General features: G+C 72.6%; 49 protein-coding genes (2 of these 49 running past the window's edge). 29 read left to right on the forward strand and 20 right to left on the reverse strand.

The window, feature by feature from the left end; genetic code table 11:
* Together AB0B57_RS05475 and AB0B57_RS05480 are read right to left on the reverse strand one after the other, a co-directional pair.
* On the reverse strand, nucleotides 1-310 hold the beginning of the coding sequence (locus AB0B57_RS05475; RefSeq protein WP_357065358.1) for an alpha/beta fold hydrolase. It extends 569 nt beyond the left edge of the window; the window shows 310 of its 879 coding nt (coding positions 1-310); its start codon is at nucleotides 308-310; its stop codon lies off the left edge, out of view.
* Complete coding sequence (locus AB0B57_RS05480; protein WP_357065359.1) at nucleotides 307-891, reverse strand: WHG domain-containing protein; 585 nt, start codon at nucleotides 889-891, stop codon at nucleotides 307-309. Before AB0B57_RS05480 ends, AB0B57_RS05475 begins: the two co-directional genes overlap by 4 nt.
* Nucleotides 892-1004: 113 nt before the next feature.
* On the opposite strand from AB0B57_RS05480, the gene AB0B57_RS05485 reads away from it, so the two are divergent.
* From AB0B57_RS05485 to AB0B57_RS05520, 8 genes are all read left to right on the forward strand, one after another.
* Entirely contained in the window at nucleotides 1005-1619 is a 615-nt protein-coding gene (locus AB0B57_RS05485) for an alcohol dehydrogenase catalytic domain-containing protein (protein ID WP_357065361.1), read from the forward strand.
* 24 nt (nucleotides 1620-1643) lie between these two features.
* The gene (locus AB0B57_RS05490) at nucleotides 1644-2180 is read left to right on the forward strand and encodes a hypothetical protein (RefSeq protein WP_357065363.1); all 537 of its coding nucleotides are present in this window, start codon (nucleotides 1644-1646) and stop codon (nucleotides 2178-2180) included.
* Between the two features lie 512 nt (nucleotides 2181-2692).
* Nucleotides 2693-4240 (forward strand): multiple monosaccharide ABC transporter ATP-binding protein, encoded by a 1548-nt coding sequence (gene mmsA, locus AB0B57_RS05495; RefSeq protein WP_357065365.1) that lies wholly within the window; start codon nucleotides 2693-2695, stop codon nucleotides 4238-4240.
* On the forward strand, nucleotides 4237-5526 hold the full coding sequence (mmsB, locus tag AB0B57_RS05500) for a multiple monosaccharide ABC transporter permease (RefSeq protein ID WP_357065367.1): 1290 nt from the start codon (nucleotides 4237-4239) through the stop codon (nucleotides 5524-5526). Before mmsA ends, mmsB begins: the two co-directional genes overlap by 4 nt.
* Before the next feature lie 54 nt (nucleotides 5527-5580).
* The gene (locus AB0B57_RS05505) at nucleotides 5581-6684 is read left to right on the forward strand and encodes a sugar-binding protein (protein WP_357065369.1); all 1104 of its coding nucleotides are present in this window, start codon (nucleotides 5581-5583) and stop codon (nucleotides 6682-6684) included.
* Between the two features lie 169 nt (nucleotides 6685-6853).
* The gene (locus AB0B57_RS05510) at nucleotides 6854-8053 is read left to right on the forward strand and encodes an ROK family transcriptional regulator (RefSeq protein WP_357065596.1); all 1200 of its coding nucleotides are present in this window, start codon (nucleotides 6854-6856) and stop codon (nucleotides 8051-8053) included.
* 142 nt (nucleotides 8054-8195) lie between these two features.
* The gene (locus tag AB0B57_RS05515; RefSeq protein ID WP_357065370.1) at nucleotides 8196-9167 is read left to right on the forward strand and encodes an ATP-binding cassette domain-containing protein; all 972 of its coding nucleotides are present in this window, start codon (nucleotides 8196-8198) and stop codon (nucleotides 9165-9167) included.
* Entirely contained in the window at nucleotides 9164-9994 is an 831-nt protein-coding gene (locus AB0B57_RS05520) for an ABC transporter permease (protein ID WP_357065372.1), read from the forward strand. The genes AB0B57_RS05515 and AB0B57_RS05520 overlap by 4 nt, the downstream gene beginning before the upstream one ends.
* Before the next feature lie 51 nt (nucleotides 9995-10045).
* Here AB0B57_RS05520 and AB0B57_RS05525 read toward each other — a convergent pair whose 3' ends face one another.
* From AB0B57_RS05525 to AB0B57_RS05550, 6 genes are all read right to left on the reverse strand, one after another.
* Nucleotides 10046-11656, reverse strand: a complete 1611-nt coding sequence (locus tag AB0B57_RS05525) for a hypothetical protein (RefSeq protein ID WP_357065374.1) — start codon at nucleotides 11654-11656, stop codon at nucleotides 10046-10048.
* Nucleotides 11657-11842: 186 nt separating this feature from the next.
* A complete protein-coding gene (locus AB0B57_RS05530) occupies nucleotides 11843-12832 on the reverse strand; it encodes a transporter (RefSeq protein WP_357065376.1) in 990 nt (329 codons plus the stop codon).
* The gene (locus AB0B57_RS05535) at nucleotides 12829-13719 is read right to left on the reverse strand and encodes an ABC transporter ATP-binding protein (RefSeq protein WP_357065377.1); all 891 of its coding nucleotides are present in this window, start codon (nucleotides 13717-13719) and stop codon (nucleotides 12829-12831) included. The genes AB0B57_RS05530 and AB0B57_RS05535 overlap by 4 nt, the downstream gene beginning before the upstream one ends.
* A gap of 89 nt (nucleotides 13720-13808) precedes the next feature.
* A complete protein-coding gene (locus AB0B57_RS05540; protein WP_357065379.1) occupies nucleotides 13809-14216 on the reverse strand; it encodes a GntR family transcriptional regulator in 408 nt (135 codons plus the stop codon).
* Nucleotides 14217-14562: 346 nt separating this feature from the next.
* Nucleotides 14563-14835 (reverse strand): hypothetical protein, encoded by a 273-nt coding sequence (locus AB0B57_RS05545; protein WP_357065380.1) that lies wholly within the window; start codon nucleotides 14833-14835, stop codon nucleotides 14563-14565.
* A gap of 82 nt (nucleotides 14836-14917) precedes the next feature.
* A complete protein-coding gene (locus tag AB0B57_RS05550; protein WP_357065383.1) occupies nucleotides 14918-17215 on the reverse strand; it encodes a M64 family metallopeptidase in 2298 nt (765 codons plus the stop codon).
* Between the two features lie 296 nt (nucleotides 17216-17511).
* Here AB0B57_RS05550 and AB0B57_RS05555 point away from each other — a divergent pair, with 296 nt between their 5' ends.
* The 4 genes from AB0B57_RS05555 to AB0B57_RS05570 all read left to right on the forward strand — a co-directional run bounded on the left by AB0B57_RS05555 (nucleotide 17512) and on the right by AB0B57_RS05570 (nucleotide 21557).
* On the forward strand, nucleotides 17512-18624 hold the full coding sequence (locus tag AB0B57_RS05555) for a hypothetical protein (RefSeq protein ID WP_357065385.1): 1113 nt from the start codon (nucleotides 17512-17514) through the stop codon (nucleotides 18622-18624).
* Between the two features lie 31 nt (nucleotides 18625-18655).
* A complete protein-coding gene (locus tag AB0B57_RS05560) occupies nucleotides 18656-19705 on the forward strand; it encodes a nitronate monooxygenase (RefSeq protein WP_357065387.1) in 1050 nt (349 codons plus the stop codon).
* 54 nt (nucleotides 19706-19759) lie between these two features.
* On the forward strand, nucleotides 19760-20860 hold the full coding sequence (locus AB0B57_RS05565) for an SRPBCC family protein (protein WP_357065388.1): 1101 nt from the start codon (nucleotides 19760-19762) through the stop codon (nucleotides 20858-20860).
* A gap of 67 nt (nucleotides 20861-20927) precedes the next feature.
* Complete coding sequence (locus tag AB0B57_RS05570) at nucleotides 20928-21557, forward strand: hypothetical protein (RefSeq protein ID WP_357065390.1); 630 nt, start codon at nucleotides 20928-20930, stop codon at nucleotides 21555-21557.
* A gap of 42 nt (nucleotides 21558-21599) precedes the next feature.
* Here the strand turns inward: AB0B57_RS05570 and AB0B57_RS05575 are convergent, their stop codons facing one another.
* Nucleotides 21600-23636 carry a glycosyl hydrolase family 28-related protein gene (locus AB0B57_RS05575; RefSeq protein WP_357065391.1) on the reverse strand — a complete coding sequence of 679 codons (2037 nt, stop codon included), beginning with the start codon at nucleotides 23634-23636 and terminating at the stop codon, nucleotides 21600-21602.
* A 220-nt stretch (nucleotides 23637-23856) separates the two neighbouring features.
* On the opposite strand from AB0B57_RS05575, the gene AB0B57_RS05580 reads away from it, so the two are divergent.
* Both AB0B57_RS05580 and AB0B57_RS05585 read left to right on the forward strand, forming a co-directional pair.
* Nucleotides 23857-24960, forward strand: a complete 1104-nt coding sequence (locus AB0B57_RS05580) for a PIN domain-containing protein (RefSeq protein WP_357065393.1) — start codon at nucleotides 23857-23859, stop codon at nucleotides 24958-24960.
* Nucleotides 24961-25135: 175 nt separating this feature from the next.
* Nucleotides 25136-27796, forward strand: coding sequence for an AAA family ATPase (locus tag AB0B57_RS05585; protein ID WP_357065394.1), 2661 nt, complete (start codon nucleotides 25136-25138; stop codon nucleotides 27794-27796).
* Nucleotides 27797-28063: 267 nt separating this feature from the next.
* Here AB0B57_RS05585 and AB0B57_RS05590 read toward each other — a convergent pair whose 3' ends face one another.
* A complete protein-coding gene (locus tag AB0B57_RS05590; RefSeq protein WP_357065396.1) occupies nucleotides 28064-28882 on the reverse strand; it encodes a hypothetical protein in 819 nt (272 codons plus the stop codon).
* On the opposite strand from AB0B57_RS05590, the gene AB0B57_RS05595 reads away from it, so the two are divergent.
* From AB0B57_RS05595 to AB0B57_RS05605, 3 genes are all read left to right on the forward strand, one after another.
* Nucleotides 28860-29891, forward strand: coding sequence for a hypothetical protein (locus AB0B57_RS05595; protein ID WP_357065397.1), 1032 nt, complete (start codon nucleotides 28860-28862; stop codon nucleotides 29889-29891). The genes AB0B57_RS05590 and AB0B57_RS05595 overlap by 23 nt on opposite strands.
* Before the next feature lie 159 nt (nucleotides 29892-30050).
* Nucleotides 30051-30272 (forward strand): hypothetical protein, encoded by a 222-nt coding sequence (locus AB0B57_RS05600; protein ID WP_030335934.1) that lies wholly within the window; start codon nucleotides 30051-30053, stop codon nucleotides 30270-30272.
* Nucleotides 30273-30526: 254 nt separating this feature from the next.
* Complete coding sequence (locus AB0B57_RS05605; RefSeq protein WP_357065399.1) at nucleotides 30527-30685, forward strand: hypothetical protein; 159 nt, start codon at nucleotides 30527-30529, stop codon at nucleotides 30683-30685.
* Nucleotides 30686-30939: 254 nt separating this feature from the next.
* Here AB0B57_RS05605 and AB0B57_RS05610 read toward each other — a convergent pair whose 3' ends face one another.
* Nucleotides 30940-31488 carry a DUF1062 domain-containing protein gene (locus AB0B57_RS05610; RefSeq protein ID WP_357065401.1) on the reverse strand — a complete coding sequence of 183 codons (549 nt, stop codon included), beginning with the start codon at nucleotides 31486-31488 and terminating at the stop codon, nucleotides 30940-30942.
* A gap of 297 nt (nucleotides 31489-31785) precedes the next feature.
* Here AB0B57_RS05610 and AB0B57_RS05615 point away from each other — a divergent pair, with 297 nt between their 5' ends.
* The gene (locus AB0B57_RS05615) at nucleotides 31786-33060 is read left to right on the forward strand and encodes an MFS transporter (RefSeq protein WP_357065403.1); all 1275 of its coding nucleotides are present in this window, start codon (nucleotides 31786-31788) and stop codon (nucleotides 33058-33060) included.
* Between the two features lie 260 nt (nucleotides 33061-33320).
* On the opposite strand, the gene AB0B57_RS05620 is transcribed toward AB0B57_RS05615, so the two are convergent.
* The 3 genes from AB0B57_RS05620 to AB0B57_RS05630 form a co-directional block, all read right to left on the reverse strand.
* On the reverse strand, nucleotides 33321-34382 hold the full coding sequence (locus tag AB0B57_RS05620) for a Gfo/Idh/MocA family oxidoreductase (protein WP_357065404.1): 1062 nt from the start codon (nucleotides 34380-34382) through the stop codon (nucleotides 33321-33323).
* An 87-nt stretch (nucleotides 34383-34469) separates the two neighbouring features.
* Entirely contained in the window at nucleotides 34470-35135 is a 666-nt protein-coding gene (locus AB0B57_RS05625; RefSeq protein ID WP_357065406.1) for a response regulator transcription factor, read from the reverse strand.
* Complete coding sequence (locus AB0B57_RS05630; RefSeq protein WP_357065408.1) at nucleotides 35123-36412, reverse strand: histidine kinase; 1290 nt, start codon at nucleotides 36410-36412, stop codon at nucleotides 35123-35125. The genes AB0B57_RS05625 and AB0B57_RS05630 overlap by 13 nt, the downstream gene beginning before the upstream one ends.
* A 153-nt stretch (nucleotides 36413-36565) precedes the next feature.
* On the opposite strand from AB0B57_RS05630, the gene AB0B57_RS05635 reads away from it, so the two are divergent.
* From AB0B57_RS05635 to AB0B57_RS05645, 3 genes are read left to right on the forward strand one after another with little or no spacing between them, the layout of a single operon-like run.
* Nucleotides 36566-37267, forward strand: coding sequence for an SDR family oxidoreductase (locus AB0B57_RS05635; protein WP_357065410.1), 702 nt, complete (start codon nucleotides 36566-36568; stop codon nucleotides 37265-37267).
* A complete protein-coding gene (locus tag AB0B57_RS05640; RefSeq protein WP_357065412.1) occupies nucleotides 37261-38895 on the forward strand; it encodes an MFS transporter in 1635 nt (544 codons plus the stop codon). Before AB0B57_RS05635 ends, AB0B57_RS05640 begins: the two co-directional genes overlap by 7 nt.
* A 58-nt stretch (nucleotides 38896-38953) precedes the next feature.
* Nucleotides 38954-39730 carry a TetR/AcrR family transcriptional regulator gene (locus AB0B57_RS05645; protein WP_357065414.1) on the forward strand — a complete coding sequence of 259 codons (777 nt, stop codon included), beginning with the start codon at nucleotides 38954-38956 and terminating at the stop codon, nucleotides 39728-39730.
* On the opposite strand, the gene AB0B57_RS05650 is transcribed toward AB0B57_RS05645, so the two are convergent.
* Nucleotides 39714-39896, reverse strand: a complete 183-nt coding sequence (locus tag AB0B57_RS05650; RefSeq protein WP_357065415.1) for a hypothetical protein — start codon at nucleotides 39894-39896, stop codon at nucleotides 39714-39716. The two genes, AB0B57_RS05645 and AB0B57_RS05650, sit on opposite strands and share 17 nt — an antisense overlap.
* A 161-nt stretch (nucleotides 39897-40057) precedes the next feature.
* On the opposite strand from AB0B57_RS05650, the gene AB0B57_RS05655 reads away from it, so the two are divergent.
* Nucleotides 40058-41260, forward strand: a complete 1203-nt coding sequence (locus tag AB0B57_RS05655) for a low temperature requirement protein A (RefSeq protein ID WP_357065417.1) — start codon at nucleotides 40058-40060, stop codon at nucleotides 41258-41260.
* A 7-nt stretch (nucleotides 41261-41267) separates the two neighbouring features.
* Nucleotides 41268-43439 (forward strand): hypothetical protein, encoded by a 2172-nt coding sequence (locus AB0B57_RS05660; RefSeq protein ID WP_357065419.1) that lies wholly within the window; start codon nucleotides 41268-41270, stop codon nucleotides 43437-43439.
* Nucleotides 43440-43489: 50 nt separating this feature from the next.
* Here AB0B57_RS05660 and AB0B57_RS05665 read toward each other — a convergent pair whose 3' ends face one another.
* A complete protein-coding gene (locus tag AB0B57_RS05665; protein WP_357065420.1) occupies nucleotides 43490-44368 on the reverse strand; it encodes an alpha/beta hydrolase in 879 nt (292 codons plus the stop codon).
* Between the two features lie 138 nt (nucleotides 44369-44506).
* Between AB0B57_RS05665 and AB0B57_RS05670 the strand changes: the two genes are divergently transcribed.
* The 4 genes from AB0B57_RS05670 (at nucleotide 44507) to AB0B57_RS05685 (ending at nucleotide 50600) form a co-directional block, all read left to right on the forward strand.
* A complete protein-coding gene (locus tag AB0B57_RS05670) occupies nucleotides 44507-47821 on the forward strand; it encodes a BTAD domain-containing putative transcriptional regulator (protein ID WP_357065422.1) in 3315 nt (1104 codons plus the stop codon).
* Nucleotides 47822-47888: 67 nt separating this feature from the next.
* A complete protein-coding gene (locus AB0B57_RS05675) occupies nucleotides 47889-48530 on the forward strand; it encodes a hypothetical protein (protein WP_357065424.1) in 642 nt (213 codons plus the stop codon).
* Nucleotides 48531-48756: 226 nt separating this feature from the next.
* Complete coding sequence (locus tag AB0B57_RS05680; RefSeq protein WP_357065426.1) at nucleotides 48757-49953, forward strand: histidine kinase; 1197 nt, start codon at nucleotides 48757-48759, stop codon at nucleotides 49951-49953.
* Entirely contained in the window at nucleotides 49941-50600 is a 660-nt protein-coding gene (locus AB0B57_RS05685; protein WP_357065428.1) for a response regulator transcription factor, read from the forward strand. The genes AB0B57_RS05680 and AB0B57_RS05685 overlap by 13 nt, the downstream gene beginning before the upstream one ends.
* Before the next feature lie 23 nt (nucleotides 50601-50623).
* Here the strand turns inward: AB0B57_RS05685 and AB0B57_RS05690 are convergent, their stop codons facing one another.
* A complete protein-coding gene (locus AB0B57_RS05690; protein WP_357065429.1) occupies nucleotides 50624-53233 on the reverse strand; it encodes an FtsX-like permease family protein in 2610 nt (869 codons plus the stop codon).
* A complete protein-coding gene (locus tag AB0B57_RS05695; RefSeq protein ID WP_357065431.1) occupies nucleotides 53227-53943 on the reverse strand; it encodes an ABC transporter ATP-binding protein in 717 nt (238 codons plus the stop codon). Before AB0B57_RS05695 ends, AB0B57_RS05690 begins: the two co-directional genes overlap by 7 nt.
* A gap of 241 nt (nucleotides 53944-54184) precedes the next feature.
* Between AB0B57_RS05695 and AB0B57_RS05700 the strand changes: the two genes are divergently transcribed.
* Nucleotides 54185-54469 (forward strand): DUF3303 family protein, encoded by a 285-nt coding sequence (locus AB0B57_RS05700; RefSeq protein ID WP_357065433.1) that lies wholly within the window; start codon nucleotides 54185-54187, stop codon nucleotides 54467-54469.
* 227 nt (nucleotides 54470-54696) lie between these two features.
* A complete protein-coding gene (locus tag AB0B57_RS05705) occupies nucleotides 54697-56271 on the forward strand; it encodes a Na+/H+ antiporter (protein WP_357065434.1) in 1575 nt (524 codons plus the stop codon).
* 8 nt (nucleotides 56272-56279) lie between these two features.
* Here the strand turns inward: AB0B57_RS05705 and AB0B57_RS05710 are convergent, their stop codons facing one another.
* Both AB0B57_RS05710 and AB0B57_RS05715 read right to left on the reverse strand, forming a co-directional pair.
* Nucleotides 56280-57023, reverse strand: coding sequence for an amino acid ABC transporter ATP-binding protein (locus AB0B57_RS05710; protein ID WP_357065436.1), 744 nt, complete (start codon nucleotides 57021-57023; stop codon nucleotides 56280-56282).
* Nucleotides 57020-57671, reverse strand: partial view of an amino acid ABC transporter permease gene (locus tag AB0B57_RS05715; RefSeq protein WP_357065438.1) — the 3' portion only. Its footprint extends 131 nt past the window's final position; 652 of the gene's 783 nt are visible here — the last part of the coding sequence; the start codon falls outside the window, past its right edge — the gene reads right to left on this strand; the stop codon is at nucleotides 57020-57022. Before AB0B57_RS05715 ends, AB0B57_RS05710 begins: the two co-directional genes overlap by 4 nt.

Genomic DNA, 57671 nt, shown 5'->3' on the forward strand with positions numbered 1-57671 from the left:
CTCCGTAGGAGGCTCCGACGACGTGGACCCTCCGGCCGGTCCGCTGGCGGGCCGCCTCGATGACGGCGAGCAGGTCGGCGGTCTCGACCGCGAACGACTTGGTGCCGGGCGGGACGTCACTGGGCCCGTATCCGCGGCGGGCCGGCATCCACACCTCGTGGTCGGGGGCGAGCTGGTCGGCGACGGCGGCCCAGGAGTGCAACCCGCCACCCGAGCCGTGCACGAGGACGACGGGGTCGCCGGCACCCAGGCGCCGGAGCGCCAGGCGCGTCCCGTCGGAGGACTCGACGTGCTGATCGTGGCTGTTCACTGTCGCTCCCGCGGGTTGGTCGGCCAGTTGCTCAGAGTGGTGTGGACCGCGTCGAGGATCGAGTGCCACGACGCGTCGACACCACGGGGATGCCCGAAACCGTCGACGTTTTCGAGGCTCGCGAAGCCGTGCAGGGTGCTGCGGACGAATCGCATCGCGTCGGTCAGCGCCGGCTCGTCGAGCCCGTAGCCACGCAGCATCGCGTAGCTCAGCTCGATCAGGCGCAGGTGCCCGGCCGACCTCGTGCCCACCTCGGGCGGTAACGGGAGCTGCGTCGCCGCGTACTGCCCCGGGTGCGCCAGGGCGAACGCGCGCCAGGCGTCGGCGAACGCGACGAGAGCCTGGTGGCCCGCCCGCCCGGCCACGGCGAGCGCGAGCTGGTCGGCGAACGCGGCCGCCGCCCGGACCGCGACGTGCTCGATCAACGCGTCGCGACTGCGGACGTGCACGTACAACGCGGCGTCCGAGACGCCGAAGTGTCGGGCGACGGCCGCGACGGTCAGCCGGGACAGGCCGACCGCGTCCGCCAGCTCGGCGGCGGCGGCGGAGACGCGCGCGCTGGTCAGACCCTGCCGTGGCATACCGAACCTTTGCCTCGCTAGGAACGAACTTAGGAGACCTAAGATAGCACCGCCGCATGAACGGCCCCGCCTGGGGAAGACCGGCTCCTTCACCGCCGAACAGGAGACCCGGGATGCGAGCCGTCGTCTACGCCGACGTCCGGACCGTCGCGGTGCGGGAGGTGCCCGACGCGACGCTGGAGGCGGAGACCGACGCGCTGGTGCGGATCACCTCCACCGCGCTGTGCGGCACCGACCTGCACATGTACGACGGACGGACCGGCGCCGACCCCGGGCTGGTGCTCGGCCACGAACCGCTGGGCGTGGTGCAGGAGGTGGGTCGGGCGGTGCAGACCGTCCGGCCGGGCACCCGGGTGGTGATCCCCACGCACCTCTTCTGCGGGACGTGTGTGATGTGTGCCCGAGGGCTCTCGGCGGCCTGTCTGCGGGCGCGGGCCCAGGGGCCGGGCGCGGCGTACGGCTACGCCGGGATGGGGACCTACCGCGGCGCCCAGGCCGACCTGCTGCGCGTGCCGTGGGCCGACGCCAACTGCGTACCGGTGCCCGGCGAGCCGGGGGACGGGCACGAGGACGACTTCGTGCTGCTGGCCGACGCGTTCGTCACGGGGTGGCACGCCGCCACCCTCGCCGGGGTCGAGCCCGGTGACACGGTGGCCGTCTTCGGTGCCGGCACCATCGGCCTGCTCGGTGCCTACTCGGCGCTGCTCCGCGGTGCCCGGGTCGTCTAATGCGTCGACGGTGTCGAGGCTCGGTTGGAGAAGGCCGGTGAGATCGGTGCCGTGCCGATCGACTTCCGTCGCGGGGATCCGGTCGAGCAGATCCGCGCCGACCGGGCCCGGGTCGGGCTGCCGCTCGGCGAGGAGAAGCTGGGCGGAGTCGACAAGGTGATCGACGCGGTCGGGTTCCAGGCCCGCGACCGGGAGCGGCCCGACCGGGAACGCCCGGACCAGGTCATCGCCGACGCCGCCCGGCTGGTCAATCCGGCCGGCGCGATCGCGGTCGCGGGCGTCTACCCGGAGCAGGACCTGCGTCCCGGACCTGGCGCGGACGCTCGCGAGGATCTCGTGGCACCGTGGGGGACGTTGTTCAGCAAGGGCGTCGCCGTCCGGTTCGGCCGCACCCACGACCGCCGCTACACCGTGCTGCTGCGTGACCTGGTCGTCGCCGGTCGCGCCCGGCCCAGCGTCGTCGTGACGCACCACGGCACCCTGGCCGACGCGCCGGAGTTGTACCGCAGCTTCGACCGCCGGGAGCACGGGGTGATCAAGGCGGTGCTGCACCCGAGCTGACGGGCCCGATCCGCCCTTAAGGGACGTTAAGCCGCGGATCTCTCTCCTGGTGGCGGGCGTGACGAGGTGATCATCGTCGATCCGGCCCGCAGATGGAGGCGTGGCTCACACCGTCGACCGAGGGCCGCTCCGGTGTCCCGCAGGCGGTGCCCGCGTCGCGGTCCCATCAAGATCACTCGATGACGCCGATCGTGCGGTCGGGCGCCACTCGGCGGGCCCGTCGCGGATCGTGCCTGGTGGCGGGGCCTGCCGACGGCTCCGGTGCCGATCATCGCGGCGCCGGCCATTTGACAACGTTGCCACAAGCAGGCGAAGGTGCCGGGAGGGGCTGCGGGTGCGGCTGTGACAGGCGAAGACTGGGTAACGTCGATATTGCCGGATTGTTACATTTTCAACAGTCCCTCGCCTTGCGGATGGCCCTCCGGCCGCAATACGTTGCCGTCAACAACAAAACCAAGTGAAGGTTCAACCTTCCGGAGGCAACCGATGACGTTGGCGAGGTGGTACGAGCGATGAGCAGCGTGCCGATCCTCCTTGAGATGCGCTCCATCACCAAGGAGTTCCCCGGAGTCAAGGCCCTCTCCGACGTCAACCTGGTGGTTCGCGCCGGCGAGATCCATGCCATCTGCGGCGAGAACGGTGCGGGCAAGTCCACGCTGATGAAGGTCCTCAGCGGGGTCTATCCGCACGGCAGCTATGACGGCCAGATCGTCTACCAGGGGTCGGAGAGCAAGTTCTCCGACATCCGGGCCAGCGAGAACGCCGGAATTGTGATCATCCACCAGGAGCTGGCGCTCATCCCGGGCATGTCGATCGCCGAGAACATCTTCCTCGGCAACGAGCCGCGCAAGCGGGGCGCGATCGACTGGAAGGCCGCGAACCGGATGGCACTGGACCTGATGGCCCGGGTCGGCCTCCAGGAGGACCCGGACACCCTGATCAAGGACATCGGGGTCGGCAAGCAGCAGCTCGTGGAGATCGCCAAGGCGTTCGCCAAGGACGTGAAGCTGCTCATCCTGGACGAGCCGACGGCCGCCCTGAACGAGGCGGACTCGCGGCACCTGCTGGACCTGCTGCGCGGGTTCCGCTCCCGGGGCATCACCTCGATCATGATCTCGCACAAGCTGAACGAGATCGAGGCGATCGCCGACCAGATCACCATCCTGCGCGACGGCCGGACCGTGGAGACCCTCGACGTCAAGGCGGACGGGGTCGACGAGGACCGGATCGTGCGGGGGATGGTCGGCCGTGAGCTGAGCAGTCGGTTCCCGGACCACACCCCGAAGATCGGCGACGTCTTCTTCGAGGTCCGCAACTGGAACGTCCGGCACCCGATCTCCGCCGACCGGCAGGTCTGCAAGAACGAGAGCTTCGTGGTGCGCCGCGGCGAGATCGTCGGCTTCGCTGGTCTCATGGGCGCGGGCCGCACGGAACTCGCGATGAGCATCTTCGGCCGCTCCTACGGGGTGTTCGAGTCGGGCACGATCATCAAGGACGGCAAGGAGATCGTCCTGAAGTCGGTCGCGGACGCGATCGACAACGGGCTCGCGTACGTCAGCGAGGACCGCAAGGCGATCGGCCTCAACCTGCTCGACGACATCAAGACGTCGACGGTGGCCGCCAAGCTGTCCAAGATCTCGCACCACGGCGTCCTGGACGAGGTCGAGGAGTACCAGGCGGCCGAGGCGTACCGCAAGGAGTTGCGGACCAAGGCCCCGACGGTCGACGAGAGCGTCTCCAAGCTCTCCGGCGGCAACCAGCAGAAGGTCGTCCTGGCCAAGTGGATGTTCACCGACCCGGACCTGCTGATCCTCGACGAGCCGACGCGCGGCATCGACGTGGGCGCCAAGTACGAGATCTACGGCATCATCCAGCGGCTCGCCGACCAGGGGAAGGGCGTCATCGTCATCTCCTCGGAGCTGCCTGAGCTGATCGGGCTCTGCGACCGCATCTACACCGTGTTCGAAGGCGCCATTACGGGCGAGATCGCTCGGGCGGACGCCACCCCGGAAAACCTCATGAAGCAGATGACCTCGACGAAGAAGTTGGCCTCCCGATGAGCCGTATCAAGGACCTTCAGAAGAATCTGTTTGGAGGTACGACCTCCAACGCGCGCCAGTTCGGGATGATCTTCACCCTGGTGGCGATCGTCCTGATCTTCCAGATCTGGACCAACGGGCTGACGCTGCGCTCGGACAACCTGATCGCGCTGTTCCAGCAGAACTCGTACATCCTGATCCTGGCCATCGGCATGCTCATGGTGATCGTCGCCGGGCACATCGACCTGTCGGTCGGCTCGGTCGCGGCCTTCACCGGCATCCTGGTCGCCAAGTCGATGACCGAGTGGGACCTGCCGTGGCCCGCCGCCATCGTGTTCGGTCTCGCCATCGGCGCGGTGATCGGCGCCTGGCAGGGGTTCTGGGTGGCCTACATCGGGGTGCCGGCGTTCATCGTCACCCTGGCCGGCATGCTGCTCTTCCGCGGCGGCAACCAGTTCATCGGCAACGCGCAGAGCATTCCGGTGCCGGAGGGCTTCCGGGACATCGGCTCCGGGTTCCTGCCCGAGTTCGGCCCGAACACCGGCTACAACAACGCGACGTTGTTGCTCGGCCTGGCCGCCGCGGTGGCCGTGGTGTGGCGCGAGCTGCAGGCCCGGAAGACCCGTCGGGCCATGGACGCCGACCCGGCGCCCATGTGGATCTCGGTCCTGCGAATGGCCGTCATGGTCGGCGTGATCGCCTTCGCGGCGCTGCGCTTCGCCAGCGGTCGGGTGGGCACCAGCTTCCCGATCTCCGGCATCATCCTGCTGGTGCTGGTGATCGCCTACTCCTTCTACACCCGCAACACGGCCGGCGGCCGGCACATCTACGCGGTGGGCGGCAACTCCCGGGCGGCCGAACTGTCCGGCGTGAAGCTCAAGCGGGTCAACTTCTTCGTCATGATGAACATGTCCGTCCTGGCCGCGCTGGCCGGCATGATCTTCGTGGCCCGTTCGGCGGCCTCCGGCCCGCAGGACGGCAACGGCTGGGAGTTGGACGCCATCGCCGCGGTCTTCATTGGTGGCGCTGCCGTCGCCGGCGGTATCGGCACCATCAGCGGGTCGATCGTCGGTGGTCTCGTCATGGCCGTGCTCAACAACGGCCTCCAGCTCGAAGGTGTGGGCACCGACAAGGTCCAGATCATCAAGGGCCTGGTCCTGCTGCTGGCCGTCGCGGTCGACGTCTACAACAAGAGCCAGGGGCGCTTCTCCATCATCGGGAGCCTGATGCGGCCGTTCCGCCGCGACGACTCCGCCTCACCGCCGGACGCGGAGCGCGAGCCCGCCAAGGCAGCGGTGTCCGGCTGACGGCCACCGACCCCTCACCACCCTGTTACACATCCAGAAAGGCAAGTCCTCACCATGCGTAAATTCTTCGGCACGTCGGTGGTCGCCATCAGCGCCGCCGCCATGCTGGCCCTCGCTGGCTGCGGCTCCGGCCGCGACGGCGACTCCGGCAGCTCCGGTGGCGAGGCCAAGGGCTTCGCGGCGAACTCCCTGATCGGTGTCGCCCTGCCGGCCAAGACCTCCGAGAACTGGGTTCTCGCCGGTGACCTGTTCACCAACGGTCTCAAGGAGGCCGGCTTCCAGGGTGACGTGCAGTACGCCGGCGCGTCGACCACGGTCGCCGACCAGCAGGCCCAGATCACCGCCATGGTGACCAAGGGCGCCAAGGTCATCGTCATCGGCGCGACCGACGCCGCGCAGCTGTCGACCCAGGTCGCCGCGGCGCACCAGGCCGGCGTGAAGGTCATCGCGTACGACCGCCTGATCAAGAACACCCCGGACCTCGACTACTACGTCGCGTTCGACAACTTCAAGGTCGGCCAGCTCCAGGGCCAGGCCCTGCTGGACGGCATGAAGGCCAAGAAGCCGAACGGCCCGTACAACATCGAGCTCTTCTCCGGCTCGCCGGACGACAACAACGCCGGTGTCTTCTTCGACGGCGCGATGAGCGTGCTCAAGCCGGAGATCGACAAGGGCAACGTCGTCGTCGCCTCGGGTCAGAAGGACGTCAAGCAGACCGCCATCCAGGGCTGGAAGGCCGAGGGTGCGCAGGCCCGCATGGACCAGCTGCTGACCTCGACCTACGGCACCAAGCCGCTCGACGGCGTCCTCTCCCCGAACGACACGCTGGCCCGCGCCATCCTGACCTCGGTCAAGGGCGCTGGCAAGCCGACCCCGATCGTCACCGGCCAGGACTCCGAGGTCGAGTCGGTCAAGTCGATCGTCAAGGGCGAGCAGTACATGACGATCAACAAGGACACCCGCAACCTGGTGAAGGAGACCATCAACATGGTCAAGGCTCTCCAGGCCGGTAACGCCCCGCAGGTGAACGACACCAAGTCCTACAACAACGGCAGCAAGGTCGTCGACACGTACCTGCTCCCGCCGGTCGCCGTCACCAAGGCGAACGCGGCTGAGGCGTACGCCAACGACCCGAAGCTCGCGCCGCTCACCAAGTAATCACCGCACGGTAGGCAGCAACGCCGATGGGTCCCGGGTCTCCTCTACCGGGACCCATCGTCGTCCTCGCGCCCCCGCGCCAACCGGCTTCGACCCGGAAGGAGGTCTGACCGTGGCGACACCCGTCCGGGCCAGGCCAGCCGGCGTCGGCCGCACCACCGAATCCCCGCTGCCGTCGGTCCCCGGCGCCAGCCAGGAGGAGATCCGGCGGCAGAACCTCGGCGCCGTGCTGCGCTACGTCCACCTGCACGGGCCGACGTCCCGCGCCGAGTTGACCAGCCGGCTCGGCCTCAACCGAAGCACCATCGGCGCCCTCGCGGCCGACCTGGTCGCCAGCGGCCTGGTCACCGAGGAGGCACCGACCACCGCCCGCCGCGCCGGCCGCCCGTCACTGGTGGTCAGTCCCCGCTCCGACCGGGTGTACGCCCACGCGTTGAGCATCGACGCGGACCGGCTACGTGCCGCCCGGGTCGGCCTCGGTGGGCAGATCCTCGACCGGCGGGAGATCTCGCGACCCAGCGGCATGTCGGCCATCGACGCCGTCGGGCCCCTCGCCGGCCTGGTCCGGGACATGGAACGGTCCGTGGCCACCGACGCGCTGCTGGTCGGCGGCGCCGCCGCGGTCACCGACACCACCCGCGACCCGGACGGCCGGATCCGGGTCGCCAGCCTCGACGAGACCCTCGCCGTCGCACTGGAGGCGGAGTTCACGGGAGCACCCGGCTTCGTGGCCGGTGACCTGGCCGACATCGCCGGGCTGGCCGAGCACGTCCGGGGCGTGGCGGTGGGCATCGACGACGTCATCTACCTGCACGGCGACCTCGGCATCAGCGCCGGCATCATCGTCGGTGGCCGACTGGTGATCGGCCACCGTGGTCACAGCGGCAAGGTCGGCCACATGGTCGTCAACCCGAACGGTCTGCCCTGCGGCTGCGGCTCACGTGGCTGCTGGGAGACCGAGATCTCCGAAGCCGCGCTGCTGCGGCACGCGGGCCGTGACCCGAGCGACCGCGGTGCGGTGGCCGAGGTCGTGCGCGCGGCGGCGGACGGCGACCGAACTGCCCGCGCCGCGGTCGAGCAGGTCGCCGAGTGGCTCGGCTTCGGGGTGGCCAACCTGGTCAACGTGGTCAACCCGGACGCGGTGGTGTTCGGCGGGTCGCTGCGCGACATCTTCACCGCCGGGGCGGACGTCGTCCGCGGGCGGTTGGACACCATGCCCCTGCCCGCCTCCCGCGAGCACCTGCGGCTGCGCGCGGCGGCACTCGGCCGCGACGCCGTCCTGATCGGCGCCGCCGAGTTGGCCTTCGACAAACTCCTTGCCGACCCGCTGAACGTCGGCGTGGCCGGCCAGGTCGGGACCACCGAGTAGCGAGACCCTCCGCCGAGCGCCCGCCCCGGGTCTTCGGCCAACCCTCGTCGACACATCGATCCCGTATCTCCTACCGTATGTTGTACGGTAGCCTCCGTCGATCGCCCGCGGAAGGGTTGATCGCCTGCGGAAGGGGAGCACTGTGCCGACAAGAGGTGACGCGATAGTGGCCCAGGGGCTGCGTAAGCGGTATCGGGACCGCTACGCGCTGGACGGCTTCGACCTGCGGGTGCGGCCGGGGACGGTGTGCGGCCTGCTCGGCCCGAACGGGGCCGGCAAGACCACCTCGGTACGCATCCTGTCCACCCTGCTGCGCCTGGACGAGGGTCGTGCCGAGGTCGCCGGGTTCGACGTGACGCGCCAGCCCGACCAGGTGCGCTACCGCATCGGGCTGGTGGGTCAGCATCCCGCGCTCGACGAGGCGCTGAGCGGCCGGCAGAATCTGGTGCTCTTCGGCCGGCTGTTCCACCTGGGTCGCCGCCGCGCCCGGCAGCGAGCGGTCGAGCTGCTGGACCGCTTCGGTCTCGCCGACGCGGCCGAGCAGCCGGTCCGCACGTACTCGGGGGGTATGCGCCGCCGGCTCGACCTGGCGGCCGGCATGATCCTGGCACCCGACGTCCTCTTTCTCGACGAGCCCACCACCGGACTGGACCCGCGTGGGCGCAACGAGGTGTGGCAGACGGTCCGGGAGTTGGTGCGCACCGGCACCACCGTGCTGCTGACCACCCAGCACCTGGACGAGGCCGACCAACTCGGCGACCGGATCTCGGTGGTCGAGGCCGGCCGGGTGATCGCCGAGGGCACCCCCGACGACCTCAAGACCCGGCTCGGTGGCGACCGGATCGAGGTGGTCGTCGCCGCCCCGACCGACCTCGCCGTCGCCGTCGCCCAGGTACGCCGGGTCGCCGGCGACGAACCGACTGTCGACGCGGACCGGCGGATGGTGAGCGTCCGGGTCGGCCACCGGGCCGGCGCGCTCGTCGACGTGCTGCGGGCGCTGGACGCCGTGCACGTCCCGGTGGCGGACGTCGCGCTGCGTCGCCCCACCCTGGACGACGTCTTCCTGCACCTCACCGGGCAGCGGACCCGCACCACTGAGGAGGTGGCCGCATGAGCGTGGCCAGCACGCCCGTCCCGGCGGTGGACCTGACGCCCGGCCGGCCCGCCCTCGTGGCCGACAGCGCCACGCTGATCTGGCGTGGCCTGGCCCGGTGGCGACGCGATCCCGGCCCGCTGGTCGCCGCACTCGGCTTCAACATCCTGATCGTGCTGATGTTCGCCTACCTGTTCGGTGGCGCGTTGCAGGTGCCCGGCGGCGGCAGCTACCGAGAATTCCTGCTGCCCGGCATGTACGTGATGACAATGGTCTTCGGCATCAGCCTCACCACGATCGCCGTCGCCGAGGACCTGGAGCGTGGGGTGACCGACCGGCTCCGGTCGATGCCCGTCGCACCGCTGGCCCCGCTGGCGGCCCGGGCCGTGGCCGACATGCTGTTCGCCCTGGTCACCCTCGCGGTGCTGCTGCTGACCGGTCTCGCCGTCGGGTGGCGGGCGCACGGCGGGGCCGGTGCCACACTGGCGGCGGTGGGGCTGATCCTGCTGCTGCGCTTCGCCCTGATCTGGGTCGGCATCTTCCTCGGGCTGGTCACCCGCGGGCAGACGGCCGTGGTGGCCGTGCAGACCCTGGAGTTTCCGCTCGGCTTCCTGTCCAACGCGTTCGTCGCACCGTCCACCATGCCCGCGTGGCTCGGCGCGGTGGCCGCCTGGAACCCGCTGTCGGCGACCGTCGGCGCCACCCGCGAGTTGTTCGGCAACCCCGGCTGGGGTGGTGACTCCTGGGCGGCGCAGCACTACCCCTGGCTGGCGGTGCTCTGGCCGGTCGTCCTGGTCGCGGTCTTCCTGCCGCTCTCGGTCGCCCGCTACCGGCGACTGGCCGGCTGACCCGCCCGACCGATGCGCCCCCGGTGGTCGACCCACCGGGGGCGCGGTCGGTCAGCCCGCCGGCCGCAACACCCGGCCGGGGCCGGCGGCGTTGTCGGCGACGGCCTGGCTGCGCTGTGTCCCGGTGACGCAGACGTCGTCGCCGAGGAACGCCTCGCGCCACACGTACCCGGCGACGCAGGTGTGCGGGCCGTACGGGCCACTGACCCAGCGGCTCGTGGCGACCGCGTTGTCCGCCAGCACCTGGGAGCGGGTCGTACCGCTGACGCAGACGTAGTCGGACTGGTCGGCGTCACGCCAGACGTACCCGCTGACGCAGGTGTTCGGGCCGGACACCAGGCGGGCCGGATTACGCCGGGACGGGGCGGCGGCGTTGTCCGCGGCGGCCTGGCTGCGCTGCGCCCCGGTGACGCAGACGTCGTCCCCGGCGTACGCCTCGCGCCACACGTACCCGGCGACGCAGGTGTGCGGGCCGTACGGGCCGTTCACCCAGCGGCTCGCGGCGGCGGCGTTGTCCGCCCACACCTGGCTGCGGGTGGCACCTGTGACACAGACGAGGTCGCCGGCACGGGCCTCGCGCCAGACGTACCCCTGCAGGCAGCGGTTGACCACGTCGGTGGTCACCGTCACCGAGGCGGCGTTGCCGGAGAGCCAGTTCACGGCGATCTGCACACCGTTGGCGTTGAGCGACTGGGCCGGGCCGCCGCCGGGCCCGGTGCGCAGCAGGGTGGGGGTGCCGTTGCGGACCTCGTGCAGCAGCACGGTGTCGGCGGGGATGCCGGCGCTCCAGCCGGTCTTGCGGCGGAACTCGACGGTGTAGTAGCGGAACAGGTCGGCCGGGTCGAACGGGATCCGGATCAACTGCGTGCCGCTCGCGGCGGGCACCTCCAGCGGGGCCAGCGTGACGGTGCGCGAACCGACCCCGTCGGCGGCCATGGTGAGGATCCGGTTCTTCGGCAGCCAGCCCAACTCGTCGCGGTGCGGCCCGTTGAGCCCGACCGCGCTCGTGCCGTAGTTCGCGGTGGTGAACGCGTAGATGTTCATCGCGCTCATCTCGTCCCACGGGTCGTCGTACTCGCCCGGTTGGGACCAGGGCGCGTTCTGGTACGTCGTGTCGTTGGAGAACGAGTGGCCCAGGTTGTAGCCGTGCAGCATCTCGTGCGCGGCGAAGCCGACGTTCCAGGCACCCGGGTCGAGCAGCACCCGGCCGCCGGCCGCGCCGGAATCCACCCAGTCGTTGAGCATGACCGCGATCCGGTTGCCGGCGGGCACCGCGTAGCCGGCGGTCGCCGCGGTGTCCACGCAGCGCTGGATCCGGGTCCACCTGTCGATCGACTGGAACTGCGCCAACGTGTACGGCATCGGGTACCAGCCCCGCACCACCGAGCCGGCCAGCGACACCCGCCCGCCGGACTGGTCGGCGAGGTAGTCCGCCACGCCGCCGGTGCCGACCCCGGCCGCGGTGAGGAAGTTGGCGAAGTGCGACGGCGGTTGTGGCTCCGCCGGCTTGTCGCTGAACTTGCACAGCAGCACCGACCAGGCGGTGGCGTTGCGGATCGGGCTGGCCGACGCCGCCGAGGGCGACAACACCACCGCGCCCAGCACGGCGCAGCCGAGCGCCACGGCCGACGCGGCGACCCGACGGAGGATTCTGGACTTCACGCGCGCTCCCATCCCTGTGGCCCGGCCAACCCGGGCCCGGAGTCCACATCGGAGCACCGAGGGTGAGTGGATCGGCACGTTGAGTCGCGTAGGCGACGGGCCGGAATCCGACTGCGCGGAGCGTCGACGGCCTGCCGGACGGGTGATCGCCGAGCCCCGTGGCCCCGGCGATCACCCGTCGAGCGGCTACGCGATCCGACGCACCCGGCGGATGGCGAGGTAGAGCAGGAGCACGGCCAGGGCGACGAAGATGCCGGTCTCGATCCCCTGGAACAGCCAGAACCGGTCCGCCGGCTGGTACAGCTGCCAGTTGTACGCGCCCGGCTCAAGCCCCAGCTCGGCACCGCAGACCCGATCGTCCGGCCCCTTGCCGCCCGGCGGACACTGGATCCGGCCGCCCTCCGCGATCATCGTCCCGTCGGGGTTCCGGACGCCCTGGGTGAGGATCCAGTCCCCCCGGCTGATCTCCGGTGGGCCTTCCCCCTCGATCGGGAACGTCTGGGTCCGGGCCGGCTGGTAGTGCCGTCGGGCCAGCAGCTCCACCGCCGCCCGGACGCCGATGTAGCCGGCGAGGGTGATGCCCATGGCGGGCAGCATCCGCTTCCAGACGGTGCCGGCGAAGATGCCGAGCGCCACGGCGAACAGGGTGTACCCGATCGGGACGATCCCCTGCAGGTCGAAGACGATCATGCCGAACCGGCCCTCGTGCGCGGCCTTGGTGAGCGGGTCGACCCACCAGGACATGCCCAACCCGTAGACCGTCGCGAGGGCCAGGACGGCCGCGCCCACCAGACCGAACTTCACCAGGGCCCAGCGGGTCCGGCCGACGCCCTGGGTCCAGACGAACCGGTGCGTGCCGTGCTCCACCTCGCGGGCGACCAGCGGCGCGCCCCAGAAGAGGCCGACAAGGGCCGGCAGGGTGATCAGCAGTACGGCCACCAGACTGAGGCTGCCGTACTGGTTGCCGAAACGCCGATAGCCCGCGTCGCACGTCTCCCGGGTCGCCTGCGCCACGTCGGCGCGGGCGAGCTGGCTGGCGCAGTCGGTCAGCCCGAGGTCGCTGAAGGTGTTCCGCATGGCCAGGCCGATGGGCACCAGCAGGGCGGCGAGCGCCACGAGCCCCAGCAGGGTGTAGAGCGCCTGCTTGCGGTGTTGCCGCCAGGTCAGCCAGATCATGCTGCCACTCCCCACTCGCTGTGCCGGGTCTGCGTGGTGCCGTCGGCCAGGTAGGCCAGCACGACGTCCTCCAGGCTGACCTCGCGGACCGTCCAGGCCGGGTCGGTGACCGGGCCGTCGGTGCGGACCAGCAGCGTGGACTGCCGGTCGGTGTGGCTGGCCCGGACCACGGCGGCGACGCCCCCGATGACGCCGCCGTCGTGCCGGGGGCCGATCAGTTGCCGGTGTTCGGCGACCAGGTCGTCGACCGTGCCGGTGAGCTGCACCTGGGCGGAGTTGAGCACGATCAGGTAGTCGCAGACGCGTTCCAGGTCGGCCAGCAGGTGCGAGGAGAGCAGGACTGTGGTGCCGGACTCGGCGACGCTGCCCATCAGCGACTGGAGGAACTCCCGTCGGGCCAGGGGGTCGAGGCTGGCGACCGGTTCGTCGAGCAGCAGCACCCGGGGCTGCTTGGCCAGCGCGAGGGCGAGCGCGACCTGGGCCCGTTGGCCGCCGGAGAGCTTGCCGACCGGACGGTCCGGGGGGATGCCGAGCTGCGCCAGTCGCTGGCGGGCCAGCATGGCGTCCCACCGCCTGTTCAGCTTGCCACCGGCGATGACCAGCTCGGCGGCGGTGAAGTCCCGGTACAGCGGGGTGTCCTGGGCGACGAACCCGATGTCGGCCAGGCCCTCCGTGTCGCCGTACGGGGATCTGCCGAACACCCGCACCTCGCCCGCGTCGGGCTTGAGCAACCCGACGGCCAGGTGCAGGAGCGTGCTCTTGCCCGCACCGTTCGGCCCGACCAGTGCGGCGATCCGGCCGGCCGGCAGGTGCAGCGAGCAGTCCCGCAACGCCCAGGTGCTGCCGTACCGCTTGCCCAGCCGGTCGGCCTCCAAGACCATGTCCATCCTCTGTTCCTCTCGATCCGCCTGCGTCCGCCGCCTCGCGGCGGCGCGGCGCTTGTTTCGGTGTCTGGTGGTTCGCTCGCCGCGCTCGCTCAGGCGGGCTCCTTCTGCGGGGCGTCGTCGGCGAGGGTGGCGCGCAGCGTGGTCTCCACCAGGGCGATGACGTCCTCGGCCGAGAGGCCCGCGTCCTGCGCGCGCTGCAACCAGGCGACCAGGTCCTCGCGGAGCTCGGCCTGGTTGGGCAGGGACGCGCCGGCCAGGGTGCGCTGCACAAAGGTGCCCACCCCGGGTCGGCCACCGACCAGACCCTCGATCTCCAGCTCCCGGTACGCCTTCAGCACCGTGTTCGGGTTGATCGCCAGTGACTGCGCGACGTCCCGGACCTTCGGCAACTGGTCGCCCGGCGTCAGCAGACCGACGCGCAGCGCCTGCTTCACCTGCTGCACGAGCTGCATGTAGGTGTTCACCTTCGACCGGCTGTCCAACACGAACTCGATCACTCGCGATGATCCTTCCTGTTGTCCTACGACAGTAGGACTAATAGACAGCTTTATCGGTGCCCTCGTCGCTGTCAAGCACGACGCGGCGCGTCGCGGCGGCCAGCTTCCGTGGTGGCGGCCCGGGTGCTGCGGACAGCCTGGAGGGGGTGCACGCCGGGCTCGCCAGAGCATCGGCACCGCGGCGGCTCTGCGGGTCGTCGCCGGTTGAGCTTCGTTGGCCACCCGTCCAGGTGCGGACGTCCGCACAAGCGTGATGCCGGTGAGTCATCTTGATGACTCACCGGCATCACACGTGTTGGCGACCCTGCCGCCGGCGCCGGTGCGGCCGGGCCGACGGCATACGCGGTCAGGTGCGGCGGCCCTCGTCGCGGGTGGAGATCTCCTGGCGCTGTTCCAGGGCGTCGGCCGGGTTGGCGTCGGCCGGCAGCGACGTCACCTCCTCGAGCGTGCCCGCCGGGAGGGCGCCCTGCTCGGCCAGGTCCGCCTCGGACGCTTCCGGGTCGACGTCACCCGACACCCGGTCCGGCGGCCCGTAGTCGACGGCGTCCTGCCGTTGCTCGTGGGCGTCCGCCTCCGGGGGAGGAAACGTGTCGCCCTGATCATCTGAGTACGTGCTCATCGGAGCCTCCTGCCCGGCGGTTGTCGACATGCCGCCGGGCCGCTGCCTACCCCGCACCGCGAAACTCAGACCTGCCACCCGGTCACGATCCGCTGGCGCGGCAGTGCCCCCCGGTCGTGCCCCGGACCGTCGTCGGGGCGCCAAGTTCCACGGGTGCCGGGCCGCCCGTGCAGCTCAGCGCGCCCACCTGGCCGCCGGCGAGGATGGGCGCCGACGCGGTGCCGGTCAGCGCCAGCGGCCCGGCGACCCGCGCTCCCACCACCGTGACGTGGTCGGTGGTGCCGGTCAGCGCCACCGCGCCGCGTACCTCGGTGTTCAGCAGCTCCACCACGGCGGCGCGGGAGGAGGCCAGGCTGCCGGCGATGGTGGATCCCTCGGCGACCAGGGCGGCGCCGGCCGCGACGGTGACCGGGCCGGCCACTGTCGCCGTGCGCAGGCAGGTGACGCCGTCGGTGACCGTCAGCGGGCCGGTGTGCCGGCCGGTGACCACGCGGCTGCAGGCCGGTGGTGGCGGGATCAGGGTGGCCACGAACGCGCGCGCGGCCCCGATGTTGCCGACCGCGTCGATGCCCCGGTAGTCGATGGTGTGCCGGCCGTACCCGGGGGACCGCTCGGTGAACGGGGACACCGACAGGCCGCCCGAGCCGAGGTTGCCGTAGACCAGGCCGTCCACGTCGGTGCCGGTGGCGGTGAACCGGAACGGCGACCGGGCGTCGGTGGGCCAGCCGTAGTAGTTGTGCCACCCGTCGCCGTCGAGCCGGAACTCGGCGGTGACCTGCCCGGCGCTGTCGTCCGTGCCGGTGAGCCCCATGGTGAAGGGGCCGTTGTACACGTACTCGGTGGGTCGGCCCGGCCGGGTCACGGTGAGCAGCGGCTCGGAGAGGGCGGACGTGACGTCGGGTCCGGTCGCGTCGACAGCCCAGGTGCGGGTCACCACCGCCCGGGTCACCGGGTCGCTGACCCGGGCGGTCAGCCGGTGGGTGCCGCGCGACAGCCGCAGAGCGCCCAACTGGACGTCCCGGTCGCTGCCCGTGTCGGCCACCGGTCGGCCGTCGAGCGACCAGCGCACGCGTGGGACCCGGTCGGTCGGCTGGCTGGTCCGCACGTACACCACGTCGCGGGCGCCGACCGGTCGGTCGGTCGCGGTGGAGTCGGTGATCGCCGGTGGCTGCGCCACCGGCGGGGTGCGCACACCGGTGTCCACCGTCCAGGTGCGGGTCTGGGTCAGCGAGGGTGCGCGGCGCACCGCCGGGTCGCGGACGAACTCCGTCGGGTCGGTCACCGTGGCCGTCACGGTGTGCCGGCCGGGCTTGAGGCGCAGCGTCCGCAGGTCCAGGTGGCGGGCGTTACCGGTACGCGGCACCGCCCGGCCGTCCACCGACCACGTCACGGTCAACGCGTGGCTCACCGGGTGCAGGGTGTCCACCCAGAGCAGCCGGTCCGGGCCGACCGGCTGGTCGGTGGCCGTGCCACCCTCGACGATGCCGACCCGGCCCGCGATCCGCTCGGTCAGCTGCTCCCGGCCGACCTGGTCGAAGTAGAAGCCCAGCGACTTCATCATCGAGTGCCGGCTGGGCCGCCACACCCCGCGTTGGAGGTACAGGCCGCCCTCGTAGCGGCCGATCGTGCCGCCCGCCTCGCTCGGCTCGCCCAGCCAGCGCCACCACTTGGCGCGGGTGTCGCGCATCTGCCGCTCGGTCAGCACCGTGTGGTGCGCCGAGTCCGGTTCCGGCCCCTCGTACGTGTCGCCGGGCACCCCACGGCCGTAGTAGTCGTACTCGTCCTGCAGGCCACCGAGCGAGTGCCCCAGCTCGTGCGGGCTGATCAGCGCGGAGAGCGCGTTGCCGCCGGAGGCGGTGGCGTTGCTGCCGCCCGCCCCACCGTAGGTGCCGCTGTTGGCCAGGGCGATCAGCTGCCGGTTGCCCGGGGTGGTGCCGACGGCCAGATCGGCGTACGCGTTCGCGGCGGCGCCGTCGACGGTGAGCAGGCGTTGCACGCTGGCCGGGTTGCAGCCACCCCAGAAACCCATGTCGAGGACGGTGTCGCGCTGCGGCGCGGACAGGCCGGGGTCGCAGTCCACCCCGGACTCGGGTGAGACGATCTCGACGGCGTAGACGTTGAAGTAACTGCGGTAGGACTTGAACGGCTCGATCGTCCACAGGGTGTTGAGGTGTCGGTCCACGTGTGACCGGAAGGCCGGCAGGTCGGCCTCGGTGTAGCCGTCGCCCAGCAGCACCAGGTTGAACCGTTTCGCCGGATCACCTGTCACCTGGATCGGCACCACCGTGGCGGCGTCCACCGGTGCGGCCGCGGCCGGTGTGGCGACCGCCAGCCCCGCCGCGACGAGCGCCGCGACGCACAACCCCGCTCTGATCCGCACCCCGCGCCCCTTCCGTCGTGCCGGGCGGCCGGACGGCGTCGGACGTCGGACCCGGCGGGGCGCCGTCGCCCGGGTCGGCCGTGACCGCGGTCACCTCGGACCGTACCGGGGTGCGGGCCGACACGTAAGCCCGCGCCGTCCCCGGCGCATCGTGGGGGCTGGGTGACCGTTCGGCTCGCGGGGTGACAGCACGTCGACGACGCGCGCGGCCACCTCCCCGCGCCGGCCACGCCGGTGGCCGGGATCGGCCAGGATGGGCAGGTGGCCGGTCTCGGCCGCGACGAGGAGGGTGGGCGATGCGGGTAAGCGGGCGGTTGACCTGGGGGCGGCGTACCCGTGCGGGTGTGGCGTCGGCGGCGCTGCTCGCCGCGGCGGTGGCGCCGGCCGTCGCGCTGACGCCGGCAGCGGCGGCGGGTGCGGCGGCGGCCGGGACGCCCGTCTGCCAGGTGCGCGACGACCGGCTCCGGGAGCTCTCCGGCATGGTCGCCACCGACGACGGGTACGTCATGATCAACGACGGTGCCGACGACGAGGCCCGCCGCCGGATCTTCTTCCTCGACAAGCGTTGCAAGGTGGTCCGGGCGGTGGCCTACCCATCCCGCCCCCGCGACACCGAGGACCTGGCCATCGGCCGCGACGGCACGGTCTGGGTCGCCGACATCGGCGACAACGACCACTCCCGGGAAACGATCGCCCTCTGGCGGCTCGCTCCCGGGGCGGACGAGCCGGTGCTGCACCGGATGACGTACCCGGACCGCCCGCACGACGCGGAGGCGTTGCTGCTCGACGCGTCCGATCGGCCGGTGGTCGTCACGAAGGGCGGCAGCGGCACCGTCTTCCTGTACGCCCCGACCGCCGCGCTGCGGTCCGGGGCGACGACGCCGTTGGCCTCGGTCGGCCAGGTGACCCTGCCGACGACGAACACCAGCAACCCGTTCTCGTTCCTCGGGCGCGGCGTGATCACCGGCGCGGCGAGCGCGCCGGACGGGCGCCGGGTGGTGCTGCGCAGTTACGCCGACGCGTTCGAGTACGACGTGCCCGACGGCGACGTGGTCCGCGCGCTGACCGCCGGCACCGCGCGGATCACCCCGTTGCCGGACGAACCCCAGGGCGAGTCGATCACCTACAGTCGCGACGGCCGCTCGTTGCTCACCGTCTCCGAGTCCGCCGACCAGCCACCCGGCACCCGTCCGACGATCCTGCGCTACCCGGCCACCGACGGACCGGCCACCGCCGCGCGCCCGACAGATTCCGCCGCTTCGGCGTTGCCCACCCTCGCCCGACCGATCGCCGAGGACACCACCGGCCCGGGCAACCGCACCTGGCTGGTGGCGGCCGGCGTCGGAACACTCGTGGCGCTGCTCGGGCTGGCCGGTGTGCTGCGGAGGAGGCACACGGCGCGCCGGTGACCCAACTCCGGCGGTGCGGCAGGATGGTGGGATGTCCGTGCTGTCCACGTTGCGTCACCCGATCGTCGCGGCCCCGATGGCGGGCGGCCCGTCCACGCCAGCGCTGGTGGCAGCCGTCTCCGCCGCCGGTGGGTTGGGCTTCCTGGCCGCCGGGATGATCGACACCGAGCGGTTGACCGCCGACATCGCGCAGGTTCGCGCGCGCACCGACCGGCCGTTCGGCGTCAACGTCTTCCTGCCCGACCCCGGCGGCGTCGACGAGGCCGCCGTCCGGGCGTACGCCGAACGGCTCGCCCCGCAGGCCGCCGCGCGCGGGGTGCGCCTGGGTGAGCCGGTCGGCGGGGACGACGCGTACCCGGAGAAGGTGGCCGCGCTGCTCGCGGACCCGGTCGGAGTCGTGTCCTTCGTGTTCGGGCTGCCCGAGCGGGCGGTGGTGGTCGCGCTGCGCGAGCGGGGCACCGAGGTGTGGGCCACCGTCACCCGCCCGGAGGCCGCGGCGGCCGCCGCCGACCTGGGCGTGGACGCGGTGGTGGTGCAGGGCACCGAGGCCGGCGGGCATCGCGGGGGTCTGCCGGACGACGACGACTACGCGCTGCTGCCCCTGCTGCGGCTGGCCGCCGCCCGCTGCGACCGGCCGCTGGTCGCGGCCGGCGGCATCGTCGACGGCCCCGCACTGGCCGCCGTGTTGGCCGCCGGCGCCGCCGCCGGGCAGCTCGGCACGGCCTTCCTGCGCTGTCCGGAGGCGGGCAGCTCGCCGATGCACCGCGCGGCGGTGGCCGGAACCACGCCGACGGCGCTGACCCGGTCGTACACCGGCAAGCGAGCCCGGGGAATGGCCAACGACTTCCTTCGCCAGCACGACGCGTCGGCGCCGACCGGTTACCCGCAGGTGCTGCACCTGACGCGTCCGCTGTTGGCCGCCGCCCGGCGCGACGGGGACGCGTCGGTCGCCAACCTGTGGGCGGGGCAGGCGCACCCCCTCGCGCGGGACCTGCCGGCGGCCGAGGTGGTCGCCGGGGTGAGTGCCGGTGCCCGAGCCGCGCTGGCGGCGGCGGTCGAGCGGTCGACGCGCTGGGGCTGACCGGCAGCCTCGGGCGGTCGGGACCGCCGGCCGGGAAACCCGTAGAGTCTCGCCGTGATCGAGATCGGTGCGCAGGTCGACCTGTCCCACCCGCCGGACCGGGTCTGGCGCGCACTGGCCGATCGGTCGCTGCTCGGACGGTGGTTCGCCGAGGCCGACACGGTCGAGGGTGTCGCGGACCGCCTGCTGCTGCACACGGCCGAGTTGCCCGGCTTCGAGGCCAACGTCGAGGTCGAGGTGACCGAGCGGCAGGAGCCGACACTGCTCGTGCTGGCCTGTGACGAGGCCGGCCGGCTCAGCGAGTTGACCTGCGCGGTCACGGCCACCAAGCAGGGCTGCCGGTTGGAGGTGCGGGAGGTCACGACGCACGGCGCGTGGTCCGCCGAGCAACACGACCCCCGCGAGCAGCAGTTGCGCCAGGCGCTCACCGTACGTCTGCCGGCGATCCTCGACTGGCTCGCGTTCCAGCAGGTCGACCTGCGCCGCGGCGACGGCGCGCTGACCGCCGAGCTGCCGCTGGTCGGCCCGCGCGGCGCGTCCGGCCGCACCCGCCGCCGACGTCGCACACTCGTCGTCGCGGTCGCCGGGGCCGTGCTGGTGGCGGGGACGGCGGCCTGGCTGACGTTGCCGCCGGAGTCGAAACCCGCCGCCGCACCGGCGCCGACAACCTCACCGTCGCCGTCCGTGACGGCCGGCAAGACCGCCGTCGCGCCGACGGCCACCCCCTCGGTGCGCCCCGCGCGGACCACCGCGTCGGCCACCACCCGCCCGAGCCAGACCCCGTCGGCGACGCCCTCGCCCACGCCCGAGTCCGCCGCGCCACCCCCGCCACCCCCACCACCGGCGGCCGTGGTGGCCCGGTACGAGACCGACTCCAGCCGACTGTTCGGCTACACGGGTGAGATCGTGGTCGACAACCCGGGCGGCGCACCGGTGGCGGACTGGGCCGTGGTGGTCACCCTCGGCGAGGGCACCACGCTCGACGACGTCGACGGCGCGAACTGGCGACAGGACGGGCGGACGATCACCTTCACCGGAGCCGCCGTGGCGGCCGGGGGATCCCAGACGATCAGCTTCGACGTCCGCGACAGCCGGCCGAAGGCCCGGGGCCCGGAGAGCTGCGTGATCGGCGGGCAACCCTGCGCGGGCCTCTGACCAGGCCGTGTGTCGAAGTCCTCGGCCGGCCAGGGGCTTTGACACACGCACGCCCTAGGCTGCCGTCATGGCACTGCTGCACAAGGCGACCCTGCGCCCCACGAAGCTCGAACTGCTGGCGATCTGGCTCCCCGACCGACCCTGGTACACCGGGCCCGCCGCTGCCGAGGTGGTGAGCCGAGGGGCCTACCGCTTCGACGATCCGGCCGGCGAGGTCGGCATCGAGACGATACTGGTCGGGGCCCCCGACGGGCCGGTCCACCACGTTCCGCTCACCTACCGAGCCGCACCCCTCGACGGTGCGGACACCTGGTTGGTCGGCACCACCGAGCACTCGGTGCTGGGCCGGCGCTGGGTGTACGACGGCTGCGTCGACGAGGTGTACGCTGCCGCGCTCGCCCACGCCATCCGCACCGGCTCCGGCCAGGCGGAGCAGTACTTCGAGGTGGACGGTCGGCGTGAGGTGCGCGAGCCGAGTGTGACGGTCACCGTCAGCGGCGCCGGGAACACCGACGCGGCACCGGTCGGCGCCGTGCGCCGGGTGGTCGACGAGGACACCACGCTCGTCGTCACCGACTCCGTCGAGTTGGTCGTCGTCCGTCGCCCCGGCGCTGTCGACGCCGCCGGTGCTGCCCTGCTCGGCAGCTGGGACGGGCAGCCGACGAGCGTGCCGCTGGCGTACGTCCGGACCCGCTGACGGTGCGGTGGGCGGCCCGACTCGTCGAGCCGCCCACCGCGTTCACCACTGCGCCGGAGGCGGGGGCGGCGACACGGGCGGCCGGTCGTCGCAGGTGATGGTGTTGGGCAGCAGCCACGGCGCGAGCCACCCGCCGTCGTTGCCGCCGAGGTCGGTCAGCGTGAACTCCGAACCGGCCGGGGTGAAGTGGAACGAACCGCAGTTGTTGACCGCCACCGCACCCACGTTGCGGGCGTCCACGTTGGCGAACGACGCCGACCCGGCCGAGCGGGCACTGACCACCGACGTGCCGGTGCCGTCGACCCGGACGTCCCGGAACCGCACGTTGGAGATCGAGTAGAGGTCCTTCACCGGCCAGTCGCTGACCAGCATGATCGCGTTGTAGGTGCTGTCGAGGTACGCGTCGCCGGTCACCTCGACGGCCGCCTCGATGCTGCGGTCCAGGGCGAAGACCCAGATCGCGCCGAGCCCGATGTTCCAGTTCAGCTCGTACGTGCCGGCGCGGGCGGTGGTGTTGTTGGTGAACCGCAGGTGCCCGGTGAACGGCTCGGCGCCGAAGCGGGCACCGGCGTGTAGACCGCTGCCCTCGCGGACCGGGTCGGCGACCAGGTTGTGCGAGACGGTGGTGTCGGTGCCGCCGTAGATGGCGATGCCGTTGGCCAGCGTCGGTGACTGCACGGTGTTGTGGTCGAACGTGTTGCGCGCGTTGGCCGTCTTCTCCGACCACATCGCCAGACCGTCGTCGCCGGTGTTGCGGACGAAGTTCTGCGCCACCAGGGAGTCGGTGACGCCGGTGTGGAAGTTGAGCGCGTCGGCGATCTGGTCGACGACGATGTTGTTGGTGACGCGGACGTTGCGCATCGGCCCGTCGAACCACAGGCCGGCCTTGGTGTGGTGCAGGTAGAGGCCGTCGATCGTGGAGTCGCTCATCGCACCGCCGATGGCGTTGACCTGGTCGGTGTCGATGCGCTCCCGGACGTCCCCCTCGATCGCGAAGCCGGACAGGTGCACGTTGTGGCTGCCGCCGTCGGCGGCGTCGCGGCCGTAGAACCCGACGCCGGTGTGCACCGAACCGTCCGGCGCGGGGGTCGGCAGGGCGACCTCCCGGCCCTTGATGGTCGTGTACCAGTTGCCGGCGCCCTCGATCGTCACGTCGTCGACGATGATGTGCCGGTTGACCTGGTAGGTGCCCGGCGGGACGTACACCGTGAGGTGGGCGCGTCGGGCGAAGGCGATGGCCCGGTCGAGTGCGTCGGCGGAGTCCCGCCGGCCGCTGGGGTCGGCGCCGAACGCGAGCACGTTCGCCGCGAGCAGTCGGACGTGCGGCGGCGCGACCAGCTCGGAGTCGAGCAGGTCGATGACGGTCCAGGCGGCGGCGCTGCCGGTCGGTGCGGTCAGGCGGATCGTGTCACCGGCCCGGTAGGTGCGTCCGAGCAGCAGCCGCTGCTCGTCGTAGAAGTGGGTGGGCCGAAACGGCGTGCTGATGACCGGGGTCGGCGTGGTGGCCGCCGGCACGCACTGGCACTCGGTGATCCACCAGTCCGGGTGCAGCAGCCCGGCCGACGGGTCGTTGGTGAACGGGTACTGGTTGTAGAGCCACGAGTACTGCGAGGTGAGGGTCATGGTGCGCAGGTGCTTGCCGTTGACGGCGACCCGCAGCGGCGCGGTGATCCCACCACCCTGTGGCGCGTCCGGGATGCTGTACCGCACGGTGATGCCGTTGGCCGCGCTGGGCAGGACGAACTCCACGTACTCGCCGGGGGTGAGCCGGACCGCCCGGCGACCGGAGGCCTCCGCGGGCAGTGTGTAGGCGGACCGGTCGGGGCCGATGACCTCGCCGTTGGTGCGGGCGTTCTCCGCCTCCTGCTCGACGAAGTCGACGTCGGCGCCGCGCCCGGCGACAAGCGCCGGGTCGAGGGCGGCGCGGGTGACCACCGGCCGCGCGGCGGCGGACGCGGATGGACCGGCGACGGCCACGGCGGGTCCGGCGACCAGCACGGCGAGGCCGGCCGCGAGCGCGACGGCGGCGCCGGTGGGCCGGCCGGGTCGTCCCCGTGCGGACAGGATGCTGCGAATCATCGGTGACCCTCCTGGGTGGGTGGTGGTGGAGGTCCGCCCGGCGCTTCCCCGACGCCCGACATTGATCGCCATGATGCAGCACCGGACATCGCTCTGCAAGACGACAATCGAAGCACGAAAATAGACGACTATTAAGCCGCAAGAAATGGACGATTGGCGAGTTGAGGTGTCGCGCCTCGCCTGCGCCCGGACCGGCCACGGCCGGCGTACGCTGGGCCGCGTGGATCAAGAAGACCGGATCGCCCTGTTCCTCGACTACGAGAACCTCGCGTTGGGGGCACGCGACCACCGTGGCGGCGCGGACTTCGACTTCCGGCCGATCGCCGACGCGCTCGCCGAACGGGGGCGGGTGGTGGTCCGTCGGGCGTACGCCGACTGGTCCTACTTCGACGAGGACCGCCGGATGCTCACCCGGTCCCACGTCGAGCTGATCGAGATCCCGCAGCGGATGGGTGCCTCCCGCAAGAACGCCGCGGACATCAAGATGGCCGTCGACGCGATCGAGCTGGCGTTCGAGCGTGACTACATCTCCACCTTCGTGATCTGTAGCGGCGACAGTGACTTCACCCCGCTGGTGCACAAGCTTCGCGAGTTGAACAAGCGGGTCATCGGCGTCGGGGTCGAGGGGTCGACGTCGGCGCTGCTCCCACCCGCGTGCGACGAGTTCCTCTACTACGACCGGCTGGAGGGTGTGGACATCCCGCCGACCCGCAGCCGGCGTGGTCGTCCGACCCGGCAGTCCAGCTCCGACCAGCGCCCACCCGAGACGGAGCTGGAGCGGGAGCCGGAGCCAGAGCCGGAGGTGGGCCGTCGACCCGCCGGCGAGGAGCCCGGCCGGGACGTGGACGCACTCGCCGTCCAGGTCGCCCAGACGGTGGCCGGGTTGCAGGGCAGCGCCAACGGCGAGGTCACCGCCTCCCGGCTCAAGCGCACCCTGCTGCGCAAGGACCCGACGTTCAGCGAGTCCGACTACGGGTTCCGTACCTTCGGGGAACTGCTGCGGCACCTCGCCGAGCACAACGTGATCGAGCTGGCCGAGGGGCCCGCGAAGGGTGACCCCGAGGTCTCGCTGCCCGAGCACGGCGACCGGGAGGTGGCGTTCGGTCTGCTCCGTGGGGTGGTGGCGGAGCTCGGCAGCAGCGGCAACCCGGTGGCGCTGTCCGGGTTGAAGAACCAACTGCGGCGGGCTCGGCCCGACTTCAGTGAGAAGAAGCTCGGTTACCGCAGCTTCCTGCAGTTCTGCAAGGCCGCGGCCACCGGCGGGGCTGTCGACCTGCGGTGGAGCCCCGAAGCTGACGACTACCTGCTGACCACCCAGGGCTGAGCGCCGGGCCCGGGTGCGCCCGGCGGCGGGTCCTGGTGCGCCCGGCGGCGGCCCCGGTGCGTCTGACGGCGCGGCCCGGTGCGCTCGACGGCCCATCGACCGCTGTCGAGCGGGAGTGCCGGACCTGCCCATAGGGTGGGCGGTAGGGCTGCCCGAGGGCGAGGTGAGGGTCGTCATGCCGGGACGTGGCGAATGGACGCTCGTCGGCCGCGACGACGAGCTGAAAATCATCGAGGACGTCGTGTCGGCGCGACTGCCGGGGCTGGTGCTGGTCGGTGACGCCGGGGTGGGTAAGACGCGGCTGCTGCGGGAGGCGCTCGCCCGCGCGGCCCAGGACGGCGTGGAGTGTCACTGGGTCTCCGCGACCGGAGCGGCCCGCTCGATCCCGTTCGGCGCGGTCTCGCACCTGATCCCCGCGCCGACCCGACCGCGTGCCGATCCGGTGGGGCTGGTCGGCACGGTCGAGCGCGACTTCGCGCGGCGCGGCGGCGGCCGTCCGATCATGATCGGCATCGACGACGCCCACCTGCTGGACGAACCCTCGGCCGGGCTGCTGCACCAGCTCGCCGTGCACGGCCTGGCCGTGGCGGTGGCGACCGTCCGGGCGGGCCTTCCGCTCTCCGACGCACTCACCTCGCTGTGGGCCGGTTCCGGCCGGCGACTGGACGTCCGCCCGCTGCCGGCCACCGCGGTGGAGCACCTACTCGACGAGGCCGCGCCCGGCCCGCTCGACGCGATCAGCCGCCGCCGGCTGACGCGGCTCGCCGACGGCAACCCGCTGCTGCTGCGGGAGTTGCTGGCCGACGCCATGGACACCGGCGGGCTCCGCGAGTCGCGGGGGGTCTGGCGGTGGCGCGGCACCGCGTCGGGCAGCCCTCGGCTGGCCGAGCTGGTCAGCGCCCGGCTGCGTGCCCTGGAACCAGCCGCCCGCCAGGTGTCGGAGGTGGTCGCCTGCGGCGAACCGCTCTCGCTGGCGCTGCTGGAACGGTTCACCGACCCGGTCGCCATCGAGGCCGCCGAACGCAGCGGCATGGTGGTCGCGGAACGCTCCGGTGCCCGCACGGCGCTGCGGATGGCCCATCCGCTCTACGGGGAGGCGCTGCGCGCCAGCATGCCGGCCAGCCGGTCCCGCACCGTGTTCGGGCAACTCGCCGACGTGCTGGCCAGCATGCCGCTGCGGCGGCGGGACGACGCGCTCGTCGCCGGGGTGTGGCAACTTCGGTCGGGCAGCGTCCGGCATCCGGACATCGCGCTTGCCGCCGCCCGGCAGGCCATCGACAGGTTCGACATCGACCTGGCCGAGCGGTTGGCCCGCACGGCGTACGACGCCGCGCCGGGCTGGGAGGCGCAGTGGCTGCTGGCCCGGGTGTTGCAGTACCAGGCGCGCAGCCAGGAGGCGCTCGACATGCTTCCGCCGGCCCCGCCGCCGGGCAGCAAGCGCCTCGCCATGTGGGCGATCACCCGCGCCGGCCTGCTCTACTGGGGCCTGGACCGGATCGACGAGGCCCACGAGACACTGCGGCTGGTGCCGGCCGGCTCGCCCGGCCACGACCTGGCCGAGGCCACCAGGTCGTGGGTGCTGTTCTACGACGGCCGGTGCGAGGCCGCACTGGCCGTCGGCCAGGCCGTGCTGGCCCGGCCCGACACCGGGGTACGGGCAGCCAGTTGGGCGATCATGGGGGCGGCCTCGGCGGCCGGGATGCTCGGCCGGCTCGCGCTCGCCGACGAGCTGGCGGAGCGGGGCCGGGCCGTGCTCGCCGCCGAACCCGAGCGGATGCCGTGGAACGAGGCGCAGGTCGGGCTGGGGCTCTGCTACGCCCGGTACGCCGCCGGCGAGCTGGTCGGAGCCGCCGACCTGGCCGATCACGGCTATGCCGCGGCGGTGGCCAGCGACGCGCGGGGAATGGTCGCCGTGTGGGCCGGGTTCCGGGGGATCGTCGCCAAGACCCAGGGACGGCTCGACGCCGCCGAGGCCGACCTACGGGAGGCCATCGCACTTGTCGAGGAGAACGACCAGTACCACCTGGTGCGCACGTACTGGGCGGCGTTGGCGGGGGTCCGCGCCCTCGCCGGTGACCCGTCCGGCGCCCGCCGCTGGCTGGCCGCCGCGGACGCCCGGGAGCGCGCCGCGAACCGGATCTTCCACCCGTGGGTGGAGTTGGAGCGCGCGTGGGTGCAGGTGGCCGAGGGGGATCTCACCGCCGCGATCCGTACCGCCCGGCACGCCGCCGACCTGGCTCGGGGCAGCGAACAACCCACCATCGAGGCGGTGGCGCTCTACGAGTGCGCGCGGCTGGGCGCGCCCGACTCGGTCCGCGACCGGTTGGGCGCTCTCGCCGACCGGCTCGGCGGGCTGGCCTCGACGCTCGCCAGCGCGACCGACGGTCTGGTCCGCGATGACGGGCCGGTGCTGGAGACCGCCGCGGGTGACCTCGTCACCCGCGGCCACACCCTGCTCGCCGCCGAGGCGCTCGGTGCCGCAGCCCGGGCGTACGCGCGCCGCGGCCGGCCCCGGGTGGCGGTGGCGCAGCGGGCCGCGACGCTGGCGCGGGACTGCCTGGCGGTTCGGACACCCCTGCTCACCGCGACCGCGGCGGGCGCCGAGGAGGCGACGCTGACCCGCCGGGAGCGGGACGTCGCGATGCTCGCGGTGACCCTGCCCAGTCGCAGCATCGCCGACCGCCTCGGGTTGTCGGTCAACACCGTCAACAACAACCTGGCCCGCGTCTTCACGAAGCTCGGCGTTCGCAACCGCCGGGAGTTGGCCGTGGTGCTCGGCCACGACCGGCCGGGGCCGTCGGACAGGTCACCGGGTGCGACTCATCCTCCACAGTAGGTAAGGGCGACTGATCTACCGGGGTTACCGCACACCTGCCTACCGTGCGGTAACAACTACCGGCGCACCTCAGTCCCTGGAGGACGGCATGAGCCACGCACACCCGGGTGGACCGCCAGGACCGCGACCCACCAGGTCGTTCCACGTCCACAATGCTCTCTTCGCCGCCGGCGTGGCGGCGGCGGTGGCCATGGTCACCGCACTCGTCGCCCCGGCAGCCGGCGGCGCACCGGCCACACCCGTCGCCGCCAGCGCGGAGCGGGCGTCCTACGAGGCGCCAGCGTGCACCCGCGAGCTGGAGGGTACGACCTGGCTGCTCGACCCGTGCGTCAAGCCGGGCGAGAAACTTCCGGTGGAGGTGGAGGCGCGGCTCGCGCGGATCCGTACCCAGAAAGCCGCCGCCGCTGCCGACTGCCCGGACCCGACCGGATCGCCGTCGGCCTCGACCGCACCGACCCGGGCGACCCGGCCGCCCGTGACGACCGAGCCGGTCGCGAAGCGGGCCCTCGCCGCCACCGCGACCGCACCCACCACGACGGGTTCACCCAGCGCGACGGCGTCACCCAGCGCGACGGCGTCACCCAGCGCGACGGCGTCGCCCACCGGCACACCCTGCCCCTCCGGCAGCGCCTCGCCGTCGGGCAGCACCTCGCCGTCGGGCAGTGCGTCCCCCTCGGGCAGTGCGTCGCCGTCGGGCAGTTCCTCGCCGTCGGGCAGCTCTTCGCCGTCGGGCAGCTCTTCGCCGTCGGGCAGCTCTTCGCCGTCGGGCAGTGCGTCGCCGTCGGGCAGTGCGTCGCCGTCGGGCAGTGCGTCGCCGTCGGGCAGCTCTTCGCCGTCGGGCAGTGCGTCGCCGTCCGGCAGTTCCTCGCCGTCCGGCAGCGCGTCGCCGTCCGGCTCCGCGTCGCCCAGCGGCTCGCCGGAGCCGACCGACCCGCCCAACCCGACCGACCCGCCCACCGGCGGACCGCCGTCGCCGCCGCCCCCGCCGCCGACCGGCTGCCCCAACGTGGCCGGCAACCCCACGCTCGTGGACGCGAACAAGGACCGGATCCGCTGCCGGGAGGTGCAGACGGTCACGAACGACACGGTGCTGACCCTGACCGGAGACTCGATCAGTTCGGCGCACCACCAGTTCGGCTTCGGGGTGGGCCCCGGCTGCCCGATGACCTCGTTCGACGGTCGCGGCATGCCCGGCAACAACGGCGTCTACAGCTACGGCCGGCGCTACTTCGACCTCAACGGCAGCGTCGTGGACTACGACAACTACGCGCGCACCGGCTACGGCACCGGCGACATCATCGCCGGCCGCGCGGGCCCCGACGCGTGCGGCAACGCCTGGGGTCGGGTGGCCAGCCCGCTCGGCCTCGCCACCGCCCGGATCGCGAAGGCGAAGGCGGACGGCCACAACGCGTACCACGCCACCACCGGCGGTGTGAACAACACCAACTGGAACACCGTGCTGATCCGGCTGGCCATGTGTCGCGCGCTGGAGTTCGCGGGGGAGAGCCTGAACCCCACAGGTCTGTTCCGCTTCGAGTGGGCGGCCGTCGGCGGCAAGCAGGGCATCGTCACCAACGGCGGTGGCTGCAACTTCTGGCTCGACCTGCCGGCCGGCGAGGACTACTACATCAACATCGGGGTGCCGCGTTACGACGGCCCGGCTCAGTACGCCGGCATCACCGCCGACGCCACCACCATCGTCAACTCGCTGCTGGCCGCCGGCGCGGACAAGGTCGTCTGGATGCTCTACTACGACATCACGCCGGCCAACGTCGACATCGGCCAGTATTCCTGGGCGAAGCTCAGGTCGCTGCTGCCCACCGGGTTGCAGTCCTACCTGCCGGCGGCCCCGGTGTCGACGCTGCAACCGCTGATCGACCCGCTCTGGGTGGGCACCGTGCGAACCGTGATCAACGATCTCAACTGGGCGGTCCAGCTCGGTGTGCCGTTCGACCCGGCCGTCCGGGTGGCGTTCCCGCCACCGTTCACGCCCGGTGACATCCAGATCACGGCCGAGGGCGGCTCGCCGCATCCCAGCCCCGCGGGCCAGGACGCGTTGGCGAACACCCTGGCCGGTGTGCTCAACGGCATGTGACCCGCCCCCCTGATCCGTCGCTCAGGACGGGGAGGATCCGCCGTTGCGGGTCCTCCCCGTCGACGCATGGGCCGAAATGCGCCGGAATTACGGCTATCGCCCTGGTATATGCCTACCTGCGACGTACCCTCGACGCAAAAATTGCTATACGGTCGGCGAATGAAGGTCGAGGAGCATTGGTGGAACGGAGACACGACCCCGCGCGGACGCCGGGACGTGTATATCCGTACTGACGGGCAGGGTTGGGAGGTCCGCGCCCAGATCGGTGGGGCGTCGGGTCGTGAGCGGGTGCAGCAGTGCCCAAGCCGGGCCTCGGCGGCCATCCTCGCCGACGCGTGGCGCGGCACCCACCCATCCTGGCGCGAGCTGAAGCAGCGCTGATCCGGCACCGGGCCGGGCCGGCAACGCTCCTGGGCTCCAGCCCGGTGCGCTCCCCGGCCGGCCCGGCGCTCGGCTCAGCTCACCAACGACGTTCAGGTCATGGCCTGTGCGGTTCCTTGATCAGTAAGTCGTCTGCGGCGTCGGATGTGACCACTCCTCATCAAGTGATCGAGGAACAGCGCGTGCGGCCCGTGTCCTCGCCGTCAGGCCGGGTACACGGAGGTCGGCCAGCCGTGCCCGATGGAGGTCGCCCCATGTCGCAGAGCCCGGACGAGGAGAACCCCCGGCTCGACGAGGAGGTCCGGGAAGCCGAGCGCCGGCTGGCCGACCTCACCACCTCATCGGACGACGCGCTGACCGACGACGACGCCCGCGTGCCCGATGACAGCCCGTCCGAGCAGGACGCCGACTAGCCGGCCCGTCACCGCCCACCGACCTTGCCCCCTTGATCCACTCGGGTTTGGTGATAACGCGGTATCCCGGACGCCGGGATGCCGCGATATTCATGAAGGCGAGTGGATCATGGCCGTCGGCACCGGGAAGTGCGCGGCTTCTGACCGGTGGCCCCTCAGCACCTGGACTCGCGCTGGTCGTGCCGGGGTGGAGTCGTGGGGTGGGCCTGCCCGGCGGATCTGGCCGAGCAGGCCCACGGTCGGCGAAGGAGAGCTCAGTGTTTGAGCGTGAAGGTGAAGTCCCCGGAAAGTCTGCCGCGCAACCGGACCGCCGAGACGAGCTTCCCCTCCATGATCAGTCTGTCGACCTCGGCTCGCGACAGACCGAAACCGTCAGCGATCAGTCGTACCGGCCGGACCGGGATCCGCGCCGCGAAGCGGACCGAGACGTCGACCGTCTCGCCGTCCGGGTGCTCCGATCCGCCGGTGTCGAGACGCCAGGCGTCGTCCCAGTCGAGGGCGACGCGGTTACGGCGTTGCACGACCGGGGCCTGGAGCAGGTCGGCGGTCAGTGTCGGGTCGTTGTGGTGCAGCCGGTCCAGCAGCTCGGGTCGGATCGAGCGTACGGTCACCCGCTCCAGGACCGCGAGCTTGGCCGTGTCCCCGCAACGGGTGCAGAGCACGAGGAGCCAGACGTCGATGAGCTTGTGGTTGGCGTTGACGCGGAATTTACCGCTTGGCCGGAAGCGCTCGGACGCGCACGCATGGCAGCGGCGGCGAACGAGCGGCAGGCAGGTGGGCACGACGGCCCAGTGAGTGCGCACAGAGGTACACCGGTTCCGTGAGAGGTCCGCAGCAAAAAGGGGCGCGGCGCACAGGCGCGACGCGCGACACATCAGCGCTCGGGAAGACTCACAGGGTGTACAACGGCACGTCCTTGCCTAGACGACCTGGTTCCGCAGCACGGTAGGCGCGCGAACCGCTGCCCCTCCACCGGTTTTCGGCGCATCGAGAGCGCCGGGACCACCCGCTCATCCCCTCGATGGAAATCGCGTTGATCGAAAGTTGTCGGCTCACTACGGTGCGTACGTCCGAGCGCAGGCGCGAGGAGCGGAGCTGACGTGACAGGTCCCACCGGCGCCGACGAGCCCACCGGCGGCGGGATGCGTCTGCTGCGACACAACCCGGCCTTCCGGGCGCTGTGGTCGGCTCGCGTCATCTCGTACGCGGGCGACTCGCTGAGCCTGGTCGCGTTGATGTTGCACGTGGAGGACAGCACCGGTCGGGCGTTCGCGATCGCACTGCTGCTGCTCGTCGGTGACTTCGCGCCGGCGCTGCTCGGCCCGCTCACCGGGGCGCTCAGCGACCGTTTCGACCTGCGCCGGGTCATGATCGGCGCGGAGTTGGTCCAGGGTGGTGTGCTGCTGCTGATCGCCGTACTGCTGCCGTCGTTGCCGGTGCTGCTGGCCCTGGTGGCGGTCCGGGCGATCGCCGGGCAGGTGTTCCAGCCCGCCTCCCGGGCGGCGGTGCCGGCCCTGGTACGCGACCGGGACCTGGAGTCCGCGAACTCCACTGTCGGGTTCGGCACCAACGGCGGCGAGGTGATCGGTCCCCTGCTCGCGGCGGCGCTGTTCCCGCTGGTGGGCGTACGCGGGGTGCTGCTTGTGGACGCCGTGTCGTTCCTGCTCTCGGCGGTCCTGCTGGCGTCGCTGCCGAGGATGTTGGTGCCCGTCGACGGCGATGCCGGCCGGGGTTCGCTGCTGCGCGACGCGCGGGTGGGCCTGGGCTACCTCTGGTCGACCCCGGTGGTCCGGGTGGTCGCGCTGGGGTTCTGTGCCGTCGTGGCGTTCAACGGCGTCGACGACGTGGCCCTGGTCCTGCTGGCCACCGAGACGTTCGACGCTGGCGGCTCGACCGTCGGGTTGCTGCTGGGCGCGGTCGGGCTCGGGTTGTTCGTCGGCTACCTGTTGCTGGGTCGGTACGGGGTGCGGGCGTCCACCGTCGGGCTGTTGATCGCGGGGTTCGCCATCAGCAGTGTCGGCAACCTGCTGACCGGGCTGGCCTGGGCGGTCGGCGCCGCCATCGTCATGCAGGCGGTCCGCGGACTGGGGATCGCGGCCATGGACGTCGCCTCCAGCACGTTGCTGCAACGGGTCGTCCCCGAGGCGATGCTCGGCCGGGTCTTCGGCAACCTGTACGGCGCGATCGGAATCGCCGCCGCGCTCTCCTACCTGGGCGGTGCCGTGTTGCTCGACGTCACCTCGGCCCCGACCACGCTGCTGGTCGCCGGCGCGGGCGGCACGCTGGCCACCGTCGCCACCGCCTGGGCACTACGGCGGAGCCTGCGCCGGACGACCCGCCCCGCCGGCACCGTCGAGCCGGAGCAACGGGCGTAGCCCGCCCGCGGCGCGGCCGGAACAACGAGCCTGCCCGCCCGCGGCGCGGCCGGAACAACGAGCCTGTCCGCCCGCGGCGCGGCCGGATCGACGGGCGTTGCCCGGCCACGGCAGAACCGGAACCAACGAGCCTGCCCGGCCACGGCAGAACCGGAACAACGAGCCTGCCCGGCCACGGCAGAACCGGAACAACGAGCCTGCCCGGCCACGGCGGAGCCGGAGCGACGGGCAGAGCCCGGTCGCGGCACAGCCGGCGTCGGTCAGGCGGTCGGGACCGGCAGCACCGCTCCTTCGGCCGCCGACCGGTGCGCCAGCTCGATCAGCTCGACCGTGGCGACCGAGTCCCGAGGGTCCACCGGCATCGGCGTGCCGTCGCGCAGGGCCGTCGCGACCTGCGCGTAGAAGCTCTGGTACGCGCCGGGCTCGGTCGGCACCGGCCGCAGGTCACCGTCGACGCCGAGCATGCCGTAGCGCTCCGGCGGGACCTCGCCCCAACCCGGCTGGCCCGGTCGGCCGCCCTCGTGCAGCGCCGCCTCCTGCACGTCGAGGCCGTACGTCGTGTAGCCGGCCCGGTCGCCCAGCACCCGCAGTCGGGGCCCGAGCTGGGCGGTCACCGCGCCCATCCACAGGTGCGAGTGCACCCCGTTGGCGTGGGTCAACGCCACGAAGGCGTCGTCGTCGACCGCCGCACCCGCACGGCGGCGGTCCACCTCCGCGTAGACGCGGTCGACCCGGCCGAACAGCTGCACCGCCTGGTCGACGAGGTGGGCGCCGAGGTCGAAGAGGGCGCCGCCGGCCTCCTCCGGACCGGCAAGCTCCCGCCAGCCCGGCTTGATGGACGGACGGAACCGCTCGAACCGGGACTCGAAGCGCAGCACGCGCCCCAACTCGCCCTGCTCCACCAGCCGGCGGGCGGTGAGGAAGTCGCCATCCCAGCGCCGGTTCTGGAAGACCGTCAGCGGCACCCCACGCTCGGTCGCCTCGCCGATCAGCGCGCGGCCCTCGGCGCCGGTCGGGGAGAGGGGCTTGTCGACGACGACCGGCAGCCCGGCGGCGAGGGCCGCGCGGGCCATCGGCACGTGCTGCCGGTTCGGCGTCGCCACCACGACCAGGTCCAGAGCGTCCGGGGTACGCCACAGCTCGTCGGCGTCGTCGACCAGGCGGGCGTCCGGGAAGTGCTGTCGGGCCTGCTCGCGTCGCTGCGGATCGCGGGTCACGATCGCGTCGAGCCGCAGCCCCGGGGTCGCGGCGATCAGCGGGGCGTGGAACACCCGACCCGCCAGCCCATACCCCAGCAGACCAACCCGCAGCGCCTCCGCCATGCCGTACCCCCGTCTCGCCGGTCCGCGCCCTTCGCCGGCGGCGGCACCGCCTGCCGAATCTACGCCCCGATCTCGGCCCGGTGCTGGTCAGCCCACCGGGTCGCTGCGCAGGTAGGTGAGCACCGCGAGCACCCGGCGGTTGGTGTCGTCGCTGGGCGGCAGGTCGAGCTTCAGCAGGATGTTGCCGACGTGCTTGCCGACCGCCGCCTCGGTGACGTGCAGTCGACCGGCGATCGAGGCGTTCGACCGGCCCTCGGCCAGCAGCGCCAGCACCTCGCGTTCGCGGCCGGAGAGCGCGGCCAGCGGATCGCGCGGGCGGTGCAGCAGTTGCCGCACCACGTCCGGGTCGATGGCGGTGCCGCCCGCCGTGACCCGGCGCAGCGTGTCGACGAACTCGGTGACCTCGGCCACCCGGTCCTTGAGCAGGTAGCCGACCCGTTGACCGTCGCCGCTGTCCAGCAGCGCCGCCGCGTACCCGGTCTGCACGTACTGGCTGAGCACCACCACCGGCAGGTGGGGCCGCTCGGCGCGTAACGCGACGGCCGCGCGGAGCCCGTCGTCGCGGCGGCCCGGCGGCATCCGGATGTCGGTCAGCACCAGGTCCGGTGTGTGCTCGCGGGCGGCGGCCAGTAGCTCGGGTGCGGAGCCGACGGCGGCGCACACCGTGAACTCGAAGCGGGTCAGCAGCGCGACCAGGCCCTCCCGCAGCAGCACCTCGTCCTCGGCGAGCACCACGCGGGTCATCGACGGCACGGCAGCTCCACCCGGACCAGGGTAGGCCCGCCGGGCGGGCTGGACAGCAGCAGCCGGCCGTCCACGGCGGCGACCCGGTCGGCGAGACCGGTCAGGCCGGTCCCCCGGGTGGGGTCGGCACCGCCACGCCCGTTGTCGGACACCTCGACGACGAGGTCCCCGTCGACCCGGGTGAGGCGTACCTCGGCGTGGGTCGCCCGGGCGTGTCGGGCGACGTTGCTCAGTGCCTCGGACACCACGAAGTAGGCGGTCGTCTCCACGATTTCCGGCAGCTCGCCACGCAGGTCGGCGTGCACGGTGACCGGGATGGTGGCGACGTCGGCCAGCTCGCTGGCGGCACCGGCCAGACCGAGGTCGGTGAGGCTCTGCGGGCGGATGCCGTGCACCAACTGCCGCAACATCACCATCAGGCCCCGCGCCTGGTCGTGTGCCACGGCGAGGGGTCGGGCGGCGGGGGAGTCCTCGGGTACGTCCAACTGGGCCAGGCCCAGCTGAAGGGTGAGACTGGTCAGCCGTGGCTGTGCGCCGTCGTGCAGGTCCCGTTCGATCCGGCGCCGTTCCGCCTCGTACGCGCCGACCAGCCGGGTACGCGAACGGGCGACCTCGCGCAGTGCCACCGCGTCGACCGGCCAGGCCAGTGCCCAGCGGGTCACCTCCGCCTGTGCGGCGGCGACCAGACCGGCCGCGTAACAGAAGACCGGCAGGAGCAGCACCGCCACGATGGCGTACGGGATGGCTTCGCCGGTGGACTCGATCGGCTGCCAGATGACGACCGGCTCGGCGTCGCCGGCCAGCCAGGGGCTGGTGATCATCCCGAGGTCGAGCAGCACCAGCAGTAGGAACACCCAGTACACGACCGGCACGAACCCGCCCAGGCAGAACAGGTAGACCACCTCCCGCCAGGCGCCGGCGCTGCGGTAGCGGGCGACCAGACCCGGCCACGACGGCGCGGGCAGCGGACGGTTGTCCACGAGCCGGAGCCGCCACCGCTCGATGACGGCCACCGGGTAGCTCACGATCGGCGCCAGCGCCAGCAGGCCGAGGCTGCTGACCGCCAGGAACAGCAGGAGCGCGACGCCGGGCGGCCGACCGTCCAGCAGCAGCCCGTTGGCGGCGGCCAGCAGCGGTGCGCCGACGATGAGCAGCCCGATGGCGAGCAGGCCCGCGATCGGCACGGTGCTGATCGCGTAGGCGAGTGCCCGCCAGGGCCAGACGGAGATCAGCCAGTCGCGGCGACGCAGCGCCTCGGCCAGCCGAGTTGGGGATTCCGGGGTCATGCCGCAGACGCTAATCGGGGACGACCGGGCGCCCCAGCCGTCCAGATCCACTTTTCGGGGTAGGTCCAGCACTACCGGCCGATCGGGTGTGCGGGGTCTGGAAACGGGAAGAACGCGGCGCGCGTGACCTGTCCGGACGGCGGCTGGAGAGACATGGGTGCCAGAACGTTCGTGGTGGTCGGCGGTACCAGCGGGCTCGGCCTCGCGGTGGCCCGGCAGTTGGTCGACGAGCACCAGGTCGTGGTGTTCGGCAACGAGCCGGCCGAGGTCGCGGCCACGGCCACGGCCGACGAGCTGGGGTGCGACGGCGCGGTCTGCGACGTCTCCTCCGACGAGCAGGTCCGGGCGGGCTTCGCCGAGGTGGTGCGGCGCCACGGCACGATCGACGGGGTGGCGGCCTGCGCCTCGATGTGGGCGGGCGGTGAGCTGGCGGACCTGTCGGTGGAGCACATCCGCCGGGCCGTGGAGGTCAACGTTCTGGGCCTCACGTACCTGCTGCGGGAGGTGGTGGGGCACCTGCACCGGCAGGGCCACGGGAACGTGGTGTACATCGGCGCGCTGGCGCTGGCGGCCCCCCGGCCCGGCATCCCCGTCTACCGGGCCACCAAGAGCTACGGCAGCAGCCTTGTCGACTCGTTGGCCGAGGCGCAGCACAGCAACCGGATCAAGGTGATGCAGCTGCATCCCGGGCCGATGCCGACGCGGTTGCAGGAACGGGTGGGTGCCGAGTTCCTGGACGAGGTGTACGCCATGCCGGAACAGGTCGCTACCGAGGTCGTCCGGCTCCTGCTGCTCGAACCCGACGACCTCTACGTCTCCGGTGAGCGCGTGCTGCGCGCGGACGGGCGGTGGTGACGGCCGCAGCCGGACCCGACGACCGTCCGGCCTCGGCGTGGGCGCCCCTGCGGACCGCGGTCTACCGCAACCTGTGGCTGGCCCTGCTCGTCGCCAACATCGGCACCTGGATGCAGACGGTCGGTGCGCAGTGGCTGCTGATCCACCACTCCCACGCCTCCACCCTGGTCGCGCTGGTCCAGACCGCGAGCCTGCTGCCGGTGCTGCTGCTGGCGTTGCCCGCCGGAGTGTTGGCCGACAACTTCGACCGCCGGCACCTGCTGATCGCCGTGCAGTTGTTCCTGGTCGCGGTGGCGGTGGCGTTGACGCTGCTCACCCAGACCAACCGGATGCCGCCGGCGCTGCTGCTCACCCTCACCTTCGCGTTCGGGGTCGGGCAAGCGCTCACCCTGCCGGCCTGGGCGGCGGTGATCCCGGAGCTGGTGCCGCCCGACCAGCTACGGTCGGCGTCCGCGCTCGGCTCGATAAGCGTGAACGTGGCCCGGGCGGTCGGGCCGGCGGTGGCCGGCGTACTGATCGCCCGCACCGGCGTCGCCCCGGTCTTCGGCTTCAACGCCGTCGCGTTCGCCGTCTTCACCTACGCGCTGTGGCGCTGGCGGCCCGGCAACGCCCGCGCGGTCGAGGTGCCCGAGCGGTTCACCGCCGCGTTGCGTGCCGGCAGCCGGTACGTACGCCACTCGCCGACCGTCCGCCGGCTGTTGCGCCGGGCGCTGGTCTTCGTGGTCCCGGCCAGCGCGCTGTGGGCGTTGCTGCCGCTGGTGGCCGCCCGGCGGCTGGGGCTGGGCTCCGGCGGCTACGGGCTGCTGCTGGCGGCCCTCGGCGTGGGCGCCATCGCCGGCGGTGTGCTGCTGGCCGTGATCCGCACCCGGCTGTCGGCCAACCAGCTCCTGCTGATCGCCGGGGCGCTGTTCACCGTGGCGTTGACGGTGGTCGGCACCGTGCGGGTCGTACCCCTGGTGCTTCTCGCCCTGTTGCCCGCCGGGATGGCCTGGGTGACGGTGCTGGCCAACGTCAACGCCGAGATGCAGCTCTTCCTGCCCAGCTGGGTGCGGGCCCGGGGCCTGGCCGTCTACCAGGTGTGTTTCGCCGGCGGGCAGGCGGCCGGTGCGCTGGTCTGGGGGTTGGTGGCCGAGATGGCCGGGCTGCTCCTCGCCTATCTCGCGGCGGCGGCGCTGATGCTTGTCGGCACCGCGACGAGTCGGATCTGGCCGTTGCCGGACCTGCGGTCGGTGAACCGGGAACCGGCGGCCTACTGGCCGCAACTGCACCTGGCGCACGAGCCGGACCCGGGGGTGGGGCCGGTGTTGGTCACGGTGCAGTACACCGTCCGGCCGGAGCGGACCCGGTCGTTCCTGGCGGCGATGGACCTGGTGCGCGGGGCACGGCAGCGGACCGGCGCGATGCGCTGGGGGCTGTTCCGGCCGGCCGAGACGACGGACCGGTTCGTCGAGGTGTACCTGGTGCCGTCGTGGGACGAGCACCTGCGCCAGCACGGCGGCCGGTTGACGGGCGAGGACCGTGCGGCCGAGCAGCGGGCCCGGGAGCTGACCGACGCGGAACCGGAGGTGAGCCACCTGGTGCCCGCCGCCGCCGGCCCGACGCTCTCCGACGACCGCGAGGAGGTCTGACCGCGCGGGCCGGCGGGCGACGTACGCCGTACGCCCGCGTTGTTAGGATGGCCGCACCATGGCGAGTGAGCGCAAGGCGACCGCGGACCCGGCCCGCAGCCTGGCCATCCTGTGGCGCACCCGGGAGCCGACCAGCCGCAGCGCCGGGCCGGGGCTCAGCGTCGACCGGATCGTGCGGGCCGCGATCGACGTCGCCGACGCCGAGGGCCTCGACGCGCTGACCATGCGCCGGGTCGGCGAGGCGTTGGGTGTCGGCACGATGTCGGTCTACACCTACGTGCCCGGCAAGGCCGAACTCGTCGCCGTCATGATCGACACCGCGTACGGCGAGATGCCGCGCCCCGCCGTCGAGGGCGACTGGCGGGCTCGGCTGGAGCGGATCGCCCGCGACAACCTCGCGCTCTACCAGCGGCACCCGTGGATGCTCCGGGCCGAGACGACCCGACCCGTGCTCGGTCCGCACCTGCTGGCCAAGTACGACTACGAGCTGGGCGCCGTCGCCGACCTCGGGCTCACCGACGTCGAGATGGACGCGGTGCTCACGCTCGTCCTCGGGCACGTGAAGAGTTCCGCCCGCGCCGCGTCCGAGGTGGTCGACCTGGAACGGGAGACCGGCATGACCGAGGGCCAGTGGTGGCAGTCGCACGCGCCCTGGCTGGAGACGTTCCTGACGCCCGGGGCCTACCCGACCGCCTCCCGGGTCGGCACGGCGGCCGGCCAGCAGCACGGTGCCCCCTACGCCCCGGAGTACGCCTTCGAGTTCGGCCTGCAACGCGTGCTCGACGGGATCTCGGTGGTGGTGGCCGAACGGTCGACCGCTAGCCGGCCTGGTTGAGCCGCAGGCCGGGCACCCGCCGACGGCCGTGCGACCATTCCCGCTCGGCGCGTCTGACGCCGCGCCGCGACCGGGAACAGTCGTGCGCGGGCAGACCGACGTCGCCCGGCCCGATCAGCTCGCGCCGGGCACGCAGGTACTCGCCGAGCGGACCGGCCGTGCTCACCAGCCCATCGTAGGAGCGGCCCACCGGCCGCGCGGCCACCAACGGGAAGAACGGGAACCCGCGCCCGCCGGTCGAAGCCGCCGGGCCTGGCGGAACCGGCCCGAGCCCGGTCGCCCGGGTGGTACGACTGTGGCGGCAGGTGGTGTCGAGAAAGGGGGGCGATGGCGAGCTGGCTCCCCGAGCGGCTGCTCCAGAAGCGGGAGAACCCCCGTCGGACGTCGTTCCTGGAGCTCTTCTTCGACCTGGCCTTCATCTTCGCGCTGACCCGGCTGTCCCGGGCACTGCTGGACGACCACAGCCTCACCGGCGGTTTCCAGGTGCTGGTGCTGCTGGCGGCGCTGTGGTGGGTGTGGTTCGTGACCGCCTGGTCGGCGGACTGGTTCGACCCGCGCGCGCCGCTGATCGTCGTACTCCTGCTCTGGGTGATGTTCGGCGGCCTGCTGATGGCCGCCGCCGTGCCCACCGCGTTCGACTCGCACGCCGGGTTGTTCGCCGGCGCCTACGTGGCCATCCACCTTGGTCGAGGCGCGCTGCTGATCCCGGCGCTGCGCGGGCACCCGCTGCAACTGCGGAGCCTGCGGGTGGCGATCTGGTTCGCGATCTCCGGCGTGCTGTGGGTGGTCGGGGCGCTCGTCGCCCCGGCCCGGGAGGCGCTCTGGGCGCTCGCCCTGGTGCTGGAATACTCCCTCGCCCGGCTGCGCTGGCCGTTCCCGTGGCTCGGGCGCAGCTCCTGGCCGGACCTTCAGGTGAACGGTGAGCACCTCTCCGAGCGCTACCAACAGATCTTCATCATCGCGCTGGGCGAGCTGATCCTGTTCTCCGGCATCGCCTACAGCGGCTCCGGGATGAACCGGGAGAGCACCCTGGCCTTCGCCCTGGCGTTCGTGACGGCGGTGGCCCTCGCCCGGCTCTACCTGGTGCCGGCGGGCACGCGACTGGGCGCCACCATCGTGGCGGCCGGCCCGCCCGGCAGCAAACTGGCCCTCCTGGCCGGCTACCTGCACGTCGTCATGATCGCCGGGGTCCTGGCCACAAGCGTCGCGATGGAGCTGACGATCGAGGATCCGGGCTACCGCGACGCGGGACAGTTGGCCGTGGGCGTTCTCGGCCCGGCGCTGTTCCTGACCGCCCGGATCCTGCTCTCGGCGGTGGTCGACACCAGCCTGCCCTGGGCCCGCCTGATCGGGGTGCCGGCCATCATCCTGTTCGGGGCGGCGACCATGCGGCTTCCGCACCTGGCCGGCAGCGCCGTCGTCGCCGGGGTGTTGCTGCTGATCGTCGTGGTCGACGCGATGCCCGGAATGTGGCGGCCGGCGCCACCGGACGGCGCGAGCGACGCGCCCGACCAGCGACGACACGGGTAGCCGCCCGATGCCGCGCAGGCCACCGCAGCACGGCGACCACCCGCGCCGCGGCGACGTGGTCGAGTTGCGGGTGCACGGCGTGTCGGGGGCACGACCCTCGGCCGTCCTGCACGAGGCGAGGGTGCGGCAGGTCGCCGGCGACGACAGCGGCGGATTCCACCGCCGCGCCGGGTCGGACGACACCGACCCGGACGGGCTGACGCTCGAGGCGTACCGCTGGGCCGACCTGCCCTCGGGCACCGTTGCCCGGACCCTGTCCATGGTCTTCCTGCTGCCGTTCATGCTCAGCAACCTGGCGGTGTGGATGCGGCCCGCCGGCCGCCGCGCCGCCGGGGTCACCATCCTGTGCCGGCTCCTCGCGCTCAACCTCACAGTGGTGTACGTGGTGTCCATCGCCGGGGTCGCCCTCGACCTGCTCGCCTGGCGGTGTCTCGGCGCGGCCCGTTGCCGTGCGCCCTTCGACACGCTCGCCGGGCTCGACGATCGGCCCGTGGGGCAGCGGTTGGCCGTGCTGACGCTGCTGCCGATCGCCGCGATCGTGCTCCTGCGGCTGCTCGGGACCCGCCGGTCCCGCCCGGCCGGCAACCCACTGTGGGCGGTGGAGCCGCTGGTGGCGCGGCTACGGGCGATCCACGTCGCCGCCGCTTTCGCCGTACTCGATCTCCTGTTGCTCACCGCCCGTCGCGCCGGCGGCGCGACGCCCGCGACGACGCTGCTGTGGACGCTCAGTGCGGCGGTCCTGCTGGTCTGCGTCGGTCTGCTCGCCGCGCCCGGCCTGATCGACCGTGCGTCGACCGCGGGGATGTCGACCTGGTTCGCCCGCGCGGTGGGCGTGGTGGCGGTCGCTCTGAGCGTGTCGACCCTCGTCGCCGTCGCGGGCGACGGGCGGGACTGGCCGTCGTCGGCCGGGCTCCCCGGCTACGGCGCGATCGCGGGCGGGGCGTTGCTCGGCCAGATGACACTGCTGGTGCTGCTCAGCGGGCTGGTGCTGTGGCGCCACGGTCGCGCCCGGGCCCGGTCCGGGCTGCCGGGCGGACTGGGCGCGACTGTCATCGCGGCCATCGCCGTCGGCCTGGCCGGTGCGTTCTCCGCCGGTCTCGTCTATCAGGCGGGGGATCTGCTCGGCGGCTTCCGCGGTGACGGTGGGCCGCCTCTGCCGTACCGCTGGACGATCCTCGCGGTGTTCCTGCACGTGGTGGCGGCGGTGCTGGCGTGCGCCGCGATCACCCTCCGGTCGCGGCGTCGCCGGTGCCGTGCGGCGGCGGACATCACCGCCCGCGACTTTCCCGTCGTGCCGCCGGAGGCGACCGGGCGGCTGCGGCTCGCCACGAAGGCCGTCGCCCGTGCCCGGTTCACCGAGTGGCTGGGCGTGCTGGCCACCACGTACGCGGCGCTCGCGGTGATCGGGCTGGCCACGAGCCTGCTCGGGGCGACCGGGCGCGGACCGGAGGACCTGACGTGGCGGTTCCTCGGGCTGCCGGCCGGGTTCGTCGGGATGGCACTCGCGGCGGGCACCTACATCGTCGCCGCCGTGGTCCTGGTCCTGCTCTCGGGTGGTGTGTTCGCGTACCGGACGGCGTGGTTCCGCCGGCACGTCGGCATCCTGTGGGACCTCGGCACCTTCTGGCCCCGCGCCGCGCACCCGTTCGCACCGCCGAGCTACGCCGACCGCGCGGTGCCGGAGCTGGCCGACCGGATCACCCAACTGACCGAGCGGCACGCCGGGGTGGTGCTGTGCGGGCACAGCCACGGCTCGGCGTTGCTGGCCCTCGCGGTGCTGCGGCTGCCTCCGCACACCCGCCGACGGGTCGCGCTGCTCACCTACGGCTCACCGCTGGACCGCCTCTACGCCCGGCTCTTTCCGGCGTACCTCAATCGGGGGGTGCTGCGCGAGGTGGGGGAGCGGGTCGGGTGGCGGTGGCTCAACCTGTGGCGGGACACGGACCCGGTCGGTGGTTGGATTTTCGCCGCGCACCGGCCCGGTGATCCGCCGCCGGACGCCGCCGACCCGGCCAGCGGGGTCGACCGGCGGCTGCGGGACCCGCGCGGCCTGCTGCCGGCACCGGGGGAGCGTCGACCGCCCCCGGTACGCGGGCACCACCCGGACGAGTCGGAGCCCGCGTTCCGGGCGGCGCTGCGGGAACTCGCCGGCCGGCTGCGCCCCCCGGACGGCGGGTGAGGCGACCCGTCACCGGTCCTCGGACAGGCGCTCCGACGAGCGGCGGCCGATCACCGCTGAAGCAGGGCGCGCAGCGCCCCGACCACAGTCGCGGGAGCCTCCTCCGCCATGAAGTGCCCGCAGGTCACCGTCTGGTGGTCGAGGTCCGGGGCCCAGGCCCGCCACACCCCGGCCGCGTCGTAGCCGAGCGCCGCGCCCCAGTCCTGCTGGAGCACTGTCACCGGCATCCGCAGGTGGTTGCCCGCCGCCCGGTCGGCGGTGTCGTGGGTGACGTCGATCCCGGCGGACGCCCGGTAGTCGGCGACGATCGAGGTGATCGCCTCGCGGGACGCGCGCAGGTAGGTGGCGCGCACCTCGGGCGGCAGCGCCCCCGGGTCGCGGGTCCAGACGTCCAGGAAGTGACCGAAGAACACGTCCGGGCTGCCGCCGATCAGCTCCTCGGGCAGGCCGGGTGGCTGTGCCATCAGGTACAGGTGGAAGGCGACCGCGGCGTTGACGCCGTGCAGCACGTCCCACATGTCCAGGGTGGGCAGCACGTCGAGCAGGGCGAGGTGGCTGATCGCCGCCGGGTGGTCGAGGCCGGCGCGGAACGCGACAAGGGCGCCCCGGTCGTGCCCGGCCAGGACGAAGCGCTCGTGACCGAGCGCACCGGCCAGTGCCACCACGTCGGCGGCCATGGTCCGCTTGGCGTACCCGGTGCCGTCCACGTCCACCGGCTTGTCGCTGTCGCCGTAGCCACGCAGGTCGGGGCAGATGACCGTGTGGTCGGCGGCCAGGTCGGCGGCGACGTGCCGCCAGATGAGATGGGTCTGCGGGAAACCGTGCAACAGCACGACCGGTGGCCCGGAGCCACCCACGGCGGCGCTGAGCGTCACGCCGTCGGCGACGGTGACACGCTGGTAGTCGAATCCGTTGATCCTCGGCTCCACGGGGAACCTTCCTGGTGAGCAGGGCCGGCCCGGGCGGTGACCCGTCGCCGTCGTACGGTGTCGAGCCTGGCCGGAGGTGATCAGCAGACGGTCAGCACCGCATCAGTGCCGGCCGGCACCGCCGCCTAGATTGGTGTCATGACCAGGCAGCGAACGCCACCGGTGGGGGTGACGTTCGGCGTCCTCGGGCCGGTGACCGCCGCCACCGAGAGCGGCCCGGTCCCGCTGCGGGGGCACCGGCAGCGACTGGTGCTGGCCCGGCTGTTGATCGCCCACGGCCGGGTGGTGCCGGTGGACCGCCTCGTCGACGACCTGTGGGAGACCCCGTCGGACGGCGCGGTGGGCGCGATCCGGACCTTCGTCGCCGACCTGCGCCGGGCGTTGGAGCCCGACCGGCCGCCCCGGCAGCCACCCCGCCTCCTGGTCACCGAACCCCCGGGGTACGCGCTGCGGACCGCCCCGGACGCGGTGGACGCCGGACGCTTCGAGACGGCCGTCGGCGAGGCGGGACGACTGCTGACTGCCGACCTGCCCGCCCCAGCCCTGACCGCGCTGGACACGGCGCTCGGGCTCTGGCGCGGACCCGCGTACGCGGACTGCGCGGGCGACCTCTGGGCCGTCGCGGAGATCAACCGGCTGGACGAGCTGCGGATGCTCGCCGTCGAACGGCGGGCCGAGGCGCTGCTCGCCCTGGGTCGGCCGGACGAGGCCGCCGCCGACCTGCCCGCCCACCTCGCCGGCCATCCACTGCGGGAGGACGCCTGGCGGCTGCTCGCGTTGGCCCGTTACCGCGCCGGCCGGCAGGGCGACGCGCTGGCCGCGCTGCGGGAAGCCCGCGACGCCGTGGTGTCCGCGCTGGGGGTGGACCCGGGGCCCGAGCTGCGCCGGCTGGAGGCCGACATCCTGGCCCAGGCGGCACACCTCACCCCCACCCCCGTCGCGGCCGGGCCCGTACGAGGTGCCGGGTCGGAATCGCCGCCGGGGCGGCCGTTCGTCGGGCGGGACCCGGAGTTGGCGCGCCTGCGGGACGCCGCCGAGGCCGCCACCCGGGCGGGTCGGCCAACGCTCGCCCTGCTCAGCGGGGACCCGGGCGCCGGCAAGTCCGCCCTGGCCGAGGAGCTGAGCCGACAGCTCGTCGCCGAGGGCTGGAACACGGCCTGGGGTCGCAGCCCCGAGTACGACGGCGCACCGGCCGCCTGGCCCTGGACGCAGATCACCGACGCGCTCACCGCGCCGGCCGGGTTGGCGGCCGGTGGGCCGGGTGAGCCGGCGGTGACCGACGGCCCGAGTGATCCCGCCGTGGCCCGGTTCCGTCGGCACCGCGCGGTGGCGGCGCTGGTCTCCGCCGTCGCCGACCGGGCACCCCTGCTGCTGGTCCTGGACGACCTGCACCGTGCCGACGGCGACACGTTGGACCTGCTCACCGGCCTGCTCACCGGCCCGCAGCCGACCACCGGCCCGGTGCTGGTCCTCGGCACCTACCGGGCCACCGAGATCAGCCCGGAGCTGACCGCCACGCTGGCCCGCGTGGCCGGCCTCGAACCGGTGCGGGAATACCTCGGCGGGCTGTCCGCCGAGGCGACCGGCGAGTTGGCACGTGCCGTCGCGGGGTCGGAGCTGGACCCGCCCACCGTCCGACTGATCCACCACCGCAGCGGCGGCAACCCGTTCTTCGTCCGGGAGCTGGCCCAGTTGTCCGCGAGCGCGGGGCAGGCGGCGCTGGCGGCGGTGCCACCGGGGGTGCGCGACGTGATCCGGCACCGCCTCGCACAGCTACCCGCCCCGACCCGTACCGTCCTGCGGCAGGCGGCGGTGCTCGGTCGGGACCTCGACCCCGAGGTGCTCGGCGCGCTGGCCGGCGACCCGGCGGCACTGCTGGACGCCGTGGACCGTGGATTGCAGGCCGGGTTCCTGACCGAGCAGGAGCCCGAGGGGCGGCTACGGTTCACCCACATCCTGGTCCGCGACACGCTCTACGCCGACCTGTCCGCGCCGCGTCGGGCGGCCTGGCACGGCGCCGTGGCCGAGGCGATGCAGCGGCAGCAGCCCGTCGACCCGGGCGCGCTCGCCCACCACCTGCTGCACGCCGGAGGACGGGAGGCCGCCCACCGCGCCGTCGGCTACGCCCGCACCGCCGCCGAACAGGCCGAACGGGACGGCAACCCGCACGAGGCGGCCCGGCTGTGGGCGCAGGTCCTCGACGCGTACGACCGGGCCGGGCAGAACGAGCGGCGCGAGCGGCTCGGCGCGGTGCTCGGCCTCGGGCGCGGGCTGGCGGTGACGGGCCGGTTGGCCGAGGCGCGGCGGTACCGCGCCGCCGCGATCACCGACGCCGAGGCGGTCGGTGACCCCCGGCTGACCACGGAGGTGCTTGCCGGTTTCGAGGTGCCCGCCATCTGGACCCGCAACGACGACGACGCACTCTCCGAGCGGATCGTGCACCTTGCCGAGCAGGCCCTGACCGGTCTCGGCCCGACCGGCTCGGCGCAACGCAGCCGGCTGCTGAGCACGCTCGCGCTGGAGCTGCGGGGCAGCACCGGCGACCGTGGCCGCCGGGCCGCCGCCGAGGCCGAGCGGATCGCCCGGACCGTCGCGGACCCCGGGCTGCTGGCGTTCGCGCTCAACGCGCGTTTCATGCACGCCTTCCACCGTGTCGGGCTGGCCGACGAGCGGGCCCGGATCGGCGCGGAGCTTGTCGACCTGGCCACCCCGCAACAGTTGGTGACCTTCGAGGTACTGGGTCGCCTCGTCCTGGTCCAGGCCTGCTGTGCGCGAGCCGACCGGGCCGGCGCGGACGCGCACGCCAACGCCGCCGACCGTCTCGCGCAACGCTACGAGCTGCCGCTGGTCGGGGTCTTCACCAGCTGGTACGCCGCACTGCGCCTGGCGCTGGGCGGCGACCGGGCCGCCGCGGTGACCGCGTACCGGGCCGCCGCGCAACGCCTGCCCGCCGACGCCATGCCGGGCCTGGCCCGGGGGCTGCTGCCGCTCGCCCTGCTCGGCCTGCGACTGGCCGACGCCGCCAGCGAGGCCCCGCCGGTCCCCGGGCGTCAGGGCCCGATTCCGGGGCCGGACGACGAGGACTGGGCGCGGCTGGACTGGGGCCCGCACGAGCCCTGGGCCCGGCCACTGTTGCTCGCCGCCGCCGGCGACCGGGCTGCCAATCTGCTGGCGCTGCGGGCCCTCCCGGACGGGCCGCACGACCTGCTGCGGGAGGTGCGGCTGTGCCTCACCGCTCGGGCGGCGCTCGCCGTCGACGACCGGCCCACCATGGAACGCGTCTTCGCCGCGCTCCGCCCGGCCGCCGCCGAACTGGCCGCCGGTAGCGGGCTGGTCACCGCCGGCCCGGTGGCCGGACACCTCGCCGACCTGGCCACCGCTCTGGGCCGCGACGAGGAAGCCGCCGCGCACCGCCGTACCGCCCGCGCGCTCACCACGGACGACCCCACCTGAGCGCCACCTGTACGCCTGCCCCAGCTGCGATACCTTACGCGCGAAACACGACAGGGGGATGGAACTCATGACACGCGCGAAGCCGGCTGCCACAGCAGTCATCGGTGCGCTGACGTCGGCGATCCTGCTGGCCACGACCGGGTGTGCGGGGCGGGCCGGCGGCCCCGCGCCGGCTACGACCGCGCCGTCACCGCCCTCCGCCACGAGGATGCGCATCGACAAGCCAGACAAGCTTCTGGGCACCTGGACCGAGTCCGTGGATCGGGGTTTCCATGACCACGCCGAGCAGGACATGGGCACCTTCAAGAAGCTGCTCAGCGCTGAACCCACAAGCGCGATGGGCACCGCCTACGTCCAGGCCAAAGAGGTGTACTCCCGCGAGCGCGGGCTCCACATTCCCGGCGACGACCAGCGGGTCATCCTGATCAGCGCGGTGTCCGGAACGATCACCGACCCGACCGCGGCGCTGGACAAGACCTTCGCCGGGCTGCCGAAGGTGACCAACGTGGCGCCGATCCAACCGGGTCCTCTGGGTGGCCTGGCCGGCTGCGGCACCGTACCGGCCAAGACGGGCATCCCCGTCGACATCTGCGCCTGGAGTGATCATCAGACGCTCGGCATGGTGACCTTCGTCGGCTTCGCGAAGACGGACGACCCGCAGGGTGTGTTCGGTCAGATCCGCGCCGAGCTGGAGCAGCCGGCTCGGTGACCATCCAGGGGTTCTGATACACGCCGCGACTACTGACCCGTTCGTCCAGGGTCATCTGCTGTACCGCGCGGGTGCTCACCGCCCGCGTCCGCGCCGACGAGCGAAGCTGAGCGCCGGCGGGCGCGTGCTGGCCGTGCCGTCATGGCGCCGGCGCCGGCCACCGGGCAGACTCGACGCCGTGTCGGCAAGGCAAGCTTCCTCGGCGGTTACCGGGCAACAACATCCCGTGACGTCGGGTCGACGGTGGGTGCAGTGGCGGCGGAGCGGTGTCTACCTGCTGGGCTCGCTACTCTCCGGGGTCGTCACGGTGCTCGCGCTGCCGCTGCTGTGGATCCCGTGGCTCGCCCGGCTCTGGGCGAACTGGCACCGAGAGCGCGCCAGCCGACTGCTCGGTGCGCCGTTGGCGTCGCGTCCTGCTCTGCGCGCGACAGGACGCCGGGCATGGGCCGATCCGGCCACGGTCCGTACCTCGCGTGCCCTGCTGTGGCTTCCGGTGAACGCGGTGACCGGAGTGGTGTTCGGCCTGCCCGCGCTGCTGTGCGCGGGCAACATCGTCGTCGCCATGATCGCCACACCGCTGTGGTGGGCGTTCCGGCCGGAGAGCCGGCCGCGGCTGTTCATCGACGTTCCGGTGACCGGCTGGGCGACAGCCCTCACCCTCGGTCCACTGCAGATCGTCCTCCTCACCGCGCTGGCGTATGTGGGCTTCGCACCGATCGCCTGGGCACACGCCCGAATATGCCTGGTGGTGCTGTCGTACTCGACGAACGACCAACTCGCCGAACGGGTCGCCGTGTTGACCCGCACCCGAGCGGACGTGCTCGACGCGCACGGCGCGGAGCTGCGCCGAATCGAACGCGACCTGCACGACGGCACGCAGGCCCGGCTGGTGGCCATCGCGATGCGGCTGGCCGTGGCCCGGCAGGCGTTCGCCGACAATCCGCGGGACGAGCAGTTCGTGGAAGGACTTCTTCGGGACGCACACGAAGGGGCCGAAGAGGCGATGACCGAACTGCGCGAGGTGATCCGGACCGTCTATCCGCCGATTCTCGCCGACCGAGGTCTCGACGGTGCCCTGACCGCCGTTTCCACCCGCTGCGGTGTCCCGACCCGGCTGGACATCGGCGACCTCGGGCGGGTACCGGCAGCGGTGGAGACCGTCGTCTACTTCGCCGTCGCCGAGGCGCTGACCAACGTCACCAAACACAGCCGGGCGACAGTGGCCGGCGTACGGGTCAGCCGCACGGCGGACCGGCTGTCGGTGCTGATCACTGACAACGGCACCGGCGGCGCCGACGATCGGCAGGGCACCGGCCTAGCCGGGATCCGTCGCCGAGTACTCGCGCTCGACGGCACCGTCGAGGTCGACAGCCCGGCCGGCGGGCCGACAGGCATCACCGTGGAGCTGCCATGCGGGTCGTGATCGCCGAGGACAACGTATTGCTGTCCACCGGGCTGGAACTGCTGCTGGGCCGAGCGGGCTTCCAGATCGCCGCCATCACCGACGACGCGGCGGGTTTCCTCGCCGCCGTACGGCAGCACCGGCCCGACGTCACAATCGTCGATGTCCGGTTGCCGCCGTCGTTTCGCGACGAAGGTATCCGAGCCGCCCTCCAAGCCCGCCGGGAGCACCCCGGCCTGCCGGTCCTGGTGCTGTCGCAGTACGTCGAGCAGCAGTACGCCGCCGAACTGCTCTCCACCACCGGGGGTGGCGTCGGCTATCTCCTGAAGGACCGGGTCAGCCGGGTGGACGGGTTCGTTGACGCGCTGCGCCGCGTCGCCGCCGGTGGTACCGCGATGGATGCCGAGGTCATCGCGCAGCTCGTTCAACGTGCTGGCGACCCGATCGCCGCCCTCACCCCACGCGAACGTGAGGTGCTCGCATTGATGGCACAGGGTCACGACAACACCGCGATCGCTGCGCAGCTGGTTATCACCGACAACGCTGTCCACAAGCACATCGGCAACATCTTCGCCAAGCTCGGCCTCGCCGTGGCCGACAGCGGCCATCGCCGCGTCCTCGCCGTGCTTGCCTACCTCAACGCCGCGGGCCGGATGAGCGGTAGCTGATCCGCCCCGGTTTCCGTCGTCGATCACTCGCGCCCGCCGATCGCGTCGACCGGCGCGGGTCGCAACCCGTACCGGGTGGCCATCCTGATCGCGCCCCAGGACAGTGCGATGGTGAGCGTCACGATCGCGATGAGTCCGGTCAGGGAGATGGTGGGAACTGGCGACTTCGTCAGCCCGAGACTGATGCCGATCAGCGGCGGGATCGTCGCCAGCAAACCGAACAGCAGCGCCGCGAAGACCACGATTCTGGCCTCGCCGTTCATCATCGCGCCGAGCTGGTCTCGGCTGGCACCGATGAGTTGCAGCATCGCGAACTCGCGAACCCGTGCCGTCGTGGCCATCACGAGGGTGTTCACCACGGCGATGGCGATGTAGCCCAGCAGTACCGTCTGAAACAGCAGGTTCAGTGCCCAGTCACCCGAGCCGCCGGGCCCAGGTGCGGCCAGGAACGTCTGCCGGTCGCCGACCCGGACCGTCGGGTAGCGTGCGGCGGCGCCACGCAGCGCGCCGGCGAGCGCCTCCGGGTCGGTCCCGTCCACCGATCTGATCAGCACCGCGGTGTCCACCCGCGCGGTGGTGTGGGCAACGACGAGGTCGTTGGGCAGGGTGACCTCCCCGAAGCCCAGGCCGTTCTCGTAGATCGCCACCACCCGTGGCCTGGCCAGCGTGCCGTCGCCGAGCCGGAGCTCGATCGTCGCGCCGACTCTCGCTCGGACGGTCTGCGCGACGACCCGGCTCAGCGCCACCGCCTCGCCACGCAGTTCCGCGATGTCGCCCTGGTCCACTGCGAGATCCATGGTTTCGGAGAGCCGTTCGGGCGTCACGCCCTGGGCGGCGAAGACCCTGGTCGCGGTGCTGTCCTCGGACGGAAAGGTCACCAGCACCCGCATCCGTGCCACCGGCGTCGTCACTGCGACGCCGGGCACGCCGCGCACGGCGTCCACGACCTCCGGGGAGACACCGGCACCGGACGACGCGGTCAGCACGTGGTCGGCCCTCAGGCCGTCCTCGAGTTGGTGCCGCGCCGCCGCGATCGTCGTGGCGGCGCCGAACACCTGCACGGCGGCCAGGGCCACGCCCATGGCCAGCGGTGTAATGGCCGAACTGAGCCGCCGCGAGTTGGCCCGCGCGTTGGCCTGGGCGAGAAAGCCGCTGGCCGTGGACTGCCGGTTCAGGCGCGAGCCGAACAGCACGACGGCGCCCCGAAGCAGCAGGGGTCCAAGACACCCGAGCGCCACGACGAACAACAGCACCGCGCTCCCCGCGGTGTCGGCGGCCGAGTCGCCCGGCGACGCGACGTTGCCCAGGGCCAGCAGCAGCCCGAGCGGGATGAGGAGGACGCCGATGGTCAACCGGACCCAGCCGAGTTTCTTCGGCTCGACAAGGGCGTCTCCGAGCGCCTCGACCGGACTGATCTTGGCCACCCGCCGCGCGACCAACCAGCCGGCAAGCCGGGCGCTGGTCATGCACAGCACCAGCGAGGCCAGGACGGGCAACAACCCCACCCGCATCTGGAAGTCCGGGGGCATCGCGTCCGCGACGACGAACACGCTGCGCATCACGTACGCGAGCGCCACGCCGGGCAGTGCGCCGACCACGGCGCCGACCGACGACACGAGGGTCATCTCGGCGCCGATCATCCACTGGATCTGCTTGGGTGTCGCGCCGATGGCACGCAGCAGGGCCAGTTCTCGTCTGCGCTGCCGCACCGACAGGGCGAGCGTGCTCGCCACCACGAACACCACGATCAGCACCATGGTGCCGCCGAACGACGCCGCCGTCTCGACTACCAGGCTGCGGGCGTCGCCCACGTCCAGGAACTCCACGTCGCCGCGTCCCGTTCCGGTGTGGGCCACCAGGCCCGGCACGGCGGCCGTGATGCGCTCGGCCAACTGCTCAGGTGTGACACCGGGGGCGGCGAGCACACCGATGGCGTCCACCCGGTCCGGACGGCCGGACAGCTTGGTCGCCTGGTCGTCGGTGACGAACACGGCGGACTGCCGGTCCAACCCGTCTCCCGGCGCGGTGGCGATACCCACCACGCGGTAGGACGCCGGGACCGAGCCGGAAACGAGCCGCACCGTCGCGTCGAGCGACACGTCGCCGCGTGCGGCGAGATCGGCGTCGAGCACGACCTCGTCGGGCGCGGCGGGCGCCCGGCCCTCGCGTACCCGGAATGGCGCGAGCGCCGCAGCGGACCAGCCGTGCCCGAACACCGGGAAGCCGTCCGGGCCGGCCACCGCGTCGCCGTCCGAGGCCAGCACGCCTACCTCGACGGTGACGTCTCCGATGGCCGACTGAACACCGGGCACCGCGGCGACGGCGGCGACCTTGTCGGCGGGCAGCGTGACGCGTTCGCCGTAGCGGACCTCCGAGGTCTCGTCCAGCCGGAACGACTGCTGAGCGCCGAGGACCACCGCCGTGCCCGAGTAGCGCTCGGGGGTCACGCCGGTGCCGAGCCCGGACACCAGCAGCGTCCCGCAGGCGGTGATCACCGCCGAGCCCGCAGCGATCGCGACGAAGGAGCCGACAAAACCGCCCTTGCGCCCCTTGATCGTGCTCCAGGCCAGCGACAGATCTTTTCGGTACGGCACCACGAGGCGGACGATCCGCCGGATGCGGCGGATCACCACTCGCCCAGGTGCGTCATGCGCGACGCGACCTGCTCGGGAGTGGGCCGGGTCAGCTCGCCCGCGATCGTGCCGTCGGCGAGGAACACGATCGAGTCGGCGAAGGAGGCGGCTACCGGGTCGTGGGTGACCATCAGCACCGTCTGCCCCAGGTCGTCCACGACGTGTCGCAGCAGTTCCAGAACCTGCTTGCTGGACCGGGTGTCCAGAGCGCCGGTCGGCTCGTCCGCGACCACCACCTCCGGGCGGGTGATCAGCGCGCGGGCGACAGCGACTCGCTGCTGCTGACCTCCGGACAGTTCGCCCGGCCGCCGCTTGACGTGCTCGCCGAGGCCGACCGCGGTGAGCACTTCTCGCAGGAACGCCTGCTCGGTCTTCCGGTCCGCCAGCCGCAGCGGCAGCGTGACGTTGTCCTCGACGGTCAGCGCCCCCAACAGGTTGTACGCCTGGAAGACGAAGCCGATGCGGTCGCGCCGCAGCTCGGTCAACTCGCTCTCCGACCGGCCGGACAGCTCCGTGTCACCCAGCATGACCCGGCCCGACGTCGGCCGATCGAGGCCGGCCGCGCAGTTCAGAAATGTGCTCTTGCCCGACCCGGACGGGCCCATGACGGCGGTGAACGTACCGCGCGGGAATGCGGCTGTCACCGCGTCGAGAGCCCGGACCGCGTTCTTCCCGGACCCGTACTCCTTCGACACCGACTCCAAGCGCACCGCGTACGACGATGGCCCTGATGTCGGCGTCGCGCGAGTGCACAGCGTGCCGGTCGCGGCATGCGGGACGCGCTCTCTCGACGGGTCCCCGTTTGATCTCATACCGTCGATGCTAGGAACGGCGGCAGCCTGGGCCGATACCTCCTACCACCGGAGATGAGGTACAGCTGGCTGTAGTGCCGGTGACGCAGCGCGCCGCTCTGGCCGGCACCTCGGCTGTCGACGCCGGTTACCATGCCCGATGCTCTTCATGGTCATCGAGCGGTTCCGCGACAACGACATGGTGCCGGTGTACCAGGCGGTCCGCGACCGCGGCCGGCAGCTCCCGGACGGACTGGAGTACGTGGACAGCTGGGTCGAGCCGACCTTCGGTCGCTGCTTCCAGCTCATGCGATGCGACGACCTGCGATTGCTTCAGCAGTGGGTGCTCGGGTGGCGCGGCACGGGCGTCACCTTCGAGATCGTTCCGGTGGTGAGCAGCGCCGACACCCGCGAGGTCGTAGCGCCCTATCTCGACGGGGACTGACATGCTCAACCGGTGGCGCGTTCGAGTGACGCGCTTCGTGCGCCCCGGTGTGCGGACCACCGGACGTGGCGAGGCGACGCGCAGCCCGGCTCTGAGCACGAGAAGTAGCCCGTAGCTCGTTCCCCCAGCCGCCAGACTTGCCGGAACCTGCCGAACCGGCAACCGTGGTGCGGTCAGATGTAACCACCGGCGCGTCCGCCGTCGGCCATGGTCCGAGGGGGGTACGCGTGGAGGCGCTCATCCTGATCGTGGTGCTGGGCGCCACCGTCCTCGTCGGCACCACTCTCGGCGGTCGATACCGGGTCGCTCCGCCGGTGTTGCTCATCGCGTTCGGCGTGCTGCTGGGGCTCACGCCGCCGCTGTCCGAGGTGACCCTGAAACCGGACCTGGTGCTGCTGATCTTCCTGCCGGCGATCCTGTACCGGGAGAGCCTCACCATCAGCCTGCGGGAGATCCGGGCCAACCTGCCGGTGATCGGTCTGCTCGCCGTGGTGCTGGTGGTGCTCACCATGGTCACCGTGTCGTTCGCGGCGCAGGCGTTCGGGGTGAACCCCGCCGCCGCCTGGGTGCTCGGCGCGGTTCTCGCGCCGACCGACGCCGCCGCGGTCACCGGCCTGGCCAAACGGCTGCCCCGCAAGCTCCTCACCACCCTGCACGCGGAGAGCCTGATCAACGACGGCACCGCGCTTGTGGTCTTCGCGGTGGCCGTGGGTCTGCTCAGTCAGAGCGCCAAGCCGGGCGTGCTGGGCATCAGCGAGGAGTTCGTCGGCGCCAGCGTCGGCGGCGTGGTCGCCGGCCTGCTGGTGGGGGCCGCCGTGGTGCTGATCCGCAAGCGGCTCGACGATCCGCTGCGCGAGGGCGCGCTGAGCGTGCTGACACCGTTCGGCGCCTTCCTGCTCGCCGACGCGGTGCACGCCAGCGGGGTGCTGGCGGTGGTGGTCGCCGGGCTCATGCTGTCCTATGCCGGGCCACGGGTGATCCGCGCCCGGTCCCGGGTGCTCGCGCTGGCGTTCTGGGACCTGACCACGTTCCTGATCAACGGCGGGCTGTTCGTCCTGCTCGGCACGCAGATACCCCGGGCGGTGCGGGGCATCACCAGCACGTCGCCCGAGCGGGCTCTGGTGATCGTGCTGGTGGTCACAGTGGTCGTCGTGGCCACCCGGCTGGTCTTCATCTACCTCACCGCCCAGACGGCGCGGCTGCGGCGTCGCCGGATGATGGACGACGGCCAAGGTCCGCCCAGTTGGCGGGTCGGGACCGTCGCCGGCTGGTCCGGGTTCCGGGGCGCGGTGTCGCTCGCCGCCGCCCTGGCCGTCCCGACGATGACTGTCGCCGGTCGACCGGTCGTCGAACGAGACCTGATCATCTTCGTCACCGCGTTGGTGATCGTGCTGATCATGCTGCTGCAGGGCACCACCCTGCCGTTGGTCGTGCGCTGGGCCGGGCTGTCCGGCGACCCGGAACGCGTCGACGAGACCCGCAACGCCCGGCGGCGGGCCACCGAGGTGGGCCTGGCCGCCCTGCCGCAGGTCGCCGCCGAGGTCGGCGCCCAGGAGGATTCGGTACGCCGGTTGCAGGCCGAGTATCAGCGGCACCTGACGGACCTCAGCGAGAGCGGCGGGAACACCGCCGAGGAGCGCCGGCTGGAACACAAGCTGCGCCTCGGGGTCCTCGCCCACAAGAGGCGCGAGGTCACCCGACTGCGCGACAACCGGGAGATCGACGACCTGGTGCTCCAGGAGCTCCAGGCCGCGCTGGACAACGAGGAGATCCGGCTGCTGGGGCGCGGACCCAACGAGTGACCCGCGGGTCAGAGCACCTGCGCGAGGAACCGGCGTAGCCGAGGATGCTCGGCCCGCTCGAAGATCGCCTCGGGTGGGCCGGCCTCCAACACCACGCCCCGGTCCATGAAGGCGACGGTGTCGGCGACCTGCCGGGCGAAGCCCATCTCGTGGGTGACCACCACCATGGTCATGCCGGCGGCGGACAGGTCGGCCATCACCGCGAGAACACCCTTGACCAACTCCGGGTCGAGCGCCGAGGTGGCCTCGTCGAAGAGCATCACCTCGGGCCGCAACGCCAGCGCCCGGGCGATCGCCACCCGTTGCTGCTGACCACCGGAGAGCTGCGCCGGCCGCGCGTCGGCCTTGCCGGCCAACCCCACCAGCTCCAGGTGGGTCCGCGCGATGCTTTCCGCCTCGTCCGCGCCGAGCTTGCGGAGCCGGCGCAGCGCGAGGGTGACGTTGCGCAGCACGCTCAGGTGCGGAAAGAGGTTGAAGTGCTGGAAGACCATGCCCACCCGCTGACGCAGCGCGTCCGGGTCGTCGCCCCGCACGCTGCGCCCGTCCAGCAGTACGTCGCCGCGGTCCGGCTCGATCAGCCGGTTGATGGTGCGCAGCAGGGTGGACTTGCCCGACCCGGACGGGCCGATCACGCAGGCCGTCGCGCCGCGCGCCACCGTGAGGTCGACGCCGCGTAGCACCCGGTTCGGTCCGAAGGCGAGGTGCACATCGCGGACGTCGAGGCTGACCGAGGTGGTCGTCACGGTGGTCATCGCCGGTGTCCTTCCGTCGTGGCGTACGCCGATGGGGTGTCGTCGTCCTCGTCCTCGGCGGACGGTGCGGTTGCCGGGCGGCCGTTGCGCAGCCGCCGGTCGATCCAGTTGACGACGTGCGTCAGCGGTACGGTCAGTGCCAGGTAACACAGCCCCGCCAGCAGCAGCGCCGACTCGTTGCCGGTGGTGGCCGCGTAGTCCTGCCCGATCCGGAACAGCTCCCGCTGACTGGCCACCAGGCCGAGGAAGTAGACCAGGCTGGAGTCCTTGATCAGGGCGATGAGCTGGTTCACCCAGGCCGGCAGCACCCGCCGGATGCCCTGCGGGATGATCACCAGCCGCATCGCGTCGGCCCAGGAGAAGCCGAGGGCGCGGGCGCCCTCCAACTGGGCGGCCTCCACCGACTGGATGCCGGAGCGGAAGATCTCCCCGATGTACGCGGCCGCGATGAGCGACAGCGCCAGGATTCCCAGCGGGTAGGGGTCCGGTCCCCAGACCTGCATGCCCAGCGGGGCGAGCCCGACGCCGATCAGCAGGATCGTCGCCGCCGCCGGCAGCCCCCGGAACACGTCGGTGTAGACCCGCGCCGGCCAGCGCAGCCACCGACTGCGGGAGAGGCCGGCGACGGCCAACAGCAGGCCCAGCACC

Origin of the sequence: Micromonospora sp. NPDC049101 (assembly GCF_040648675.1) — a bacterium.
Lineage (GTDB): Bacteria > Actinomycetota > Actinomycetes > Mycobacteriales > Micromonosporaceae > Micromonospora.

What these genes read in the sequence shown, in the direction of transcription:
- AB0B57_RS05480 (WP_357065359.1), bottom strand. Translation starts at nt 891, where the DNA reads ATGCCACGGCAGGGTCTGACCAGCGCGCGCGTCTCCGCCGCCGCCGCC.
- AB0B57_RS05485 (WP_357065361.1), top strand. Translation starts at nt 1,005, where the DNA reads ATGCGAGCCGTCGTCTACGCCGACGTCCGGACCGTCGCGGTGCGGGAG.
- mmsA (WP_357065365.1), top strand. Translation starts at nt 2,693, where the DNA reads ATGAGCAGCGTGCCGATCCTCCTTGAGATGCGCTCCATCACCAAGGAG.
- mmsB (WP_357065367.1), top strand. Translation starts at nt 4,237, where the DNA reads ATGAGCCGTATCAAGGACCTTCAGAAGAATCTGTTTGGAGGTACGACC.
- AB0B57_RS05505 (WP_357065369.1), top strand. Translation starts at nt 5,581, where the DNA reads ATGCGTAAATTCTTCGGCACGTCGGTGGTCGCCATCAGCGCCGCCGCC.
- AB0B57_RS05520 (WP_357065372.1), top strand. Translation starts at nt 9,164, where the DNA reads ATGAGCGTGGCCAGCACGCCCGTCCCGGCGGTGGACCTGACGCCCGGC.
- AB0B57_RS05530 (WP_357065376.1), bottom strand. Translation starts at nt 12,832, where the DNA reads ATGATCTGGCTGACCTGGCGGCAACACCGCAAGCAGGCGCTCTACACC.
- AB0B57_RS05535 (WP_357065377.1), bottom strand. Translation starts at nt 13,719, where the DNA reads ATGGACATGGTCTTGGAGGCCGACCGGCTGGGCAAGCGGTACGGCAGC.
- AB0B57_RS05545 (WP_357065380.1), bottom strand. Translation starts at nt 14,835, where the DNA reads ATGAGCACGTACTCAGATGATCAGGGCGACACGTTTCCTCCCCCGGAG.
- AB0B57_RS05555 (WP_357065385.1), top strand. Translation starts at nt 17,512, where the DNA reads ATGCGGGTAAGCGGGCGGTTGACCTGGGGGCGGCGTACCCGTGCGGGT.
- AB0B57_RS05560 (WP_357065387.1), top strand. Translation starts at nt 18,656, where the DNA reads ATGTCCGTGCTGTCCACGTTGCGTCACCCGATCGTCGCGGCCCCGATG.
- AB0B57_RS05570 (WP_357065390.1), top strand. Translation starts at nt 20,928, where the DNA reads ATGGCACTGCTGCACAAGGCGACCCTGCGCCCCACGAAGCTCGAACTG.
- AB0B57_RS05575 (WP_357065391.1), bottom strand. Translation starts at nt 23,636, where the DNA reads ATGATTCGCAGCATCCTGTCCGCACGGGGACGACCCGGCCGGCCCACC.
- AB0B57_RS05585 (WP_357065394.1), top strand. Translation starts at nt 25,136, where the DNA reads ATGCCGGGACGTGGCGAATGGACGCTCGTCGGCCGCGACGACGAGCTG.
- AB0B57_RS05600 (WP_030335934.1), top strand. Translation starts at nt 30,051, where the DNA reads ATGAAGGTCGAGGAGCATTGGTGGAACGGAGACACGACCCCGCGCGGA.
- AB0B57_RS05605 (WP_357065399.1), top strand. Translation starts at nt 30,527, where the DNA reads ATGTCGCAGAGCCCGGACGAGGAGAACCCCCGGCTCGACGAGGAGGTC.
- AB0B57_RS05620 (WP_357065404.1), bottom strand. Translation starts at nt 34,382, where the DNA reads ATGGCGGAGGCGCTGCGGGTTGGTCTGCTGGGGTATGGGCTGGCGGGT.
- AB0B57_RS05630 (WP_357065408.1), bottom strand. Translation starts at nt 36,412, where the DNA reads ATGACCCCGGAATCCCCAACTCGGCTGGCCGAGGCGCTGCGTCGCCGC.
- AB0B57_RS05635 (WP_357065410.1), top strand. Translation starts at nt 36,566, where the DNA reads ATGGGTGCCAGAACGTTCGTGGTGGTCGGCGGTACCAGCGGGCTCGGC.
- AB0B57_RS05645 (WP_357065414.1), top strand. Translation starts at nt 38,954, where the DNA reads ATGGCGAGTGAGCGCAAGGCGACCGCGGACCCGGCCCGCAGCCTGGCC.
- AB0B57_RS05655 (WP_357065417.1), top strand. Translation starts at nt 40,058, where the DNA reads ATGGCGAGCTGGCTCCCCGAGCGGCTGCTCCAGAAGCGGGAGAACCCC.
- AB0B57_RS05660 (WP_357065419.1), top strand. Translation starts at nt 41,268, where the DNA reads ATGCCGCGCAGGCCACCGCAGCACGGCGACCACCCGCGCCGCGGCGAC.
- AB0B57_RS05670 (WP_357065422.1), top strand. Translation starts at nt 44,507, where the DNA reads ATGACCAGGCAGCGAACGCCACCGGTGGGGGTGACGTTCGGCGTCCTC.
- AB0B57_RS05675 (WP_357065424.1), top strand. Translation starts at nt 47,889, where the DNA reads ATGACACGCGCGAAGCCGGCTGCCACAGCAGTCATCGGTGCGCTGACG.
- AB0B57_RS05685 (WP_357065428.1), top strand. Translation starts at nt 49,941, where the DNA reads ATGCGGGTCGTGATCGCCGAGGACAACGTATTGCTGTCCACCGGGCTG.
- AB0B57_RS05700 (WP_357065433.1), top strand. Translation starts at nt 54,185, where the DNA reads ATGCTCTTCATGGTCATCGAGCGGTTCCGCGACAACGACATGGTGCCG.
- AB0B57_RS05710 (WP_357065436.1), bottom strand. Translation starts at nt 57,023, where the DNA reads ATGACCACCGTGACGACCACCTCGGTCAGCCTCGACGTCCGCGATGTG.